The organism is Methanobrevibacter sp. (genome assembly GCF_045611865.1).
Classification (GTDB): Archaea; Methanobacteriota; Methanobacteria; order Methanobacteriales; family Methanobacteriaceae; genus Methanocatella.
The window spans coordinates 1-57,671 of record NZ_JAZKXX010000035.1; the positions used below are offsets into that span (position 1 = coordinate 1).

50 protein-coding genes and 2 tRNA genes (1 of these 52 running past the window's edge) are annotated in these 57,671 nt (G+C 32.8%); 16 read left to right on the forward strand and 36 right to left on the reverse strand.

Annotated elements, in window-relative coordinates; genetic code table 11:
• Positions 1-32: 32 nt before the first annotated feature.
• From dapB to ACKI32_RS03595, 7 genes are all read right to left on the reverse strand, one after another.
• Complete coding sequence (dapB, locus tag ACKI32_RS03565) at positions 33-854, reverse strand: 4-hydroxy-tetrahydrodipicolinate reductase (protein WP_407413569.1); 822 nt, start codon at positions 852-854, stop codon at positions 33-35.
• A gap of 12 nt (positions 855-866) precedes the next feature.
• Positions 867-1,760, reverse strand: a complete 894-nt coding sequence (gene dapA / locus ACKI32_RS03570) for a 4-hydroxy-tetrahydrodipicolinate synthase (RefSeq protein WP_407413571.1) — start codon at positions 1,758-1,760, stop codon at positions 867-869.
• Positions 1,757-2,977 carry an aspartate kinase gene (locus ACKI32_RS03575; RefSeq protein WP_407413573.1) on the reverse strand — a complete coding sequence of 407 codons (1,221 nt, stop codon included), beginning with the start codon at positions 2,975-2,977 and terminating at the stop codon, positions 1,757-1,759. Before ACKI32_RS03575 ends, dapA begins: the two co-directional genes overlap by 4 nt.
• A 202-nt stretch (positions 2,978-3,179) precedes the next feature.
• Positions 3,180-3,377 carry a 30S ribosomal protein S17e gene (locus ACKI32_RS03580; protein ID WP_292794388.1) on the reverse strand — a complete coding sequence of 66 codons (198 nt, stop codon included), beginning with the start codon at positions 3,375-3,377 and terminating at the stop codon, positions 3,180-3,182.
• Complete coding sequence (locus ACKI32_RS03585) at positions 3,364-3,705, reverse strand: chorismate mutase (RefSeq protein ID WP_407413575.1); 342 nt, start codon at positions 3,703-3,705, stop codon at positions 3,364-3,366. Before ACKI32_RS03585 ends, ACKI32_RS03580 begins: the two co-directional genes overlap by 14 nt.
• A 72-nt stretch (positions 3,706-3,777) precedes the next feature.
• Positions 3,778-4,644 carry a shikimate kinase gene (locus ACKI32_RS03590; RefSeq protein ID WP_407413730.1) on the reverse strand — a complete coding sequence of 289 codons (867 nt, stop codon included), beginning with the start codon at positions 4,642-4,644 and terminating at the stop codon, positions 3,778-3,780.
• Positions 4,644-5,726 (reverse strand): glycosyltransferase family 4 protein, encoded by a 1,083-nt coding sequence (locus tag ACKI32_RS03595; RefSeq protein ID WP_407413577.1) that lies wholly within the window; start codon positions 5,724-5,726, stop codon positions 4,644-4,646. The genes ACKI32_RS03590 and ACKI32_RS03595 overlap by 1 nt, the downstream gene beginning before the upstream one ends.
• A 108-nt stretch (positions 5,727-5,834) precedes the next feature.
• Between ACKI32_RS03595 and ACKI32_RS03600 the strand changes: the two genes are divergently transcribed.
• Together ACKI32_RS03600 and ACKI32_RS03605 are read left to right on the forward strand one after the other, a co-directional pair.
• A complete protein-coding gene (locus ACKI32_RS03600; RefSeq protein WP_407413579.1) occupies positions 5,835-5,969 on the forward strand; it encodes a hypothetical protein in 135 nt (44 codons plus the stop codon).
• Between the two features lie 209 nt (positions 5,970-6,178).
• Positions 6,179-17,647, forward strand: a complete 11,469-nt coding sequence (locus tag ACKI32_RS03605) for an amino acid adenylation domain-containing protein (protein WP_407413581.1) — start codon at positions 6,179-6,181, stop codon at positions 17,645-17,647.
• Between the two features lie 488 nt (positions 17,648-18,135).
• Here the strand turns inward: ACKI32_RS03605 and cbiD are convergent, their stop codons facing one another.
• Positions 18,136-19,224 (reverse strand): cobalt-precorrin-5B (C(1))-methyltransferase CbiD, encoded by a 1,089-nt coding sequence (gene cbiD, locus ACKI32_RS03610; protein ID WP_407413583.1) that lies wholly within the window; start codon positions 19,222-19,224, stop codon positions 18,136-18,138.
• A gap of 32 nt (positions 19,225-19,256) precedes the next feature.
• The gene (locus ACKI32_RS03615) at positions 19,257-19,520 is read right to left on the reverse strand and encodes a thioredoxin family protein (protein WP_407413585.1); all 264 of its coding nucleotides are present in this window, start codon (positions 19,518-19,520) and stop codon (positions 19,257-19,259) included.
• A 124-nt stretch (positions 19,521-19,644) separates the two neighbouring features.
• On the opposite strand from ACKI32_RS03615, the gene ACKI32_RS03620 reads away from it, so the two are divergent.
• A complete protein-coding gene (locus ACKI32_RS03620; RefSeq protein ID WP_407413587.1) occupies positions 19,645-21,723 on the forward strand; it encodes a DEAD/DEAH box helicase in 2,079 nt (692 codons plus the stop codon).
• A gap of 11 nt (positions 21,724-21,734) precedes the next feature.
• Here the strand turns inward: ACKI32_RS03620 and ACKI32_RS03625 are convergent, their stop codons facing one another.
• Together ACKI32_RS03625 and ACKI32_RS03630 are read right to left on the reverse strand one after the other, a co-directional pair.
• Positions 21,735-22,040, reverse strand: coding sequence for a DUF2098 domain-containing protein (locus ACKI32_RS03625; RefSeq protein ID WP_407413589.1), 306 nt, complete (start codon positions 22,038-22,040; stop codon positions 21,735-21,737).
• Between the two features lie 13 nt (positions 22,041-22,053).
• Positions 22,054-22,323: a PRC-barrel domain-containing protein gene (locus ACKI32_RS03630; protein WP_407413591.1), complete on the reverse strand. Its 270-nt coding sequence runs from the start codon at positions 22,321-22,323 to the stop codon at positions 22,054-22,056.
• Between the two features lie 99 nt (positions 22,324-22,422).
• Here ACKI32_RS03630 and ACKI32_RS03635 point away from each other — a divergent pair, with 99 nt between their 5' ends.
• Together ACKI32_RS03635 and deoC are read left to right on the forward strand one after the other, a co-directional pair.
• Entirely contained in the window at positions 22,423-24,087 is a 1,665-nt protein-coding gene (locus ACKI32_RS03635) for a tRNA uridine(34) 5-carboxymethylaminomethyl modification radical SAM/GNAT enzyme Elp3 (protein ID WP_407413593.1), read from the forward strand.
• Positions 24,088-24,140: 53 nt separating this feature from the next.
• Positions 24,141-24,869 carry a deoxyribose-phosphate aldolase gene (gene deoC / locus ACKI32_RS03640; RefSeq protein ID WP_407413595.1) on the forward strand — a complete coding sequence of 243 codons (729 nt, stop codon included), beginning with the start codon at positions 24,141-24,143 and terminating at the stop codon, positions 24,867-24,869.
• A 100-nt stretch (positions 24,870-24,969) separates the two neighbouring features.
• Here deoC and ACKI32_RS03645 read toward each other — a convergent pair.
• The 7 genes from ACKI32_RS03645 to tes form a co-directional block, all read right to left on the reverse strand.
• Positions 24,970-25,042, reverse strand: a tRNA-Phe gene (locus ACKI32_RS03645).
• A 3-nt stretch (positions 25,043-25,045) separates the two neighbouring features.
• Positions 25,046-25,117, reverse strand: a tRNA-Val gene (locus ACKI32_RS03650).
• Positions 25,118-25,277: 160 nt separating this feature from the next.
• Positions 25,278-25,478, reverse strand: coding sequence for a histone family protein (locus tag ACKI32_RS03655; protein ID WP_042691314.1), 201 nt, complete (start codon positions 25,476-25,478; stop codon positions 25,278-25,280).
• Between the two features lie 199 nt (positions 25,479-25,677).
• Positions 25,678-26,958 (reverse strand): tRNA (N(6)-L-threonylcarbamoyladenosine(37)-C(2))-methylthiotransferase, encoded by a 1,281-nt coding sequence (locus ACKI32_RS03660; RefSeq protein ID WP_407413597.1) that lies wholly within the window; start codon positions 26,956-26,958, stop codon positions 25,678-25,680.
• Positions 26,955-27,587, reverse strand: a complete 633-nt coding sequence (locus ACKI32_RS03665) for an HVO_0476 family zinc finger protein (protein WP_407413599.1) — start codon at positions 27,585-27,587, stop codon at positions 26,955-26,957. Before ACKI32_RS03665 ends, ACKI32_RS03660 begins: the two co-directional genes overlap by 4 nt.
• A gap of 12 nt (positions 27,588-27,599) precedes the next feature.
• Positions 27,600-28,082: a homoaconitase small subunit gene (hacB, locus tag ACKI32_RS03670; protein ID WP_407413601.1), complete on the reverse strand. Its 483-nt coding sequence runs from the start codon at positions 28,080-28,082 to the stop codon at positions 27,600-27,602.
• Between the two features lie 90 nt (positions 28,083-28,172).
• Positions 28,173-29,669, reverse strand: a complete 1,497-nt coding sequence (tes, locus tag ACKI32_RS03675; RefSeq protein ID WP_407413603.1) for a tetraether lipid synthase Tes — start codon at positions 29,667-29,669, stop codon at positions 28,173-28,175.
• A gap of 153 nt (positions 29,670-29,822) precedes the next feature.
• Between tes and ACKI32_RS03680 the strand changes: the two genes are divergently transcribed.
• The gene (locus tag ACKI32_RS03680) at positions 29,823-30,389 is read left to right on the forward strand and encodes a CDP-2,3-bis-(O-geranylgeranyl)-sn-glycerol synthase (protein WP_407413605.1); all 567 of its coding nucleotides are present in this window, start codon (positions 29,823-29,825) and stop codon (positions 30,387-30,389) included.
• On the opposite strand, the gene ACKI32_RS03685 is transcribed toward ACKI32_RS03680, so the two are convergent.
• The 17 genes from ACKI32_RS03685 to ACKI32_RS03765 form a co-directional block, all read right to left on the reverse strand.
• Positions 30,386-31,405 carry a hydantoinase/oxoprolinase family protein gene (locus tag ACKI32_RS03685; RefSeq protein WP_407413607.1) on the reverse strand — a complete coding sequence of 340 codons (1,020 nt, stop codon included), beginning with the start codon at positions 31,403-31,405 and terminating at the stop codon, positions 30,386-30,388. The genes ACKI32_RS03680 and ACKI32_RS03685 overlap by 4 nt on opposite strands.
• Position 31,406: 1 nt before the next feature.
• Complete coding sequence (locus tag ACKI32_RS03690) at positions 31,407-32,495, reverse strand: ATP-grasp domain-containing protein (protein WP_407413609.1); 1,089 nt, start codon at positions 32,493-32,495, stop codon at positions 31,407-31,409.
• Positions 32,479-33,801, reverse strand: coding sequence for a non-hydrolyzing UDP-N-acetylglucosamine 2-epimerase (wecB, locus tag ACKI32_RS03695; RefSeq protein ID WP_407413611.1), 1,323 nt, complete (start codon positions 33,799-33,801; stop codon positions 32,479-32,481). The genes ACKI32_RS03690 and wecB overlap by 17 nt, the downstream gene beginning before the upstream one ends.
• A 61-nt stretch (positions 33,802-33,862) precedes the next feature.
• The gene (locus ACKI32_RS03700) at positions 33,863-34,201 is read right to left on the reverse strand and encodes a hypothetical protein (protein WP_407413613.1); all 339 of its coding nucleotides are present in this window, start codon (positions 34,199-34,201) and stop codon (positions 33,863-33,865) included.
• Positions 34,202-34,260: 59 nt separating this feature from the next.
• On the reverse strand, positions 34,261-35,124 hold the full coding sequence (truA, locus tag ACKI32_RS03705; RefSeq protein WP_407413616.1) for a tRNA pseudouridine(38-40) synthase TruA: 864 nt from the start codon (positions 35,122-35,124) through the stop codon (positions 34,261-34,263).
• A gap of 44 nt (positions 35,125-35,168) precedes the next feature.
• On the reverse strand, positions 35,169-35,729 hold the full coding sequence (locus ACKI32_RS03710) for a GNAT family N-acetyltransferase (protein WP_407413618.1): 561 nt from the start codon (positions 35,727-35,729) through the stop codon (positions 35,169-35,171).
• Between the two features lie 435 nt (positions 35,730-36,164).
• Positions 36,165-37,526 carry an MATE family efflux transporter gene (locus ACKI32_RS03715; RefSeq protein WP_407413620.1) on the reverse strand — a complete coding sequence of 454 codons (1,362 nt, stop codon included), beginning with the start codon at positions 37,524-37,526 and terminating at the stop codon, positions 36,165-36,167.
• A 101-nt stretch (positions 37,527-37,627) separates the two neighbouring features.
• Positions 37,628-38,239, reverse strand: a complete 612-nt coding sequence (locus ACKI32_RS03720; protein WP_407413622.1) for an ABC transporter ATP-binding protein — start codon at positions 38,237-38,239, stop codon at positions 37,628-37,630.
• On the reverse strand, positions 38,229-39,176 hold the full coding sequence (locus tag ACKI32_RS03725; RefSeq protein WP_407413624.1) for an oligopeptide/dipeptide ABC transporter ATP-binding protein: 948 nt from the start codon (positions 39,174-39,176) through the stop codon (positions 38,229-38,231). Before ACKI32_RS03725 ends, ACKI32_RS03720 begins: the two co-directional genes overlap by 11 nt.
• Positions 39,177-39,189: 13 nt before the next feature.
• On the reverse strand, positions 39,190-40,044 hold the full coding sequence (locus ACKI32_RS03730) for an ABC transporter permease (protein ID WP_407413626.1): 855 nt from the start codon (positions 40,042-40,044) through the stop codon (positions 39,190-39,192).
• On the reverse strand, positions 40,034-41,020 hold the full coding sequence (locus tag ACKI32_RS03735; protein ID WP_407413732.1) for an ABC transporter permease: 987 nt from the start codon (positions 41,018-41,020) through the stop codon (positions 40,034-40,036). The genes ACKI32_RS03730 and ACKI32_RS03735 overlap by 11 nt, the downstream gene beginning before the upstream one ends.
• 75 nt (positions 41,021-41,095) lie before the next feature.
• Complete coding sequence (locus tag ACKI32_RS03740; protein ID WP_407413628.1) at positions 41,096-42,703, reverse strand: ABC transporter substrate-binding protein; 1,608 nt, start codon at positions 42,701-42,703, stop codon at positions 41,096-41,098.
• 224 nt (positions 42,704-42,927) lie between these two features.
• Entirely contained in the window at positions 42,928-45,345 is a 2,418-nt protein-coding gene (locus tag ACKI32_RS03745; protein WP_407413630.1) for a heavy metal translocating P-type ATPase, read from the reverse strand.
• 18 nt (positions 45,346-45,363) lie between these two features.
• Complete coding sequence (locus tag ACKI32_RS03750) at positions 45,364-45,738, reverse strand: ArsR/SmtB family transcription factor (RefSeq protein ID WP_407413632.1); 375 nt, start codon at positions 45,736-45,738, stop codon at positions 45,364-45,366.
• 103 nt (positions 45,739-45,841) lie between these two features.
• The gene (locus tag ACKI32_RS03755) at positions 45,842-46,306 is read right to left on the reverse strand and encodes a DUF2124 family protein (protein ID WP_407413634.1); all 465 of its coding nucleotides are present in this window, start codon (positions 46,304-46,306) and stop codon (positions 45,842-45,844) included.
• 51 nt (positions 46,307-46,357) lie between these two features.
• Complete coding sequence (locus ACKI32_RS03760) at positions 46,358-46,768, reverse strand: pyridoxamine 5'-phosphate oxidase family protein (protein ID WP_407413636.1); 411 nt, start codon at positions 46,766-46,768, stop codon at positions 46,358-46,360.
• 59 nt (positions 46,769-46,827) lie between these two features.
• Positions 46,828-49,086 carry an ABC transporter permease gene (locus ACKI32_RS03765; protein ID WP_407413638.1) on the reverse strand — a complete coding sequence of 753 codons (2,259 nt, stop codon included), beginning with the start codon at positions 49,084-49,086 and terminating at the stop codon, positions 46,828-46,830.
• Positions 49,087-49,257: 171 nt separating this feature from the next.
• On the opposite strand from ACKI32_RS03765, the gene ACKI32_RS03770 reads away from it, so the two are divergent.
• The 6 genes from ACKI32_RS03770 to pyrI all read left to right on the forward strand — a co-directional run bounded on the left by ACKI32_RS03770 (position 49,258) and on the right by pyrI (position 52,971).
• Entirely contained in the window at positions 49,258-49,548 is a 291-nt protein-coding gene (locus tag ACKI32_RS03770) for a hypothetical protein (RefSeq protein ID WP_407413640.1), read from the forward strand.
• Positions 49,549-49,726: 178 nt separating this feature from the next.
• Positions 49,727-50,464, forward strand: a complete 738-nt coding sequence (hisA, locus tag ACKI32_RS03775; protein ID WP_407413642.1) for a 1-(5-phosphoribosyl)-5-[(5-phosphoribosylamino)methylideneamino]imidazole-4-carboxamide isomerase — start codon at positions 49,727-49,729, stop codon at positions 50,462-50,464.
• A 4-nt stretch (positions 50,465-50,468) separates the two neighbouring features.
• Entirely contained in the window at positions 50,469-50,933 is a 465-nt protein-coding gene (locus ACKI32_RS03780) for an adenylyltransferase/cytidyltransferase family protein (RefSeq protein WP_407413644.1), read from the forward strand.
• 13 nt (positions 50,934-50,946) lie between these two features.
• Entirely contained in the window at positions 50,947-51,969 is a 1,023-nt protein-coding gene (argC, locus tag ACKI32_RS03785) for an N-acetyl-gamma-glutamyl-phosphate reductase (protein ID WP_407413646.1), read from the forward strand.
• A 21-nt stretch (positions 51,970-51,990) separates the two neighbouring features.
• The gene (locus ACKI32_RS03790; protein WP_407413648.1) at positions 51,991-52,479 is read left to right on the forward strand and encodes a flavodoxin family protein; all 489 of its coding nucleotides are present in this window, start codon (positions 51,991-51,993) and stop codon (positions 52,477-52,479) included.
• A 12-nt stretch (positions 52,480-52,491) separates the two neighbouring features.
• On the forward strand, positions 52,492-52,971 hold the full coding sequence (gene pyrI, locus ACKI32_RS03795) for an aspartate carbamoyltransferase regulatory subunit (protein WP_407413650.1): 480 nt from the start codon (positions 52,492-52,494) through the stop codon (positions 52,969-52,971).
• 4 nt (positions 52,972-52,975) lie between these two features.
• Here the strand turns inward: pyrI and ACKI32_RS03800 are convergent, their stop codons facing one another.
• Positions 52,976-54,184 (reverse strand): GMC family oxidoreductase N-terminal domain-containing protein, encoded by a 1,209-nt coding sequence (locus ACKI32_RS03800; RefSeq protein ID WP_407413652.1) that lies wholly within the window; start codon positions 54,182-54,184, stop codon positions 52,976-52,978.
• Positions 54,185-54,304: 120 nt separating this feature from the next.
• Here ACKI32_RS03800 and ACKI32_RS03805 point away from each other — a divergent pair, with 120 nt between their 5' ends.
• From ACKI32_RS03805 to ACKI32_RS03820, 4 genes are all read left to right on the forward strand, one after another.
• Complete coding sequence (locus tag ACKI32_RS03805) at positions 54,305-55,675, forward strand: TldD/PmbA family protein (protein WP_407413654.1); 1,371 nt, start codon at positions 54,305-54,307, stop codon at positions 55,673-55,675.
• Positions 55,675-56,232, forward strand: coding sequence for a TIGR00296 family protein (locus ACKI32_RS03810; protein ID WP_407413734.1), 558 nt, complete (start codon positions 55,675-55,677; stop codon positions 56,230-56,232). Before ACKI32_RS03805 ends, ACKI32_RS03810 begins: the two co-directional genes overlap by 1 nt.
• A gap of 8 nt (positions 56,233-56,240) precedes the next feature.
• Positions 56,241-57,266, forward strand: coding sequence for an NOG1 family protein (locus ACKI32_RS03815; protein ID WP_407413656.1), 1,026 nt, complete (start codon positions 56,241-56,243; stop codon positions 57,264-57,266).
• 334 nt (positions 57,267-57,600) lie between these two features.
• Positions 57,601-57,671, forward strand: partial view of a hypothetical protein gene (locus tag ACKI32_RS03820; RefSeq protein ID WP_407413658.1) — the start only. Its footprint extends 355 nt past the window's final position; the window shows 71 of its 426 coding nt (coding positions 1-71); it begins with the start codon at positions 57,601-57,603; its stop codon lies beyond the right edge, outside the window.

Here is a 57,671-nt window from a genome sequence, read left to right on the forward strand (position 1 = left end):
CCAAGTACTCCTACATTTACCATGTTACTCACCTATTCTAATCCTAAAACATCATTCATGCTACTTACAACACCTTTTTGTGCACTAGGAACATATCTAATTGCCCTAATTACACCAGCAATAAATACTTCCCTAGTGTGAGCTTGATGTTTAACTTCTAATCTTTCACCATCACCGACAAACATTACTGTATGATCACCAACAATGTCCCCACCACGGATAGCGTGAACTCCTATTTCTTCAGAAGTTCTTTTACCAACTAATCCTTTTCTTCCGTAAACTCCTACTTCTTCAGGGTCACGGTCAAGTTCTTTTGCTATTACTTCAAATGCAGTAACAGCAGTTCCAGATGGAGCATCTTTTTTCTGATTGTGATGTGCTTCTATAATTTCAATATCATAATCATATAATAATGGTGCTAATTTCTTTAAAGTGTTGAAAAATACATTTACACCAATAGCCATATTTGAAGAAATAACTGCCCCAACATTATTTTCTTTAACATTATCAATATTGGATTGCATTTGTTCTTCACTAAAACCAGTGGTTCCAACAACAATATTTACACCACAAGAAGTAGCTATTTTAATGGTTTCAACAGCTGCCGGAGCAATAGTAAAGTCAACTAATACTTCAGCACCGGAAGATTTTAAGGTTTCTTCCAATTTTTCAGAACCAACAATTTCAACACCGAGTTCTTCAATTCCTGCCTGAAGACCTGCGTCTTTACCTGCAAGAGGAGTATTTGGCATTTCAATTGCAGCAACTACTTCCATATCATCTTGTTCTGTAATTTTTCTAATAATACCGGAGCCCATTCTTCCTGCAGCTCCAGTAACTGCTACTTTAATCATATTATAACCTATCTAAATTAAATTTGAATCTTTTAATGCTTTTTTAAGAATTTCAAGATTTTCTTCTTTCATTTCGCATAATGGTTTTCTGAGAGGTCCTGAAGGAAGTCCCATTAAGTTCATTGCAGTTTTAACAGGAACAGGATTACTTTCGATGAATAAAGCTCTTATTATATCAAGCATTTCATAGTGAAGTTCTAATGCCCTTGTGTAATCATCATTTAAGATACTGTCAACCATTAGGGACATTCTTTTTCCGTCAATATTTGCAGATGCACTGATTACACCAGTTCCCCCTACAGCCATGATAGGCAAAGTAAGTGAGTCTTCACCAGAAAGGATGTTGAAATCGTCTTCAAGGCCTTCTAAGGAAAGTGCTCTGTAAATGTCTGAAACTTTATCAACACTACCACTAGCTTCTTTAATAGCGTCAACACCATCAATTTTAGCTAATTCAACAGCAGTCTCAACTTCAATATTTGATCCAGTACGAGATGGGACATTATATGCAATAAGAGGAATGTCACATTTGCTAGCAATAGTTCCATAATGGTCAACTAAAGCATGCTGTTGTGGTTTATTGTAATATGGAGTAATTAACAATGCTGCATCAGCACCGGCATCGGCTGCAAATTCAGTTAGGGACAATGCTTCAGAAGTAGCATTACTTCCGGTTCCAGCAATTGTTTCAACTCTACCATCAACTTCATCTACTAAAATTTCAATAACTCTTCTGTGTTCTTCATGAGTAATTGTAGCTGATTCACCAGTGGTTCCAGCACCAACCAATCCATTGACACCTTGATCAATTAAATAATTTATATTATGTCTAAATCCTTCCTCATCGATTTGTTCATCTTTTGTAAAAGGAGTAACCATAGCAACATATGTTCCTTCAAATCTCATTCTAAAACCTCACTAATTAATTTATGAGCAATTTCTCCGTCTTCCCAATCAACAAACAACACAACTGCAGTTTGTGAAGAGGAAATTTCTAAAATGTTAATACTGTGTTTTCTAAGTGGTTCTGTAATATCTGAAATAATACCTGGAGTTTCGATAATGTCAGGACTTACAAATGTAATCATTGCAGTGTCTCTTCCAAGTGATAACGAACTTAAAACATCAGTTTCTACCACCATACGGTGCAATAAATGATATGCTTTATTTGAATCTGCTTTATCTACAAAAGCAGTAATTGAATTTTGACCTGCAGACAAACCAAATATATTTACATCTTCATCAGCAAGACAAGTTGTTAATTTAGCCATTAAACCGACTTTCTTAAGCATTGCTTCGCCGACAATAGCGATAAGTGAAATAGGATCTTTATAAAGGGTGACGCATTTTAACATATCCCCCTCATAAGGCCCCACAATACGGGTACCCTTGGCAGATAGGTCACCATGGGAGAAGTTAATAATTTTTGCAGTAATTAATGGATCTTTATATTTTAATGCATGAGGGTGTAAAACCTGCGCTCCATGAGTAGCTAAATCTCTCATTTCTTCAACAGATATTTCATCTAACAATTGTGCATCCTCTATTTTATTAGGATCTGTTGACATTACACCATCTACGTCTGTAACAATAATTACTTCATTAGCATCTAAACAATGTCCAATTAAAAATGCAGTGATATCACTTCCACCCCTTCCTAAGGTTGTAATTTCACCGCTAGGCCCTTTTCCTAAAAATCCACAAATAACCGGGATAACTCCTTGATTAACAAGCCTTCTAATTCCATCAATCTTCTTGTCAGTTGTACCAAAATCAATATTTGCTTCTAAGGAATTAGAATCAGTAATGATAGGCCATAATTCATTATAAGGATCAATGAATTCTGACTTGACACCTAATGATTCAATAGTTGCTGAAAATAATCTAGCGCTAGTTAATTCGCCCATAGCCATAATTTCTGCCTTCTGCTTGTCTGTTAACCCTGCACCAATAGCCTCATTGGATAAACCAATTAACTCATCAGTAGTCTTGTTAACAGCTGAAACTACAACTACTACCTGATTACCTTTCATATATTCATTTACAACGGACTGCGCCGCTTTTTTAATTCTGGAACCATTACCTACCGAGGTTCCACCAAATTTTACTACTACCAAATCCATTAAGTTCACCTATTTCTTAAAAATTTTTAAATATTTTGTTAAAATATTGACTAAACAAAATATACATATATATCTTTATACGACCATATTTATAAAGTTTTTATAGAAATAGGACTCTTTCAAAAAATAGCATTATAATATGAAATTAAAAATTGTAAAAATTAATTAAATAAAAAAAGTGTAAAAAAATATGAAAAAAAGCTTATTTTTGGGTTTGTTCTAACCTAACAAGCCTTGTTACATATCCAGCAATTTTGTTTCTTAAGTGTTTAGTACTTACAGTTGAGTATTCTTGTACTAATTTTTTGTTTTCTTCAAAATCAGTAGTGAAAACACCTTTGTGAGTTTCAATAAGTTCTTTTGCTAAACGTTTAACAAATGAAGTTCTAATATTGCCCATCAACAATCCTCCTTAAAATTTCTTTTTGCTCATTTTTACTTAAAATAGTTAGCATATTTACAATTTGATCAATAATATCAATATCAAGACCTTTCTCTTGGGATATTATCTCAACTCTTTCATGGACTGCATCCTCTCTACTTTTATCATAAATAGGCATTCCAAGATATTCCTTAGAAAGAGCTATATCTTTTGCAAGAGCGGTTCTCTGTGAAATCAAATCAAATAATTCCTTATCAATTTCATCAATACGTTTTCTGGAGTCTTTGAGAAGTTTTTCTGCATCTTCTTTATTTTCAAAAGATTTTATATCCTGATCACTAGTCAAAAAATCACCAAAATTGATAATAATGATAATAATATAATTTATTATAATCCTAGTATATAAATCATATGTTTTTTACATTAATTTACAACCTACATTATCAACTTTTGTTGGAATAACCTTCCCCTCATATTTAGACCAGGAATCTTTAACTTCATCAATTGATTCTTCACTAACAATAGCTACAAATGATGAACCAGTACCAGATAAACCTGAAGCCATTGCCCCGGCTTCTAGAGCATCAATTGCAATTGATGAATTAAAACCCAGTGTTGCTGAATAAATTAAACCGTTTAAGTTTAAAGCTTTTAAATAATTTTTATCCTTTGCAAATCCAAATGCAGTTTCAACCAATGGCGCCAATAATTTCATTCGTTCAGGATCTGAATCCCCTGATTTTGAGTGGAAATTAGGCATATAGACCAAAATTGGATATTCATCCATCTTTTCATTTATTATAAACTCCCTATTTTTATTATCAGTCACAACAACCCCACCAAAGTATGAGGCCGTTGCATCATCAAAAGAACCAGTTATGGTAACTCCAGCTTCTAGTGATGCATCGATTGCCATATTAATTACTTCCAAATCATCCAAAGGAGTTAAGTCAAATTCTTCAGAAATCATTGATGAAACCACTTTAACAATAGCATTAGAAGAAGCGCTACTACTTGAAAGGCCTGATGCCATCGGTAAGCTTGATTTTGTTTTTAATTCAATACCAAAATCTGCTTCATCAATATTATAATGAGAATAAACCTTTTTGGCACACAGTTCCATTAATGTATTATCTGCCCCAACATCATTAAAACAGGAAATTGAACCATTAGTTGTTTTAGCCTCACACTGAATATCCAAACCAATACCAAATGCAGAACCAAAACCTGTGGCAATTGCATTTATTATTGTTGCAGAACCTGGAGATCTAACTTTCTTTTTCATCATTTAACCTCATCATATGGAATTGTAACTTCAGCAAAATCCTTTGCCCTATTTCTTGCATTCAAGGATAAAATCAACCTTAAATCATCATCATTAATTATTTTGTCTATACCATTAGCAATCGAATAAACATCTTTAGGATCAATAAGTAAACCAACATCACTGTTGATTATTTCACTAATGCCTCCAACATCACTTCCAATTACAGGTTTTCCACAAGCTAATGCTTCAATCAGAACCAAACCAAAACTTTCTGAAAATGAAGGTAGAATTAAAACATCACAGCTCGGGATAATCTTACCAACATCATTTCTTGAGCCTGTAAAAATTACATCATTAATATGTTCTTCTTCGACTTTCTTAGATAATTTTTTAAACAATGGTCCGTCACCAACAATGACCAAATAATAATCACTACTTGCGATTTTTTTAGCTTCAAGAAGTGAATCAACATTTTTTCTTTTAATTAAATTACCAACAAAAAGAACAATAGGCTTATCTTCAAGTTTATTTTCTTTTTTAAAGGAATCATCCTTTTTAGCAGAAAATTTTTCAATGTCAACAGAATTCCAAGACAATCTTGTTTTATTGGCTATGCCACTAACGCCAGTTGCAATAATCTCATGCCTTAAAGCATTACTAACTGCCAAAACACAATCTGCATCTTTCAAAACATTTTTGATAGTTGATCTCATTAAAGGTTGTGTTTTATATAATTCAAACATGTCTGAACCATGTGCAGTAACATAAGTCTTAATTTTATGTTTTTTTCCAACTTCAACAGCCGCCGCACCTGCAGGAAATAGATAATGACCATGGATGATATCAATGTCTTCTTTTTCTATTAGATTTTCTAATGCTCTTTTTGCATTTTTCTTAAACATTAACCCCCTAACACCAGGAACATTAAATCCTTTAGTTCCTATAACATGGATTCCATCAATATCCTTGATTTCCTTGTGAGGATAAGTGATTACATAAACTTCATGTCCTTCCTCAACTAATTTTTTAGATAATGTATGAATATGAACACCAACACCACCCACATGAGGTGGAAATTGACCAACCATAGCTATTTTCATTAAAATAAACTCCAATTATTGTTATATCTATATTGTATAATTATTGTTTAAATAAATATCCGAAAATTAGAAAAATTCTTTAATAAAAAAAGTCAAGTTTAATGTCTTATGCAGAGAATAAATCTCGTAATATTTAACCAATATGTTCAAATCGTGAAAAAATTAACTCCACTGTCCTCACCCCTTGGAAAAATGGAAGAACCCCATAAACATAGGGGAAAAACTGAAGTGATTCTTAAATAAACACTACTTAAATTCATGTTTATCCACCCTCATTATTGATTACTTCTTATTTTGATAACATTAACATTATATCATAACTATATATGGAATTATAACGAAATATTATAATATAATTTGAATGTTAATTAATAACAAAATTTCTCGTGTTTTTAATTGGAATAATACTATTGCACAAAAAATACTTTAAAGCTTGAAGCGGAGGCCATATATTGAATTATTATCAAGATGTTAAATTTATATTGAATGTTGATGTTAATGAGAATTCAATAGAAAATGCCTTTAACAAGGCAAAAAACATTTTGAATTGGAGGATTGATGAAAATTCTAATGCAATCCTAATCGATGAGGAAGTCGATTATCAGATTAAGGATGTTTCCAATTTAAAAGAAACCTCTGTTGAGGAAATTATAGATTCATTTTTTGATTTTACATTTGATGATATTATTGATGTTCCACTTTACAGATTTCTAGTATTGAAAAACAATGAAAATTTTACAATTTTAGCAAACATCAACTCACTAATATTCGACTATTCCTCAATAAATGATTTCTATGAATTATTTGATAATTCTGAAAAATCTCCTCCAAAATTCAATCTGGATTCATATTATAAGGATGTTCAAGTTTACCTAAAATCTTCCGATTTTGAAAATGAATCCCGTTATTGGAAAAACTACGTCCTAAACTCTAGCAAGCATATCAAATTCTACAACATAAAACATGACCATTATAAGAGCCAAAAAATTAATCCTGATATGAATTCCGTTTCCAGATTCATTAAAAATCATGATTGTACTTTATTTGATTTTTATGGAAGCATATTCTCACTATACTTGTCCCGCATTGACAGACTGGACGGATGTTTATTAAAAACTATTGTCCCCCGAAAAACTGATTTACAGATATTTGATAAAAATACTCTTTTTAAAGTTGATGTAAATGACCATGATTCATTCGATGATTTGTTGGATGAATTCGAATCAGCTTTAAAAAATGCTGTTGATAATACTAAAGTTGATGTTGACAATTATTTGGGTGAAAATGTCTCTTATTATACAATTTATGATTTTTATGATTTAAATGAAAACATTAGTGTTTATAATGGAGAGGATTCAGCTTTAACATTGAACATTTATGAAAACTCATTGGAATTGCTTTACAATTCAGACCTGTTTTCAGATGAATATATTGGGCGTATGGCAAAAAATATTGAAAGTTTGATTGATAATGTTTTAAATTCTCCTAATGCCGCAACAAGTGATATTGATATCCTTTCAGAGGATGAAAAAAAGTTACTTCTTGATTTTTATAAGGGAATTGAAGATGATATTGACAAAGAGTTTATACTCAGCAAATATTTCCGCCATATTGCAATCAGTAATCCAGATATTATTGCTGTTGATGACGGTGTTGATCGGATAAGCTATGGTGAGCTGGAAAAATCAAGCAATTCAATTGCAAATGATTTATTTGAGAATTACAATATTTCTTTAGGAAGTCATGTTGCTTTATTATTGCCTCGCAATTATCATTTTCTTGAATTGGTTTTAGCTTTAAATAAAATTGGAGCCACATTCGTCCCAATAGATCTTACATATCCGATTAAACGTATTGAGCACATGTTGGAGATTTCTGAATCCGTGTGCATTGTCACTACTGAAGATATTGCAAATAAATCTGATTTTAATCTAAATGTGGTTTGCATTGAAGACTTAAATTATGATGATGATGCTGATGTTGATATAATCTCTAGAAGCGAGGATTTATTTTCTATAATGTTCACATCAGGAACTACAGGTCTTCCAAAGGGAGTGATGGTTTCCAATTATCAGATGGGTAGTTTAAGTATTGCTTTTAAACACCTCTTTTCTTTTTCATGTGGCGAGACTGCCGGATGTTATGTAAGTTTCAGTTTTATTGCATCATATATGGCTTATGTTGTATTGGCATTGGGGGGATGTGTCAGGATATTCAATGAAAATGAGCAGAAAAACAGCTTATTGATAATAGAAGCCCTTAAAGAAACACCAATGAATAATTTGATTTTACCTCCGACCATCGGCGTTCCTATTTATGACAATGAAGATTTGAAATTGGACTATCTTATTTTGGCAGGTGCAAAATTAAATGAACTAAGTAAACGGGACAGACATACCAAATTAGTTAATTTTTATGGCACAACAGAATTGATTTTAACAATTAGTAAAATTTATAATTTGAATGATGTTAAAGATAATCGTGTGCCCGTTGGTAAGCCTGTTGCTAACACATGGGTTTATGTTTTAGATGAAAATAGTAATATAATGCCTATTGGAGTTCCAGGAGAGTTATGTGTTTCCGGTGAAATTGTAAGTTCGGGATATTACAATAATCCTGAATTAACAAATCAATTTTTTGTAGACAATCCAATCGCTGACAGTGAAAGTAATGGAATAATGTATCGTACCGGAGATATAGGATTTTACAATCCGGAGGGAGAAATTGAAATTATTGGACGTGAAGACGATCAGTTGTCTGTCAGAGGTTTTCGTGTCGAATCAAATGAAATTCTTATCATAATGAAGAAATTTAAAGAAATTTCAGACGTTTATTTGGATGTTGATAATGACAACCTGATTGCATACTATACAACAAATGCCGAGTTGGACATAAATGAAGTTAAAGAAAATTTAGAAGATAATTTGCCTAGTTACATGATTCCTTCCCTTTTCATTGAATTGGATGAAATTCCATTAAATCTCAATGGAAAAATCGATAAATCTTCATTAAAAACAGCTTTAGATAATGATAACATTGAAATAACTGATGAAGTTATCAGCCATGTTGTTAATGCATTTAAAGAGGTTTTAAATATTGATTCTGTTTTCATTGATGATGATTTTGTTGGCAGAGGGGGCAATTCATTGTCTGCAATGAAATTACAATTATTATTGAAAGAAAAATTGGGCGTTAATTTATCCTCAAATGAAATAATAAGTCTTTCCACACCAAAAGACATCAGCAATCATATTAAATATAATATGAATATTCATTCGGCTCTTTATGAAGACAAATATCTGTTTGATGAACCATGTCCTCTATCAGAATCACAATTAAACGTTTATCTTGATGAAAGTGTAAATGATATGGGCACAGCATACAACAATCCATTTAAAATAAAGTTAAAAGACAATTATTCCGTTAGTGAACTTAAAAATGCATTAATTAAATTGTTTGAAGTATTTCCTATTTTAAAAGCTCGTGTCTTTAGCGATGATGGAATTCTGTCCTTTGCATTTGATGCAGAACCTGAAATTAATGAAGGACATCTGAATGACATTAACTCTTTTGTCAAATCCTTTGAATTCGACAAATATTTATCCAGATTTTTAATTGTTGAAAATAAGCAATCTGTTATATTATGCGCTGATTTCCATCATTTGATTTTTGACGGCACATCATTGAACATCTTACTAGATGTCCTGTTTTCGATTTTGAATGGAGAAGATGTTGATTTTGTTGATTATGGGGTGTTAAAACAGGTTTTATTTGAAGAAAATATCGATTCAAATTATATGGATAATGCCCATGAATTCTTTGATGAAATGCTGGCTGATAATGATGAGGTTTATGATTTACTGCCTTCTCTAAAAAGCAGTGAAGATGAATTTGAATTGGTAGATACAATAGAGCTGGATGCGGAATATTTAAATTCATTCTTACAAAAGCATTCCATTACACATAATCAGTTCTTCGCTAGCGTTTTTGCATATGCCTTATCAAGATTCAGCGGTTCGAATAAGGTTCTTTTCAATATTATAGATGACGGCAGAGGCAATATTGATTTGTCAGAGTCTGTAGGAATGTTCGTTAAAACATTGCCCGTCCTATTGGACTGCACAAATCAGAATGTTGATTCTTTTTTAGATTATTCTTCCACTTTGATTAATTCTGTAATGAAATATGATTTGTATCCTTTCCGTCTTTTGGCTAGTGAATATGATTTAAATTCAAATATCTTATTCCAATATTCCCATGATCTTTTTAATGACATGCTAAATAAAGAAGATTCAAAATATGGTATTGAAGAATTGGAACATGATTTGAATGCAGATTTATCTTTATCTATTTTCAACGCTGGCGAAGATAGATTAATGATTAGGACTTTATATTCATCATTATATTCTAAAGATTTCATTGAGCATTTTGTTGAATCTTATAAGCTAATTCTGCAGGATATAATTGAAGTTGAAGAATTAAAAGACATCAATTATACTGCAGGTGTTGATTTTGAGCTTTTAGACAGTTATAATCAGACTGGACATTCCTTGATTTATGAGGATATTTTGGATGCTTTTAATGACAATCTTGCCAAATATCCTAAAAACAATCTTGTAAGTTACAATGATAATGTTTACAGTTATGATGAAGGCGCTTTCATAGCCGATAAGATAGCCGACAGTTTAAGAAGTTTTGGTGTTGGAAAAGGGGAAAATGTCGCATTTTTAGTTGAAAAATCTGAATTATACATTTTCAGCATTTTAGGTATTCTGTCTGCCGGAGCGGTTTATGTTCCTTTGGATGATAGTTTGCCTGATGAGCGTTTAAGTTTTATGTTGAGGGATACTAACTCTAAGGTTGTTATTGTTAGTGATGAAACTAGTGAACGTGCATTTAATTTGGGTGGTAATTGTATTACTTTAAATATTTCTGAGATTGTCAATGATGAAATTGGTATATTGTCTTGTTTGCCTGTTGTTTATAGTGATTTAGCTTGTATTTTATACACTAGTGGTACTACTGGTGTTCCTAAAGGTGTAAAAATTACCCGCAAATCTGTAATTAATTTATCAAATTATTTTGCTGAGGATTATCCTTTTGATAATTTAGATGTGTGTGGTTTGTATCCTTCCATTGGTTTTGATGCAGCTTCTCAATCAATATTCAAAACTATTTATGCAGGTGCTTCTCTGGTTATTATTCCAGATGACATTAAATTAGATATGATAAGGATGAATGATTATTTCTTAAAGTATAATGTCACATACTCTGCAATTCCTACTCAAGTAGCTAAACTTTTCATGCAAACTGTTGAGGATACTTCTTTAAAGAGTTTATCAATTGGTGGTGAAAAATTAGGTGAGTTTGAAAATCCTTTAAATCATATGTTAATTGATGAATTTGGACCTACTGAAGCATTTGCTTTTATCTCATCAATTGACAATTCTAAAAAAATTGATTCGTCCTCAGTAGGATTCCTAAATTACAATACAAAAACTTATATTTTAGATAATGAATTTAGACAAGTGCCAATTGGTGCTGTCGGTGAATTGTATTTGGCAGGTTATCAAATAGCTGATGGATATCTAAATCGTGAAGAAGAAAATATCAAATCATTTATTGAAAATCCATTTGATGATAGTGTTGATTATGGTGTTTTGTATCGTACTGGCGATATGGTGCGTTTATTGCCTGATGGGTCTTTGGGTCTTGTTGGTCGTCGTGACAGTCAAGTTAAAATCAGTGGAAATCGTGTAGAATTATCAGAAATTGAATCGGTAATTCGTGAAATTGATTATATTACGGATGTGACAGTTCAAACTATCAAACATATGGATAATTATGAATTGGTGGCTTATGTTGTAGCATCTGATGAATCTGATGATGAAACTCTAAAAGAGCATGTTCGTGATTATGTTGCTCAATTTAAACCAGGTTATATGATTCCTTCATTTGTTGTCCGTTTGGACAGTATCCCTCTTAATATCAATGGTAAAATCGATTATAGGCATCTGCCTGAAGTTGATTTGGACAGTTTGCGTGTGGAGTATGTTGCTCCAAATAATGAAATTGAAAAACAAATAGCCAATGCATTTGAGATTGTATTTAATCAAAAAGACATTGGATTAAACGATGACTTTGTTCGTCTTGGCGGAGATTCCATCACTGCCATTCGTGTTGTTTCACTCTTGGAGAAAAATGACATTAACTGTGGTGCTGGAGATATATTGAATTATAAAACTCCATATTTGATTGCTCAAAATGTTGGCAGCATAGAGAAAGTTGCATACGATGCAGTAGAGGGAATTATGGATTTGCTTCCTATTCAGGAGTATTTCTTTGATCAAATTAACGAGGATGAATTTTCACAACACTTTATCTTAAAATCCTCAGAAAAAATAGATATAAATACATTACAAGAATCTTTTGATGAATTATGCAATGTTCATGACATGCTTCGTACAAAATACAGCTATGATGAAAATGGAAAAGTAATACAGGAAATATTGCCCGTGAATACCCAAATCCGTGAAATAGGTGAACATAATATCACCGAGAATCTTGAAGAATCACTGAAAGCAATCTATATAAAATCATTCAAATCACTTAGCATAAAGAATAAGTTAATTGAAATCAATTTAATCCATCACAATAACGAATCCTACCTCATGTTCATCATCCATCATTTAATCATAGACGGAGTAAGCTGGAACATTCTAATCACAGATCTAACCCACATCTACACCAATTTAAAACAAGGAAAAGAAATTGAACTTTTAAGGCCGTATCCTTATAAAAATTGGGTGGAAGATGTTAGATATTTGGCTGAAAATATCAGTTATGAAGAAAAACAGCACTGGACAAAATTAAACCGACAAATTGATGATTCTACTATCAAGGGAGATAATAAACCATTTGCGTTAGATTTTGATGTGAATTATGATGCGGATAATCTTTTGATGTTGTCTGAAGAAGAATATTGGGCCTTAGCAATCGCAAGAGCATATAAAAAGACATATGGAAAAGAGTTAATATTAAACCGTGAGAGCCATGGCCGTGATGAGAGTATTGCAAAACTTAACAGAACAATAGGATGGTTCACAAGCCAATACCCAATACTAATCAACACAAACAACAAAAATGACAACATTTCCATAATGAACGATGTCTACAACATCAAAACAGCACTCAGAGACGTTAAAAATTTAGGTTTGAATTATTCCTCCTTAATCTACACAACAAAAGAATTAGAATTCAAGCACTGCCCAGTAACCTTCAATTTCCTAAGCAGCGAATTTGCATTCGAAAACGAACTATTTGAATCATACATTCCAAAATCGGCTTCTAATGAGGAAATAAACATTAAACAAGACCCTACCTCTTATGGTATCACATTCAATATTGCTCGCAATGCTGATTCGTATATGGTTAGTGGGGATTATGCAGATAATACTTACATAGGCAATGATTTCAATGTTTTCATTAAAAATATCGAATCTGAATTGAAATTCCTTGGCAATTATACATTCAAGGACAATAACATTGTTTGTTGTTTGTCTGAGTCTCAATTGGGCATTTATCTGGATGAAAAAGTGCATGAAAAAGATACTGCATATTCAGCACATGGAATTTTCGAATATGATGCCAAATATACGACTGAGAACATTAAAGATGCCATTCATGCTTTAATTAATAGGCATCCCATCTTAAAAGGCCGAATTTTAGACACTGAAAACCTGCCTCTTTTAATTTGTGACAGCTATCCAACAATTGAAATAATCAATACGACAGATTATTCAAATCTAATCAAAGCATTCGATTTAGACAAATTCTTAGCGCGTTTTTACATCTTAGATAATGAGCAAAAGAAATTTGTATTTTATGATATGCACCATATCATTAGTGATGCAACCAGCTGTACAATCATTAATAAAGAATTACGGCAAGCTTTATTGGGCAAATTAGATGATAATGTGGATTTGGGCTTTGCTTATGCCAGCCGAAATTCATTTGAATCCCACTACAATCATAAATATGAATCCTCTCAGAAATTCTTCCATGATGAATTTGCCGACATTGATGAAATCCAACATCTTTTAAGTGACCTTGATGGAGATAAAGGTAGTGTTAGTCTTCCTATTAGGGGCGTTCGTGATGATATTGAAACATTTACGGAAAATATTGGCATTAGTGTTGGCAGTTTATTGAATGCTGCATTTGCATATACATATTCACGTTTCATAGGTGGCAACAAGGTTTACTATAACTTTACTGAACATGGCCGGCATGAAGATTACTCACAAAATGCAATTGGAATGTTTGTGCGAACAATACCAATCATTGCAAATTGTGAAAATAAATCGATTAATGATTACTTGACCAATATGTCTGATTTAATCTTAAACTCAATGACAAACAGCATATATCCATTTAGATTGCTTGCAAAAGAATACAATTTAAGTATCGATGTTGCATTTGAGTATAATCATGATTTGAATGATTTCGATATTGGCAATGATTTGGTGGCAAGTGATGATGCTGACGGCATTAGCGATTTCTTATGTGTCGTCAATGACCTGGAAGACGGATTTGTCGTGACTGTAAGCCATTTAGATAAATTCAGCCAACATACAGCAAAACAATTCGTTAAAGCATTCAAAGAGGTGTTGGTCCAATTTTTAGAAAAAGAAAAACTAGAGGACATCAGTTATATCTCCAATGAAGACATTGAACTTTTAGACAGTTATAATAAAACACAATGTCCTTTAAAGTATTGTGATATTTTGGATGCATTCAATGACAATCTTGCCAGATACCCAAAAAACAGCCTGGTAACCTATAAAAATAATAGTTATACATATGATGAAAGTGCATTCATCGCCAATAAAATAGCAAACGATTTGAAGAAGATGGGCATTAATAAAAATGACAATGTTGCATTTTTAGTTGAGAGATCAGAATTATACCTGTTCACCATTTTAGGAATTCTATCCACCGGAGCAACATACGTTCCTTTGGATGATGCCCTTCCGGATGAACGCATAAAGTTCATGATGGATGATGCTGATGCTGAAGTTGTTATTGTCTGTGATGATACTTACAATCGTGCTAAAAATCTATCAGAGGAAAACAGACTTCTAAATATTTCAAACATTATCAAAGAAAATATTGGAACTTCTTCTAAGTTGGATGTTACTTATAGCGATTTGGCCTGTATCTTATACACCAGCGGCACTACAGGCATTCCTAAAGGAGTTAGAATAACACGCAAAGCTATTTTAAATCTTTCACAAACATACTGTGACACATATGATTTTGGTCGGAATGATGTTTATGCTTTATATTCAAATATCGGATTTGACGCCGGATCTCAAGCAATCCTTCAAACAACATATGCCGGAGCTTCTTTAACTGTAATTCCTGAGGATATTAAATTTAATATTACTAAGTTGAATGAACATTTCATTAAACAGAATGTTACCCATACTTTTATTTCCACACAGGTCGCTAAACTGTTCATGGAGCAAATTGACAATACCTCATTAAGGATTTTATCAGTAGGCGGTGAGAAGTTAGGTAAATTCGAAAGTCCAAAAGATTATCGTTTAATTGATGCATACGGTCCAACCGAAACATTTGCATTCATATCTTCTATCGACAATGACGATAAAAAGGATGGGTCTTCAGCAGGCATGCTAAACGAAAATACTCGCGCGTATATTTTGGATGATAATTTCAGACGTGTTCCTGTCGGTGCTGTTGGTGAATTATGCTTAGCAGGTTACCAAATTGCCGACGGATACCTAAACCGCCCAGAAGAAAACGCCAAAGCATTCATCAACAATCCATTTGATGATAAAGAAGGCTACAGCATATTGTATCGCACGGGAGATATGGTTCGGTTATTGCCTGATGGGTCATTGGGCATTGTTGGCCGTCGTGACAGCCAAGTTAAAATCAGAGGAAACCGTGTGGAACTGACAGAGGTTGAATCTGCAATAAGAGACATGGATTATATTAAAGATGTTACAGTCCAAATCACTTCAAATAATGGAAATAATGAATTAATTGCCTATATTGTACTGTCTGACGGTTTTTACGGAGATGACATTGATAATTCTGTTCGCGAATTCGTATCCAAATGCAAACCGAATTATATGGTTCCGTCATATGTAATAACATTGTATGAAATTCCTTTAAATGTAAACGGCAAAGTTGATAAGCGTGCTTTGCCCGATGTTGACATAGATAGTTTACGTGATAAATATGTCGCACCAAGAAACAAAAATGAAAAAGAAATTGTCGAAGCCTTTAAAAAAGCATTAAATTTAGAAAAAGTCAGTATATATGATGATTTCATTCGTTTAGGTGGAGATTCATTGACTGCAACTAAGTTATCATCCTATGTTAAATCTGATGATGTCACTATGGCGGATATCTTCACTTTCCGCACTCCCGAGGCAATTGCAAAGAATATCTCTGAATACTCATTTGATTTGGATATTTATTCTTTAGAAGATGGTTGTCCTTTGAATTCTGCGCAAAGTGATGTAATTGCAGATATAATAGGTTATAATAAATCGGATGCTTATCATGTAATAAGTTATATTCCTATCTCTAAGAAATATGATCTTGAAAAAATACTTAGTTCATTAGATGAGATGTTAAATATGCATCCGGTTTTAAGCATGCGCTTGAGTGAGCGGCATGATGAAAGTGATACTGATGTATCTAATCTAGATGCGCTTAATGATTTAATGAGAACTGCTAAAAAATTCGGAACCAAAAAATTCCTGAACATTATCAACGGATATGGAATAAAAGATATTTGCGGTCTTTACAATATGCTTAGAACCCTTATAAGGTTGTTTAAAGGAGAGTATCCGTATTTAGTGAAAGGAAATAAACCTCCAATTTCAGTGGAATCCAAATTTGATAGAGATGTTTTAATTGATTTCCTTTCTGAAAGTTTCGATATCTATGATTGTTTATCTAAGTTCATGATTATTGAATCTGAGGATTCCTATTATTTATTTTGTGTGGTTCATCATCTCATTTTTGATGCAGTTTCAGCAGGAGTATTCAAAAGTGATTTCATGACGCTTCTTGACGGAGGAAGCATCGATTTTGATGACGGATTTTTAAAGGCATCTGCTTTTACTCATCAAATGAAAAGAACCGGAAAATTCAATGAAGCAAGGGAATTTTATCACAATATTCTGTCAAATCTTGATGATGTAGACTTTTTACTGGAAGATAATCCTTCAGCTGAAGGTTATAATATGTCAACATATGATTTGGATTTTGATAAAAAGGCATTCAAATCCTTTTTAAATAATGCTGGAATTAGTGAATACGTATTATTTATCGCTGTATTTTCTTATGCATTGTCCCAATTTGTAAATGGTGATAAAGCCCAATTTATAATGAATGAAAATGGACGTGACAGATTCAACGAGAAATTCATATCCATGACCTCCAACCTGGTGCCGGCAGTTATAGACTGCAAAGATCAAAGCATCAATTCATTTATTAGAGATGCCGCAGATACTGTTTACAAATCATTGAGATATAGCTATTATCCAACTTTCCTGCTTTATCCGAAATACGACTTTGAAAGAGATATAGCATTCCAATTTGTACCCAACTGGATTGCAGACGATTTTGATAGTTTTGAGAATATTGATGATATGGGTGCAGGAGAAATTATTAATCAAGTCCTTAATGATTTCAATGATTTTGTAACGGAATTATTTGTTCAAGTTCACCAAAACGGTGATGATTACAGGTTAATTATCTCACATTCAAACAAATATTCCCAAAAGATGATTAATGACTTCAAAGACACTTACACATCAATTTTATCAAATATTATTAATGCATCCATGTCCTCTGATTTAAGCAGCACTTTGAAATAGGATTATGATGTCTGAAATTTTTAGTTTTTCTGAAAGTTATTGAATGGCTGTTTTTAAGTTGAACCACCTCACCTATAGAGGTCAAAGATTCCAAGATTTAATGATAATTAAGTATTTTCCGGGCAATTTTCGGTAAATTCCAACCTATTGAAATCAATGAACTCTAAACAGTATGAGAAGTCAGAATAAATGTTAAAATGTAGTGGTGGTTGAAATAAAACACACATCGGGTAATTTTTATATTTGAAAAAAATAATAATTTATTAAGCATAATCTCAAGGATATGATTTTGAAAAGTTTTTTCATTTATTTTTAGGATTTTGAATTTTGGAGACAATCATGCCATTGAATATAATTAAAGACAGGGAAGTATACAGCATATATGAATTAGCTTTCTAAACTATTTTTTATTTGAATTATCGTTTGTTTAAGGATATTACATATAAATATTAATAAATAATAAGGCACTACGGCTATAATCTAGAGAACTATAAAGTAGTGATAAATAGCATATTATTGTTTAAATAATTACCTTCCATATCAACCAATATAACATTTAAATCTAAATCAAAGCGTTGTTTACATCTATCATGAATTGCTTGAGCAATACTATTTGAAACTTCAAATGATACTCCCAATTCATCTAAAATAGACATCATATCATCAGTTGTTTTTGAATCAAATAATCTTTGTAGATTATGTTTGTCCACTCCACATAATGCCGCATGGCTCACCATTATTTCACGCCTTCCATCAGCAACAGCATGTTTTGTGTCAAATATGCCTCCAGCAACCTTAATCAGTTTACCCATATGACCAAAATAAGTGAATTTTTTAATTCCTCTTTTTTCAGCCTCTTCAAACATAAAACCTACAAAATTACCAGTTTGAACAATTTGTTCTTTGGCAACATTTAAATTCTGTAAAGCTAATTTCTCACCAATATTACCTGGAACGAAGACTAAATCAGTAATATTAGAGGCAAGGGCCACATCAAGTTGAGTGACAATGGAATTTTTATAAGCATCACTGGACATGGATCTCGCAATGCCTGTTGTTCCAAGAACAGATATTCCATCAACAATGCCTAATTTAGGATTCATGGTTTTTTTAGCTATGGCTTTACCTTCAGGAATGGAAATAGTAACTTTAGCAACTTTTCCTTCAGGTATTTTATCGGACAAATTTTTAACAATCATACGGCGTGGACCTGGATTAATTGCATAATCTCCAACAGGAATTTGAAGACCCGGTTTTGTGATTTTACCTACGCCTTCACCACCAGTTATAATCACATTAGATTCTTCATCTGTTTTGTCTAATAATTCAACAGTTGAAATAATTGCCAATCCAACAGTTACATCAGGATCATTATATGGATTCTTATGAGCCACAGCATATGCCTTACTCTCAGAAAGCCTTTTGCACTCGTCAATGATAATGTCTAAAGTCTTTTTTGGAGTCTCAACTTTAACACATACAATATCTGGAGTGTCTATAATCGCATCTAGGGCTGCAAGAGAGCATGCAGTAGCTACCGTACCTGTTGTAACACCAGTATAATTTTCATCAGCCATTTTTACAAAAAAATTATAAAAAAAGAGTGAATCTACAATAAAGATTCTAATTTTTCAATGAGTTCAAAATCACTAGGTGCGCCAACGAAAGCAACATCACCATCAATTACAATTGTAGGAACAGCCATAATTTGATATGCAATAGCTCTTTGTCTATTTTCTTCACTTTCATCGATTTTAATTGCTTCTACATCGATTGCATCGCCCAATTTATCTTTTGCTCTTTGAGCAGCATCGATTGCTGCAGGACAATGTGGGCATGAATTGGTTGAAAAGACTTCTACTTTAATTGCCATAGTAAATTTCTCCTATAGTTTTTGTAACTATTTTATTTTTTATTAATATATAATTTTTACCTATAATAATAGATACCAAATGCTCTCTGACAATATTTATTATATATTAAAAATAAAAAAATTATTGATTAAAATGGAAAATTTAGACAAAGATATTAAAAAAATAATTAACAGTGCATATCCCTACATTAAAGACTTCAATCCTGCACAAAAGGCAGTAATTGAATCCGGATACCTGGAAGACAAATCAAATTACATTATTTGTATTCCAACGGCAAGTGGTAAAACAGTTTTAGGAGTTTTACCTGCTTTAAAAACTATCTTAAATGGTGGAAAAGCAGTTTATGCCGCACCACTTTTATCAATTCAAAACGAAAAGGTTAAAGAATTTAAGGCATTTGAAGAACATGGAATTAATGTTGGAAAACATCCATCAAGCTCCGATTTATCAGTTATGGTTTTTGAATCATTTGATGCACTCACTAGATTTTCCTGGAATGTACTTAGAGATGTTGACACTTTAATTATTGATGAGTTTCATATGATTGGCGAATTTACAAGAGGGCCAACACTTGAAGCTGCAATAACAAGAGCAAAAATCATTAATCCGAGCATGAGAATTATAGCCCTTTCAGCTACCTTAAGAAATATCGAAGAAATAGAAGGCTGGCTTGAAGGAACTTGCGTTGAACATGATTACAGGCCAGTCCCATTAAATAAAGAAGTTCTTGATGCTGAAATGTTCAATACCAAAAATAAAAATGACGTTATCGTAAAAGTAGTTGAAAAAGCAATTAAAGATAAATCACAGGCTTTGGCTTTTGTTTCAACCAGACGATTTACAGAAAGCCTAGCTACCTACGTTTCTAAAAAGATTAACAAAAAGATTAATGTGGAACAGAGAAAACGCTTTAAGGAAGTAGCAGAAAAAATTCTTGAAGTTCCAAAACGAAAAGGATCACTTCCAACAAGCACTTGCCTTAAATTAGCTGAAGCATGCGAATATGGTGTTGCATTCCACCATGCAGGACTATTTAATGAACAAAAGGAAATCATTGAAGATGAATTCAGAAATGGAAACATATTAATGATTACTGCAACCCCAAGTTTAATGTACGGTGTTAATCTGCCTTCAAAGACCGTTGTAATCAGAGACCATACCCGTTGGACCGCTAACGGTCCTCAACCAATCCCGGTATTTGATTACGAACAGATGTCCGGGCGGGCGGGAAGACCCCAATATGATGACGTGGGATACTCATATCTCATTGCTAAAACAATGGATGAAGCTCAAAACTTACAAGAATATTATGTTGAAGGGGAAATAGAGTTAACTAACTCCAAATTAGTCGACAATAAAGATGCAATATACAGACAAATCATTGCCCAAATTGCTTCATCACTTTCTAAAAACCTAGATGAACTAACTGACTTTTTTGGAAAAACACTTTATGGCTATCAAATGAGCAATAATCCGTCAATGTCATTATTTGCTGCAGATAGCCTAAGATATGAACTTGAAAGTGCGCTTGAATTTTTACTTCAAAATGGAATAATAAGAGCTACACCCGAAGGTCTTAAAACAACTGATTTCGGTACTTTAATAGCAAAATCCAATTATACTGTTGAAACTGCCGTTAAAATTAAAGAGTATTTATCAACAATTAATGAAATTAATGTTGAAGAATTTATTTATGCATTGTCTGAAACTCCTGATTTGCCATTAATCTCATTTAAAGGAAGAAAGTCAAAAGATCCTGTACGGGACAAATTATCTGAAGTTGGATTATTTGCTGTTGATATTGGAAATCCTGAGGCAACAACAGTTTCATTAATTGAATGGGTTAATGAGAGAAGCGAATATGAAATAGAAAATAAGTATAGTGTTTATTCCGCATCTACAAGAAGGTCTGCTTATGAAGCATCAAGACTTGTTAAATTTGCAAAAAATACTTCTGAAGTTTTAGGCAATTACTCCAATCTAAAAGACTTCGACATACTATCCGCTAGACTATATTATGGAGTGAAAGATGACATAATACCATTAGTGGTCGGTGTTAAACGACTTGGAAGAAAAAGAGCTAGAAACCTTGTAAATATCTTTGGCAATGATTTAAGCGAAGTTTCACAAAAAGAATTACAAAAAGTCGAAGGTATAGGACCAAAACTCGCCGAGAAAATAAGTAATTTTGTAAATAATTAAAAAGGTGGGATTTAACCTCCACCTTCAGCAACATTAGAATCTAACTCAATATCTTCTAATGCCATTGCTTTTTCTTTCATAGTTTCAATATCGATATCGTCATCGTTTTCCTTATCATAATAAGTAGATTTCTTAATGTCTTTCTCATCAAGCAATTCCACTAACTTTGCACGATACCACATGTTGGTTTTATCAATCTTTACCCAATCAATGCCATCTTGTGTTTTTACATCGACAACTTTACCAATTGTTCCTGTATCAACATATCTGACATGAGAGTCAAGAGGAATTTCAATATCTCTTGCATCTAAAACCATTTTGAAAACCTATTTATTCATCTTCAATTTCAACTTCAACTTTTTCGGTTTCAGCTTCTTCAACTTTTGGAATTTCTTTGTTTAATATAATGTATGCACCAATAGTAGCAATATCGTCAAAGTTGATTTCAAGTTCATCTCTAGAGAATATGTTTTTTTGTAAAGTTAAAGTTACAGTTTCAATTTTACCAGTTTCAGTATCAAACTCAACATTTGCAACTTTACCTACTTCATATGCATTTTTATCTAATACGGTAGAACCTAAAAATTCTTTAATTTTCATAATTTCACCTTCATGAATTATATTATTATATATAAATCATTAAATATTTAAATAAAACTATCATATAAGATTAACTATTAATAATATACTGGTGAAAGAATGGAAAAAGCATGTCGAATAATAATTGAGGATATTCTAAACGGTAAAATATCTACTCGACGTGACCTCGAAGTTGCAAAAAGACAATTGTGCAGGGATTTGAAATTATCAAAATTCATGAGCAATGCCGATATTCTAGAATTTGCAAAACCTGAAGAGAAAGAAACTGTCTCGGGAATATTGAAGAAAAAACCTACAAGAACAATGTCCGGTGTTGCAATTGTTGCCGTAATGTGCCATCCCCACAAATGTCCGCATGGAAGGTGTTTTTACTGCCCTGAAAGTGAAATAGCACCACCTAGTTATACTGGTGAAGAGCCTGCAGCACTCAGAGGAAGAATGTATGATTTTCACCCTTATGTCCAATGTTTTAACAGATTAAAACAGCTGAAAAAAATTGGCCACCCAATTGATAAAGTAGAATTAATCATAATGGGTGGAACATTTCCTTCAAGGGATTTGTGTTATCAAGAATGGTTTGTATCACAATGCCTAAAAGCAATGACTGATTTTGGATTGATAATTCAAAATAAACCAAACAATTATGAATACAACATGGATTTTGATGAGATTAGATCTTTTGAGGAAGGCGTTTTGAAAACTTATTTACCTAACGATTATGTGTTAATTGATGATGTGCAAAAAGCCAATGAAAGCTCAAAAGTCAGATGTGTGGGAATGACATTTGAAACACGCCCTGATTACTGTAAAAAAGAGCATATTAACAGAATGCTTAATTTTGGAGTGACAAGAGTAGAACTTGGTGTTCAAACATTGTCTGATGAATTATATAAAAAAATTAAAAGGGGCCACACAATAGCCGATGTAGTGGAAGCAAATCAGCTTTTAAGAGATTCAGCTATTAAAGTGGCAATGCACATGATGCCCGGTTTATTTTCCGATGAGAAACAAGACCTTAAAATGTTTAAAGAGTTATTTAAAAATGATAACTTTAAACCAGATATGCTTAAGATTTATCCATGTCTTGTTACAAAAGGAAGTGAACTATACGATTTATGGAAAGCAGGAAAATATGAACCATACAACGACGATGAAGCCGTTGAGTTAATAACCAAAGTAAAAAAGATTCTTCCAAAATGGGTTAGAACAATGAGAATCCAAAGAGACATCCCTTCAACCCTTATTGAAGCGGGAGTTAAAAAATCTAATCTTGGAGAACTTGTTTATAACAAACTGGATGAAGAACATATTAACTGCCAGTGCATACGTTGCCGTGAAATTGGTCATAAAAAAACATCTGTAGACTATAGCTTAGATGATTTTAGATTATTTATCGAGAATTATACTGCATGCGGGGGAGAAGAACATTTCCTATCTATTGAAGATATAAATGAAGAGAGCATTGCAGGATTTTTAAGACTTCGCTTTCCTTCAAAAAATCATTTTAGACCCGAAATTGAAGATTCAACTGCACTTGTAAGGGAGTTGCATGTCTATGGAAATATGATTAAAATTGGCGGTAAAAATCCTAATATTGGCCAACATACCGGATTTGGAGAAAAACTCCTAAAAGAAGCTGAAAATATAGCTATTGACAATGGTAAAAGTGAAATAGCAATCATCAGCGGAATTGGATCTAGGAATTACTACCGTAAATTTGGTTATGAAAAAGTTGGCCCATACATGATGAAAAAATTAATATGAAAATATTTAAATATATGTTCGTATATATACTAACTAATTAAGAGGGTGTTATTATGTACAATATAAAAAATTCAAATGAATTAGCAAAACTCATTAACTATACTAATTTAAACAATATGACTTCTGAAAGTGAAATGAGAGAATTTTTTGAAAAAGCAAAAGAATTAAACTTCAATTCAGTCGTTATATCCCCAACATATGTTCCACTAGCAAAAGAAATGCTATCTGACACAAACATAAAAATTGGAAGTGTAGTCGGATTCCCATTAGGTTTTGAAGATACTGCTAGTAAAGTTGCTGAAGCAAAAGCATTAATCGAAAACGGAGCCGATGACATCGAAGTTGTTATCAACTTAAACCATATAAAAGATGAAAAGTATGATTTGATTGAAAATGAAGTGAAACAACTCAAAGAAGTCATTGGAGATAAAGTTCTAAAAATTATAATCGAAACAAAAGCACTAGAAGATTATGAAAAAGCAAATGCTGCTAAGGCTGCCCAAATAAGCGGAGCGGATTATGTAAAAACCGCTACTGGATTCGTATCACCAAATCATATCTTCGAAAATGTTAATGACATAAATATCATTCAAAAACACGCCCCAAAAATCAAAATAGAGATATACGGTGGAATTGACAATTATAAATTTGCAAACCAAATTTTAACTGGCGGTGCAGATTTAATCGGAAGTGATCACGGTTATGAAATCGTGAAAAGATACAAAGAATTAAGGGAAAACACCCAAGTAAAACCAAAACCAATCACTTTAACCAAAAAATAGATTAAAAAAAATCCATCACCTTTTTTAATCTAACACTAACTGAAATCTATAGAAAAAACTTTTTAAAATAGATAAATTTAAAAAAAAATAGCAAAATTAATGCCATGGGCCGGACTTGAACCAGCGACATCTAGATCTTCAGTCTAGCGTTCTCCCATCTGAACTACCATGGCATATGGACCGAACGAGATTCGAACTCGTGATCTCCTCCACGTCAAAGAGGAATCATACCCCTAGACCACCGGTCCCTATACAACATACTATAATTAGATAAAAGTAATATATAAAGTTTTCTTGTTGAATAGAACAAGTGTTAAAAAATAAGATAAAATAAAAAAAATTGACCAAGAAAATGGCCAATAGATTTTATTATACAAAGCTTTTTTTGAAAATAACCAATTAGTAAATCTATTTGATTGCTAATTTGATATCTTCAGCTTTTACAGTTTTTCTACCAGCGTGGCGTGCGAAATTAACAGCTTTTTGTGCGATTTCGTCACCTTTTTCTTCTAATGCTTCAGCTAATGCAATTTTTGCATCATCACTAATTCTTTGTGCGCCAGCATTTTTTAAGATACGACCAACTGGTGCGATTGGTAATTCACTCATAATTACACCTCCAATTAAATGATAGTACACAATAGTATATAAAGGTATCGGTAAAAATGGTTATTATTCCCCCATATTATAACATAGCAACTGTTACTATATGCTTTGGTAATCTAGAAAAAAATAATGATAAGATATAAAATTAAAGGATACAAATTAACAATAAAATGAAAATAAGAATAATTAAAAAAATAAAAAATTATTCTTCATATAATTCGCTTTTAAGATAAGTAGCGGTCGCTTCAGTAATTATTACATCTACAAAAGTGCCTAACTTAACATCATCAATAATAACTGGAATATACGAATTTGTTTTTGCAATAAAACCACCTTTAGAACCTTTTTCAACAACCAATACATTTTGAATGGTTCCAACCAATTCACGGTTTTCTTCTTCAGTTATTTTTGATTTGATTTCAGATAAAAATTTTGATCTTTTCTTCATAGTTTCAGGAGGAATTTCACGAAGTGAAGATGAAATCGCACCTTTTCTATGTTGATATTTTGATAAATGAATTAAACTTGGTTTAATATTTTCAAGTAACCTAACGGTTAAGTCAAAATCGTCATCATTTTCACTAGGATATCCAACAATAATATCGACTGCCAAGGTCATATCAGGAATTTCATTTTTAAATTTTGATACAATATCCAGGTATTGGTCTATAGTATGGCCCCTATTCATATCGGATAAAACCTTATCACTTCCTGATTGAACAGGTAAATGAATGAAATTATATACCTTCGGATGTTTCATTGCATCGATTATATCATCAACATCGTTTAAAATGTTTTTAGGGTGCATCATTCCAACACGAACACGAAAGTCTCCATCCAAATTAGCCACTTCTTTGATTAAATCAGATAGTTTCTCGCCACTGTCCCGACCAAATGCTGCAGTATCCTGAGCAGTAAGTTGAATTTCACAAGCCCCATTTTCAATAGCTTTTTTAGCTTCAGCTTTAATATCTGCAATTGGATAACTATTTAAAGGTCCACGGGCAAATCGAGTGCAACAAAATGTACATGCCCCTAAACAACCTTCACAAATTTGAATAATATGAATTAAACTATCATCTACAAGTTTAGGAACACCCACTTTGGATTCTTTAGAAAATCCTGTTTCCCTAATTAGCTCACCACAATATGTTCCGGTGACGATTTCTGTTGCTTTATTCAATTGGTGAGGGCCAATCCAAGAACAGTTAGGACCTACTTTGTCTAACTTTTCAGGATCGATTTCAACCATACATCCTCCGATGATAATTTTTTTATCTGGAAACTTCTCTTGAAGCTTTTGAATTCTGTAAACGACCTTATTTTCAGTAGGTAGTTTAACGTAACAAGTATTCACAATAATAACATCTGCTTCCTCCATGGAATCAACAATGTCAATGTTATTCTCTTGCAAGTTTCCAGCGATAATCTGACCATCAGCCTTATTAAATGTACAGCCATAAGATTCTATATATACTTTCATAATTCTTTCCTATGATGTTTCTTGAAAATATCTTTAGTTAAATCATAATCATAATTATTGAATTTAACAGGTTTTGCATAAACTCTTTTAATTACGTTCGCTTTTGCAAATCCTGAAGTTAATTTCCTATCTTGAGTTTTAATTACATGGACCTTAACTATGTGTTTGTCGATTTTAACAACATCCCCCGGAGCTATTTCAAAATCCCTGTCTAAATCTAGTTTGTATGAATCTACTTCCCCATGCAAATCAACTGAAAATCCAATACGTGCTGGAATTTCAACAGAATTCGCCCAAATAGTACTAATATCTTCAATTTTAGCTTTATTAACTCTTTTATCTCCCACTTCAATACTTGTAACTTCAACTTGGCCTAAATCAGAAAGTAAAACATCCCCACTTTTTAACTCATCACTTGGGGATAAATCAATTGTTGTTTTGTGAGACTTGTCTTGCTCTGAAATAATCAATCTATAAGGTTTAGGTTTTTTTAAAGAAACCACATCTTTAAAAACATGCCCACAATCCTCACATTTTAATAAATATTCCTCAGTAAATTTCTTTTTTGAGGACTTTTGCTTTGAATTTATAATTTCAATCTCATCAGAACCACAAATTGGACAATCCATTTTTATGCCTCCTTAATCATCATTTAAATAATGGTTTACTAACCCACCATCTTCTAAAATATTTAACATGAACTCTTTAAATGGTTCAAAACTCTTTTCTTCCCCAGTAGTTTCATTAATCAAAGAACCTTCAGTCAAATCAATGCTTATGATATCCCCATCCCTAGCTTCAATATCTGAAACTATAACTGGAAGGCCAATATTGATTGCATTTCTGTAAAAAATCCTTGCAAATGATTTGGCAATGATTGCATCAACACCCGCAGTTTTAATTGCAACAGGAGCCTGTTCTCTTGATGAACCACATCCAAAGTTTTCATCAGCTACAATTATATCTCCTTTTTTAACATTTTTTGTAAAATCCGGACGTTCTCCTTCCAATACATGATCTGCTAAATCTTGAGGATTGAATGTTCTTAAATATCTTCCAGGAATAATGACATCTGTGTCGATATTTTTCCCAAAAGTCCATGTTTTACCTTTAATAATATTCATTAATATCACTATAAAATTATTAATAAAAAAAATGAAGTATTTGGAAGATCCAAATACGAAATAAGTAAGTTGGTGATTTGATAATTTATTCTATTTTAATGGTTTTGAGAATTCTTTTTCAACACCTTCACGATACATTGAATTCATAGTACAGAACGGTATGATTCTACCATCAGGTGTTGCATAGTGGATAACACATTTTTTAACTCTGTCTTCATCAAAATTAAATGGATCCATAAAATGCATGCATGAAATAAGCATTGCATCTTTAGAGAAATCTCCTAAAGCATCATAGTCTCCTTTAGCAAATACATTGTACAATATCTTTGTAATATCCAAATCATTTGGAGATCTACTTGTATGAATCATTTTAGCTAAATTACCAGCTAAACCTGCTAAAACTCTTTTACGAGACCCAAATTTGCCTTTTTTAAGCTTCTCATTGTATTCTTTTAGTTTATCACATAAATCATCCACATCAATGAAATTTGTGATTGGAATTAATTTATCTTTTCCATCACCCTCGGTTTTTTCCCTAAATACATAAGTAGCAATTCCACAATGTTCATGGCAGTTTAAGGTAACTTTAGCTGATTCTTCACCATCCAATAAGGAAATGAACTCTGCAATCGGTTCAACAAAAGATGGTGGATAAAATGCACTAGTCGGAACTTGACCATCAGTTTCATTATCAATGATGTTAACAAAATCAGGAATAGTAATTCTTTGCTCTTCCACATGTTCTGATGGAGTCCTTCCTGAAAATGAAACCGGTTGGAAATTAACACCATAAATAATGTCATTATTGTCAAAAGCAAATTTAATTATTTCGCCAACTTGATTATCATTTACGCCTTTGACCAATGTAGGAACCAACACAACACCTAAACCTGCTTCCCTACAGTTTTCAATAGCTTGAAGTTTGTCAGGAAGTAAATCTCTTCCTTTATTTTGAATATAAGGTTCAGGAGTCACACCCTCAAAAGAAAGATAAACAGTATTTAAACCTGCTTCTTTTAATTCACTAGCTAAATTTTCCCTTTTAGCTATTCTTATACCATTAGTGGCTATTTGAACATGAGTAAAACCTTCTTCTTTCGCCATTTTGACTAAATCAATAATATCTTTTCTGACAGTAGGTTCACCACCCGCATATTGGATAGCCGGACATGGATGAGGTTTCAAATTTCTTAAATTCCTAAGCATTTGTCTTATTTCATCTTGAGTTGGCTCATATAAATATCCTGCAGCTGCGGCATTAGCAAAACAAACTGGGCATTTTAGATTACATCTGTTTGTTACATCAATTAAACCCAATACAGTGGATGTTTCATGTTTTGAACATAACCCACAATTGGTTGGGCAAGCCCCACTATCATCAACACAAGGATTTTCAACACCTGTTATTGAAGGAGTGAATTTTTCAACTCTAGTGTACAATTCATTATCACTCCAATAAGTGTTTTCAAACTCCCCATGCTCATCACAGGTCTTTTTGATGAAAATTTTACCATCCTCATCATAAACTTCTGCCTCAAGGGGTTTACCACACTCAGGGCATAAACTTTTTGTATTTTTAATTTTCAAAAAAATCACCTTTTCTAACAATTTTACATTATTAGCTAACTTACATAATATTATATATTTAAAGTAATATCATATTTAAACTTAATTAATATATACTAGAAAATAACATAGATATACATAATAAAAGTTAAACTGAAATGGAGAAAAAATCTAATGACTATTAACATTCAACTATTCCTAATTGCGTGTGTTACAACACTTTATTTCATACTTCCAGCTTATTTTTCAAATGGTGGAGCGCTATTGTTCGGTGGCGGAACCCCAGTTGACTTCGGAAAAAGTGATAGCAACGGCAATCGTTGGATTGGAGATGGAGTGACCTGGAGAGGCGTAGTGGCAGGGACACTCATAGGAATGATTACCGGTGCGATTCAAGGATATTTTGGTCCATACCTCATTTCAGAATTTGGACAATACATCATTACCCCAATAATCACAGATGTGTCTAGCGGAATACTTATAGGATTTTTACTTGGTTTTGGTGCTCTTTTAGGTGATGCTTTAGGTAGTTTTTTAAAAAGAAGACTCGGAATTGGAAGAGGAAAACCTGCACCAATTCTAGATCAATTAGATTTTATAATTGTGGCATTAATTTTAGTTTCATTGGTTGTTAAATTAAATTGGCAATTTATAGCAATAGCTCTCTTATCAACACTAGCTATACATTTATTAACCAATACTGGAGCCTATTTATTGGGCCTAAAAGATGTATGGTATTAAATATACTTATTCATCATTACTGCAGTTCCAACAGCAGGCGCCACAACACATTCTTCATCTGTTAAAATGTCACCCATGGATTTAACTTCAAGACCTAAAAGTTCTGCTGCTTTTTTATCTAAAATATCTTTACCAAGACCTGTTGTAATGATTAAATCTAGTTTTTGAGTCTCAACAACCTGTTTTAAACCATCGGCAATTTGTTCAACCTGCTTTTGATGAATAAATTTGGACATTTCTATAATATCCTCCATTGTTAACATCTCTAAATCAGCACATACAACACGGGCAATCCTTTTTGCACATTCTATTTTTGACTTTCCTTCACCATCAAAAGTGTCACAAACATAATCATCTTCACTGATTAAATCCAAAACAGTGAAAACATCAGCAGTCTGTGCAAATAGCTCACTAGCTACCCTATACTCTTTACCATTTAACTCAACCTTATCTAAAAAACTAGCAAGATTTGTTCTTAAGGTGCCTGTATAGACTAATTCTCCAGTAGCAGATCTATCAAAATCGGATTTACCTATTGCACATTCTTTTCCATTTTTAATAGGGATTATATCTGTAGTGGTGCTTCCTGTATCAACAAATATGCAATTATCAGAAATTAAAGTTGCAATTTGGGCTGTTGCAATCCAATTTGCAGCTGCCGCTTTAAGTGGAGTTTTTTCTATTTCTTCTTTTGACATCATTCCATCAATACCAACATAAGCAATTGGACAGCCAAATGTTTTTTCACATTTTTCAACGACATCTAAAACCCCATCCTTTTTAGTATCATATGCATCAACAAGTTCAGCAGTCATTGAAATGCCAACAGCATCAATTTCTGAAACTGGACAAATGTTTTCTATTAATTCCAATAAAACTCTTGACAAATCATCATTATTGCTCCACATTGGAAGATATGCAAAATCAACCTCGATATTTTTTATATCTCCACCATCAAAATCAATTACTGCCAAATCAGTATTTGCTCCACCAATGTCAAATCCGGCCACCTTCATATTATATTCTCCTAATTTCTAATTCATCGCCAACTTTTTTAAACTCGACTTCACCATCTAAAGAGATATCCAAATCATCAATGACAATTTCACCATTTAATAACTCAATTATTGATTTTCCAATATTAAAATTGGCTATTTTAGTTAATCCAACATATGGAGTTGTGAATCTTGAGTTTATTTCTAAAAAGTAAACTGAATAAACGTCTTTTTCATCAGCATTAATTAACAAATCAACACCAACAAAACCTTTTATACCATCAATAGCTTCAACTGCTTTAGTTGCAATTTCGAATGCTTCTTGTTTGAATTTAGTATCATAAGGTAATTTTCCACCAGAATAAGCTCCTTCAACACCAGTTAACTCAACAAATTGCTTGTTTAAACTTATCGGAATAGATTTTTTACCATCTGAAATTAAACTAACACTTATATCTGTTCCTTCAATGTACTCTTGGACTATGATTCTTGAACCTGGTTTAAAAATGTTTTCTAAATCATATGACAAATCTTCAATATTCTCTATTACAACAATATTTTCACAATCAACACCAATTAATGGTTTTATAATTAATTTTAATGGAGTTAACGGGTCTTCAGCCTGCCATTTTTCATGTAAGTTTTCAATGGCTCTTTTCCAATATCCCTTTGGATCTATCTTAAATCTAAATGACCTCGGTTGAGGCACTACATTAAATAGATTTTCATAAGTTTCAAATTTATCAGATGCCTTAAGACAAGCTTCTGCTGAAGAAGTAAATGTTTTGACATTATTTTCTTCCAGAATTTTAGTAATACGATAAAGATTATTATTGTTTTCAGCGGCAATGAAAATAGCATTATTGAATTTTGCCGCATTTTCGCAAAGCCAATCAATTACATCACAATCAATAAATATCGGATTGACATTATCATATTTATCTAAAACGTTCTCATAGGATTCATTGATTACCAAATCTACTTTAAAATCAACCAATTCATCCAAAAGTGAAAAAATTAAGGCTTCAGCTTCTGAAATGATAGATCTGTCTTTTTCACTAGAAGCCGTAAAGTACTCGAATACTAAAATAGACTCATTCTCGTTTGTCATAAGTAATCATCATACCGTTTAAGTTTAAATCATCAGCAGGGAATCTCATTTTATCCCCATCAAAGACCATATGGACCAAAGCGTCTTCTTTTGCTTCAAAGTCTTTGACAGTGATGTCTTCATCAATTGAAATCATTTTTCTTGTAAATGAAGACATGATATCTTCAGGAGCTTTGATGTCTAATAAACCATCCTGATAATACTGTTCAATTGCATCAACAGTTAATTTAGCAGAATCCCCTTGACCATAAGGATTTGGAGCATTTTTCATTGCATTTGCAAATTCTTCATCAGATAGAATCTTTCTAGCATTTTCCAATATGACATCCTTATCTGAACCAACTAAAATATTTCCCCCAGCAGTTACAGTTTCTGGTCTTTCCGTATTGTATCTTAAAGTTAAAGCAGGTACATTTAATGTAATTGCTTCTTCTTGAAGACCCCCTGAGTCTGTTAGGATTAAAGTTGAATTAGAAGTTAAAAGTAAGAAATCAAGATAGCCTATTGGTTTTACAATATGGACATGTTCCAAATCATTTAATTCATCGAATAAACCAAAATTTTGTAAGGTATTTTTGGTTCTTGGGTGAATTGGAAAGATAATGTTCATGTCCCTTAATTCTTTTAATGCACCAATGATATTTGTTACCCTTTGCTTATCATCAACGTTTTCTGCCCTGTGCATTGTCAAAGTTAAGATATTTTCCATGTTTTCAATATCCAACTCTGCTAAGGATTCTTCTTCAAAACCTCTTTTTTTAGCTATTTCCAAGTGTCTAAAACAAGCATCTACAACAGTATTTCCAGTAATTAATAAGTTTTCTCTTGAAAATCCTTCAGCCAGAAGATTGATTGCTGACTGTTCGGTTGGAATGAAATACATGGTTGAACAGACATCTGCAGCCATCCTGTTAATTTCTTCAGGCATGGTCATGTCAAATGACCTAAGTCCAGCTTCCACATGACCTACTGCAATGTGTAATTTAGCACATACAAGTGCTCCGGCAAGCACCGCATTGGTATCACCCTGCACAAGAACTATGTCAGGTTTTTCTTCTAAAAGAACCTCTTCAATACCTTGCATCATTAAACCAGTTTGTTTACCATGAGTTCCTGAACCTACATGAATATTATAATCCGGAGCAGGGATTTCCAAATCTCTAAAGAAATTATCGGACATTTCCTTATCATAATGCTGACCAGTGTGTAAAATTATTTGGTCAATGCCTCTATTGGAAATTTCATCAATAATTGGGGCCATTTTAATGATTTCTGGCCTTGTTCCTAAAATAGTTGCTATTTTCATAATATCACTTATCAATATATTTATAAAAAATAGGTTAAATAATTTTTAGAAAAAAATTTGATTAAAAAAAGATTAAAAGTGAATCTACAATAAAATTACCTATTGCTATAGAACCTATTACAAAACCTAATGAAGTAGAAACTGCAAGCATTGCAACATTAAGTAAAAATGCTTCTAAAAGCTCAGGTACTGAAATTTCACCTTCACCACGTATTTTAACACGAAGACTAGCAATAATAGGCATAATAGAGATAATTGCACCAATACCCACAATAACTATGGTTGCAATAATCCATAAATTAGGATCATCGTGATAAACTGCAAGATAATATCCTAAAGCAAAACCAATAATAATATCAAGTATGGAATACTTATCAAAAACGTCATACACAAGACCCATAATACACCTTCCAATATTATATAGATTTATCCACCATTTAAAAGTTTTTATAAATATAATTATCCCCGTACATCCTTCAAACTTTTTATCATTGACTCACGAATAGCATATTTTTTCTGCAAATCTGTTAGTGAATCAACTAAATTTCGTCTAAATCTTTCGCAGGCATAATCGTCATATTTAAATTTAATACCATCATACTGAATATCCATTAAAATCAAGTAATCTGGTTCTAAAACCTTAATGTATGCCCTTGGTTCATCTTCAGAAGGATTCAATAACTTTTCAACTTCATCCAACCCCATTTTGCCAATGGCCACATCAACAAATACCCTCATCATTTTCCTTACCATATTCCATAAAAATGACTCTCCATAAATATCAACAAAGATTGGAGAAAGAGTATCATGAAGATTTGGAAATTCCTTTTTGTGATAGTCATCCAAATCAACTTTTGTGATTTTAATATCATCAATAGTTCGAGTAGTTGTTTTTTGAAAACGTTTTGTGAAATTTGTAAAGTTATGTGTGCCTTTAAACACATCTGCAACTTCTCTTAACTTATCGATGTCTAAATCTTGGAACAACATATAACGATATTGTCTCATTTGAGCATATCTTGGTTTAAAGGCATATCTTACAGGAGCACTAGCTAGAATCTGGATATCATCAGGCAGGGAATTGTTGATTTCATTTACTCGAACTTCTTTTTCTGATTGAAAACTGATTACATTACCCAAACTATGAACACCCGCATCAGTTCGGCCTGCAATTCTAAATCTGGAAGCTTTTAAATCATCAATGTAGTTGAGTTTACGTAAATGATAAATTAACTCTTCTTCAACGGTTCTGAGGTCAGGTTGTCTTTGAAAACCATGAAAATTAGTTCCAATATATCCAATTTTAAGTGCTGTTCGCTTCATCACTATAATATTAAACTCAATGTAAAATAAGCTTTTAGGAAAATTTATAATTTTACAGCATATTTAAAATCATTTGTTTGAGGATTAATTTCCAATTCGTGGATTTGTTTATCCATATGCACTGTTTGAAGCTCATCGTTTGCATCCACACTAATAACAAATCCCATTTTCTTCCAAAATTGAAGAGCACCTTTCAGATTTTTATGAGTGTGCAAATAAATGTCCTTATAGCCAGAGGTATTTGCAAAGTTTTCAGCCACACAAAACATTTTTGAAGCTAAACCACAGCGCCTATATCTTTCATCAACAAACAATCTCCATATGCTGGATGTTGTGTCTTTAGAGTACAAATGCCTAAATGCTGGAAAATCTTTATCATATGATCTAATTCCAATTGTTGCTATAATTTCACCTATTTCACTATAAGCAACGTAAAAATTATTTCTTTTAGGGTTAATATAATATTCTTCCATATTCATAATATCTTGATGCCATTCAGGAACGTAATCAAACCCCATTTCTTTTTTAATCATTTTAAATAAAAATTCTTGAACCTCAGCAATTTGTTCTGAATTTCCACTTAATTCTTTAATAACAACATCCATATTAATCACTTTAAAAAAAAAAGTATTACAATTTATAAATAATTTATTCTATTAGTAATACTTTTTAATAAATTTTGAATACTTAATATTGATGAAGTTCAAATTAGTATATAAAATTTATTATTTGATTATTTTAAAAAAATAGAGAGCCACATCGAAAGGTCATTAAGCATTGAAAATACTTCAAATTTCGTTATTTTAAAATCACAGTGAAATAAAAAAATAGGAAAATAGTTTGAAGCAATAGGAGGAGAGAAAGGCATATCTGAAAGATAGGTGTTTTGGCAGTATGATAATAAATTCAAAATCTATTTACTTCAAACTCCAATCAATAATATATCCAACATAGTATAAATACTTTTTTATAAAAAAGTATTACATTATTATTAAAAAAATATAAATAAGTATTAATTAACTAAAATGGATAAAAAAACATTACCTCAAAAGTTTTTTAATAGACAAATCTGCCCAAATCAAAGTGATATTATTAGAAACAATTTCACCTAAAACAATACCCATCCAGGCACCCCATACACCATAACCCAAAACAACACCTAATAAAATAGCAAAAAGTATTGTAAATCCTGTTTCTCTCATAATTGTTTGAAACATTGCAGTTAATCCCTTTCCAATTCCTTGGAAAACATAAGTTGAAGCAACTCCCACAGCCATTGTTGGATAGTAAATTACAATCCAAGATAGAAAACCAGTCAACTCTGAAGCAATTCTTATGCTACTTCCACTAGAAGCGAATATTGATGCAATATCACCTGCAAAAAGATTAGTCAAAAAGGCTACAACAAATGCAATTACTATCGAAATTTTCATTGCATATCTATGGACAATCTGAATGTTTTTATAGTTTTTAGCACCATAATTAGCTGCAATAACACTAATTAAAGCTGTTCCAATAGCTAAAAGTGGAGTTGTTCCAATTGTCACTATCCTCCAACCGGTCGAATAAACCGCAACCGAATCTGTTGACCCGACAAAAGTTAGGAGTGCTGAGAAAATTGCTGCAAAAAATGCATTGTTTAATAGCTGAATGCTAGCTGGAATACCAACTTTAACTATGTCTTTTGAGATGCTTCTTTTAAAATCAAAATTGCTTGCACCAATCTGCAGGTAAGTGTCTTTCTTTACATAAAACCAATAGCACAAAACAAGGATTACGAAGAGTGATGACAACAAGGTTGCTATTGCCGCACCTTTAACTCCCAGATTCAATGAGTATATGAAAATCGGATCCAAAACCATGTTCAAAATAGCTGAAGATATCATTGCATACATCGGCCTAGTTGTGTCACCCTCACCCCTAAAAATACCATACAATGCATTTGAAAGTATAATGAAAACTGAACCTAAAATGATAATCATGCCGTAATCAGTTGCATAAGAAATAGTTTGACCGACACCCATGGCATTTAAAATTGGATTCAATGAAAAAAACAATATTACCGTAATGATTAGAGAAACAACAATATCCAATATGATTGCGTGAACTGAAGCGTTATCTGCTTTTGTCTTATTGTTCTCACCAAGATACTTTGATATTGCAAAAGCAGCGCCTGCTCCTAGACCATTTCCAAAACCTACTAAAATCATAAATATTGGTGTGAAAAAACCAACCCCCGCAAGGGCATCAGCCCCTAAACCAGACACCCAAGCAGCATCAATAAGATTGTATAAACTAGAAATGAGTAATGATATAATCAAAGGTATAGACATGTTAATTAATGCTTTTTTAGGATTTCCAAGCATTATATCTACATTATTTGATGAATCATTACTTAACATAAGTAATAGTTAAAATTTATTCAAATATAAAATTAATTATTTAAAAAAAGAAAAAAATTCTAAAATTAAAATAGTTATTATGAAATTTGCATATTTTAATTTTAGAGATTGTTTATTTCATCAAAAAGCAAAATATCATCACATATAACTTCAAGCAATTCCGGGTCGTGACTAACCGCCAATATTCCAATATTATTGGCTTTAGCATAATTTATCAGTTTTTCCCATATTTGTACTTGAGTTACAGCATCAAGCATTGTACTAATCTCATCAGCAATGATAAATTTTGTTTTTGGATTGAGAGCTCTCAATATACTGAAACGTTGCAGTTCCCCACCGGAAAGTTCACTAGGCCAACGAGTCAACCATTGATCCTTAAGACCAAATGTATCCTTTAAATCTTGTGGAGGAGTCCATGATTCGTTCAATACTTTATCCATCTTCCATTTAGGATTCATGGTTTTTTCCGGATGTTGAAAAATCAATTGTACCGGGTAGAAATCCTTATCTGGAATTTTATTACCATCAATAGTCACTTCTCCAGAATAATGAGTAAGATAACCAGAAAGTATTTTGCATAATGTAGATTTACCACTACCACTATCACCCATTAAACCAATAATTTGATTACTATTGAGAGACAATGAAACATCTTTCAATATCTGTCTTTTCTTATTATATGAAAAAGTAATATTCTTTGCTTCAAGATTCATCATTAGCCCCCTCGAAATTAAAGCATCTAATCATTACACCCTCATGTTCAATTAGTTCGGGCTTATTATCCTTACACTTGTCTAAGCGAATCGAACAATTTTCCCAGTAAGGACATCCCGGAAGGTCCTCCAATGGCTGAACACCTTCTGTCAACTTGAAACCGTTTCTTGGAAGAGAATTGATTAAAGCTTTAGTGTATGGATGCAATACATTATCCACGTTTTTGAAGTTTTCAACTTTGTTGATTTCTATAACATAACCGGAATAGAAAATTGCAATCCTATCTGCAGTCTTTAAAGCAACATCAATTTCGTGAGTAATCAGTAACACGCCTTTACCATGCTCTTTTAGATTCTTAATATCCTCAATTGTTTCTTTGACACTTTTCGCATCAAGACCTGGTGTTGGTTCATCAGCAATTAACAAATCCGGGTCGCCAATCAAAGCTGTAGAAAGCAATACCTTTCTTGCCATACCTCCGGACAATTCAAAAGGATATAAATCATCTACGTTTTCATCCAATCCGTATCTGGCAAAGATTTCTCTTTGCTTTATCTTTTTCTCGGCATGTTCCTTTTCATCCTTACATTCACCGATTGCCTGTTCAGACACTTTCATAAGAGGATCCAAGAAATTAACTGATTGAGGTATCAGACAGATTTCTTTTCCCCTTATTTTTTCTTTCATCTCCTGGTCTAAAAGATTGCATTTATATTTGATTTCCCCAGTTACATTGGAGTTATAAGGTAGAATCCCTAAGATTGAGTGAGCTAAAAGACTTTTACCTGAACCGCTGGAACCCAATACGGCAACGATTTCTGCTTCATCCACGTCTATTGTCAAATCTGATATTACCTTTGAATCGTGCCTATTCAATCCCTGAACGTATTGTGTAAAAGATATTGATAAATTATTTACTTCTAACAATTTTCCCATAATATCACCCAATCTAGTTATTTGCCTGTGAAGGATCAAATAATCGTTTTAAGTTATCGCCTATAATATCAAACAACAATACCACTATCAACAGCGCAAGACCTGGGAAGAATGCCAGCCACCAAGCACCCATTGCAAGATATGTCATTGATTCCGCCAATATAATACCTATTGCAGGTTCATGCGGTGATAAACCGAATCCCAAGAATGTTACGCTTGATTCGTGCATGATTGCATGCGGGAATACCAATAAGGTTCCTACGAATATTTGAGACAATACTAAAGGCAGGATATGTTCTTTTGCAATCCATAGTTTGCTTTTACCAAATCTTCTGGATAATGCAACATATTCTGATGTGTTGATTTGCAGCACCTCAGCCCTAAGTACCCTAGTTAGGTTAACCCAATGCGAGAACGCTACCGCCATCATTACACCGAAAGCCCCTTTACCTAAAGCAATGGATATCATCATAATCAATAGGATATGAGGTATTGATGCGAATAAATCGATTAACCATGATACGAATTCATCACAGAACTTGTTTGTGCTTGCAAGAAACGCCAAGAGTGTAGCTATAATACTGGATAATACTGAAGCGACAATTCCAATCATAATACTCAAACTTAGACCCTTGAGTGTTCTGACGAACATGTCTCTGCCCATCCAGTCAGTACCGAAAATATGTTCAAATGATGGAGGCTGCATTTTTATAGCAAAATCTGTAGGCAAATTAGCGTTAATCATTGTTCCACTAATAAAAATGACCAGTAAAAGCAATCCAGTAAGCCCAATAGTTAAAAGTGTTTTTTGCCTTAAGTTTAGAGAACTAAACAAACCCTTATTATACCATGGAAGCTCACTCATCATCCTCACCTCTCAATCTTGGATCAACATATTGATAAATCAAATCAGCAATGAAATTTCCTGCAAATACGAAAATGGTACTGACAATAACGATACCTAATAATAATGGAACGTCAGACCTTAATCCTGCAGCAACTGTTGCTTGGCCAATACCAGGATATGCGAAAACCTGTTCAACAAGAATTGTTCCACCGAATAACTCATTGAATGATAAAAACTGAATTGTGATTGCTGGAAGCAAAATGTTTCTTATTCCGTGATTTTTAATTATTCCCCAGAAACTTTCGCCTCTAGCCTGTGCAAATAGGAAATAATCACTTTTTTTAACACTAATAAGTTTATCCCTTGTATACATGGTAAGGGAAGCAATACCTACAATACTTAATGTTATCGCTGGCAATATCAACCTATATAACCATTGCCAAAATGTTACCGAGTCTGATAATTGCCCAATCGGAACTGAAAGCCCAATAGGGAACCAACCTAAATATACTGAAAAGACCATTAAAAATACTAATCCTATCCAAAAGGTAGGTGTAGATTGTAAAATGTAACAATAAGTTTTGATTGCTCTATCTATCCAAGTTCCTTCTTTTGCACCTGCAACTACACCTAATCCAAAACCAACAACAGCAGAAATTACCCAAGATACAGCCATAAGAGTAAATGAAGCTGTGAATTTTTGAGCGATTACTTCAGTTACAGGCACTCTATAAATCAATGAGAAACCCATACTTCCAGATGCCAAAGTATGAAGCCAACCAAATACTCTTTCACCTAAAGATAAATTTGTTCCCCAGTATTCACCCACAATAGCTAATTGCTCTTGACTGACAATTCTTTGCCCAAGATAAGCTTTAACAGGATCGATTGGAGATAGTTGAATCATTATAAAACTGATTGCTGCAATTACAATTAACAAAATTAGTAATCTAATAGCCTTAAATCCTAAGAATTTAGCTAACTTTTTATTGTTAATTTTAATCAACTCTTATCAATTTGTTAAAAAAAAGAATAAAAAATGATTTATAAAAATAAATCATTTTAATTTAAATTATGCTTCTGTTGCATTAATACGTGACCAATCGTAGATGTTACCCCAGATATCTCCACCGTGTGGGTAGATGAGGTGAGTACTATTGGAAATATCTAAATCATCACTTACGAAGTAAGTGTAATCAACAGTTCCAATCCATAAGAATGGATATTCGGAAGTAGCTTGTTGAGCTGCTTGTGACCAGGTAGAGTATGAAGCATTTAAGTCTTGAGCCATTGCTGCATCAATTAATGAGTCTACAGCAGTGTTGTTAAGAGCTTCAGGGTTATCATAACCTACACATGCTACTCTTGAATCATATTGGTGTTCAATTTCGTATGGGTCAGCTGAACCGAATCCCCATACTACTCCTTGAGAGTATTTGTTAGGGTCGATGTCGTCCCAACTTCCACCTACAGGTGTTACATCAATACCGATTTTTTTAGCTTGTTCTGCAACAGCTACAGCAATTGCTTGTCTTTCTGTTGCTTTTGAGTTATAGTAAACAGAGAATGCTGCAGGTTTTCCATCTTTTTCAACGATACCGTCACCGTCAGTGTCTTTCCATCCAGCTTCAGCAAGAACCGCTTTTGCTTCATCAATTTGACCATCTTTGAATGTGGATTCAAATGCCCATGGTAATTGGCTAGCAACACCATTGTAGGATACATTACCATATCCATTGAATGCACCATCTAATAATGCTTGTCTGTCAATACCAATGTTTAATGCTTCTCTGATAGCAGGATCACCAGTTACATTGTTACCAATAGCTATACCCTCTTCATTGGTTTTTCCTTCATCCATTTGTGTAGGTAATGAGATTCCCCGTACGTCAATAGAATCGAAGTATTCCATGTGGTATCCATCAATTTTTTCATTAGCATATGCTAATTGTACTTCAGCAATGTCAACATCACCGTTTTTAACTGCTGCAAATGCTGCATCAGGATCAAGGAATAAGTTGGTTATTTTTTCGAAGTATGGTTCTTCACCATAATAATCAGGGTTTTTCTCTAAGATAAATTGTTGACCTTTATCCCATTGAGCTAATTTATAAGGTCCAGAACCGATTGGGTTTTGACCGTATGAATCTTCATTATAATTAGCTTCTGGAACAATTCCCACATCAGTTAATTTGTTAACAAATGTTGAATCTGCTTTATCAAGAGTGAATACTACTTTAGTATCACCATCTGCTTTAGCTTCTTTCATTGAGCTTAAATCTGCTCCTTCACCTAATTCTTTTGCTTTATTATATGAGAATGCTACATCTTTTGCGGTTAATTTAGAACCATCTGTGAATTTTACATCATCCCGAATTTCTACTGTGTATGTTTTTAAATCATCAGATATTTCATAATCTGTAGCCAAGTCATTTACAAAATTATTGTCTTTGTCTCTTTTTAAAAGTGTACTTTGAATAAGTGGTTCTGTTCCAGAATCGTGGTATCCCCAACCATGCATTGGGTCGAAACCGAATTCCGGTTCTTCACCGTGAGCAGCAACACATGCAACCAATTCATTAGGAGCATGTTCTGTGCTTCCTCCGCCCAAAGCAACTGCAGCTATAGCAACTATTGCGATAACAGCTACTACTGCACCGATAATATACTTTGTTTCCATTTTATTTTCCTCATTAAAAATTGATATATTAAATCTAAAGTAATATCCACTTTTAGTTATTACTAAATTATAAAAATATAAGAAATAAGTAATACTTATTTCTATAAAGATATTACAATCAATATTATAATTTTAAGAGTATATAAAAATTACGATTATATTTCAAATTAGTATTACTTTTTTAATATATGCCTAAATCAAAAAAATAGAAAAAAATAAAAAGATTAGAATAGTGGATCTTTCACCATTCCAATTCTAAAGGAGTTTAAGATAACAAACAATGTCAAACCTAAATCTCCAAAACCAACAGACATCATCAATGTAATAATACCCAAAATAGCAAGAATTACACACAGTAATTTAACTGCAATAGCCAAAGTAATATTCTGCTTAATAATACCCATGGTCTTATGGCTTAAGGAGAACAGATATGGGAGTTTTGAAATATCGTCCTGCATAAGAGCAACATCCGCTGTTTCAATAGCCACATCAGAACCTGCCGCACCCATTGCAATACCAATATTAGCACGTGCCAGGGCCGGTGCATCGTTAATGCCGTCACCAACCATAGCCACATCACCAAATTTATTCCTAATTGTATCCAAAATGTTTAATTTGTCTTCAGGAAGCAAATCTGAGAAAACATGCTGAATACCTATCTCTTCAGCAACATTGCTGGCTGCCATTTTATTGTCACCGGTGAGCATTACAGTCTCAACACCTTTGTCTTTTAAATCAGCAATGACTTTAGAGGCATTTGACCTTATTTTATCGGATACTGTAATTAAACCAATGAAATTTTTAGCATTTCCAATGAAAACAACAGTTTTGCCTTCAGCATAACTTTTTATTTCATCCCTTGAAATATCAAATGAACTTCCTTCAATTAAAGACTCATTAGCCGCATAGAATTGCTCACCGTTAATGTTAGCAATGATTCCTTTGCCGGGAACATTTTTAAACTCTTCAATTGTATCGAAAATAATATTGTTTTCATCAGCATAGTTTACAATTGCTTGAGCAATAGGGTGAGATGATTGGGATTCCAAAGAAGCTGCAATTTCGATAACTTCTTCAGCTGAATAGCTCTCATCCATAACTTTTACATCACTAAATACCAATTTTCCTTCAGTTAATGTACCAGTTTTATCAAAGATTACTGCTTTAACATTGCGCATTTCCTCGACATAAGTACTACCCTTGATGATGACTCCATTACGGGTAGCTGAGGTGATTGCAGATACCATTCCAACCGGTGTTGAAATTAAAAATGCGCATGGACAAGAGATTACTAAAAGTGAAAGAGCTTTATAAACCCAGTCAGTTAAGTTTTGACCAAATAACAATGGTGGAATAAATGCAACACAAATTGCAGCAACCATCATGATTGGAGTATAATATTTGGCCACTTTTTCAACCAATGTTTCAGTTTCAGACCTGTTGAGTTGGGATCTTTTGACTAAGGTTACGATTTTTGAAATGACTGAATCTTTAGCAACTGTGGTTACTTTAATTTCTAGATAACCATCTTCATTAACAGTTCCTGAAAATACATCATCCCCAACTTCCTTTAAAACTGGAACACTTTCACCAGTAATTGAAGCTTGGTTAATTGATGAAGAACCGTGGATTACTTCACCATCTAAAGGCACTTTATCTCCAGGTTTAACAATAACAATGTCTCCAATGTCTACTTCATCAACGTTTCTTATCTCTTCTTTGTCTCCTACTTTAACTCTTGCAGTGTCTGGAGCAATTTCAACCAATGCTTTAATTGAACGTTTTGCTCTATGTTCGGCATAGTCTTCTAAAAATTCTGCAATATAATATAGGAAAGTAACGGCAGCACCTTCTTCAGGATGCCCTATAATAAATGATGCAACACATGCAATACACATCAACATTGCAGGACCAATTGTGTGTCTGTTAACTAATGATTTATATGCTAAAATAGCTATTTCATAACCTGCAATAGCCGCACCAATCATATATGTAATAGTGACAATTGTCGGGTCAAATGATAACCATTCAAAAACATGTCCTAAAACAAATAATATTCCACTTGCAACGATGATTTGGATAGGCCTATTAACTATTAATGGTTTTCCTTCAGCCAATAATTCTCCATTTCCGTGTGAATGTTCATGGCCATGGTCATGTTCATCTTCATCAGCACAATCTGGACAAGCACATAAACTGAATTCAACATCATCATCGTCATGACAACCGCAATCATCATCTGTACAAACATCTTCTTTTGCATGGTCGTGACTATGCTCATGCTCATGATGCTCGTGACCGTGGTCATGATGATGCTCATGGTCGTGACTATGCTCATGCTCATGATGCTCATGACTGTGATCATGGTCATGATGATGCTCATGCTCATCATCATCTGCACAATCAGGACAACCACAAAGACTTATATCAACATCTTCATTATGATCAATTTCTTCTCTGTAATCATATACACTTAAATCAGTTTTTTCCTGATAATCTTTCAACAATTGTTTATCATAATGATTAGGATTTTCACAGTGAATTTCATCACAATTTGGGTCTAAACAGATGTAATTGAAATGTTCTGGATTGTGACAGTTTTCGTCATCACAATCTGCATCATAACATCTATTTTCTACCATAGTATCACCAATTAAAAATTATTCTAATATATGTTCTAAACCTACTTTGTAAATCATCTCAATATGAAGGTCAGTAAGTGAATATCTTGCCATTTTGCCTTCTTTTTGGTATTTGACAATATTATTTGCACGTAATATCCTTAATTGATTTGAAACAGTTGTTTGATTTAAACCCAATGCTTCTGAGATATCACATACACATAAATCATCAACACAAAGTAGTGAAATAATTTTTAATCTTGTTGGATTTCCGAATATTTTAAAAAATTCTGATAAATCTGAGTATTCTTCTTCTAAAAGCATTCTCTCTTTTACACGAGCAACTGCATCTTCATGAGCATCGAATACTTCACAGAGATCATCATTTTCATTTTCAAGATTATTATTTTTCATATTATCACATATATTATATGTTTACATATTATGATATGTTTATGTATTTAAATGTTGTCATATCATGATATTGTGATATGTTATTTTAAAAAAAATAATGGTGCTATTTTTTAACAACACCAGTTAATGTCCCATCAATGACACAATCAAAATCTATTTTTTCCAACCAGCCTGCTTTAGCAAACATATCCATAAAACAAACTCCAATCAATAGGCCATTTTCCTTTAAAATGTCTGCAACTAAAGCCTTCACTTCTTCAGTATCAACATCATACTTAGGCATAGATAGGCCGCCCAATAATACGACCACATCAGATTCATTAGGGTTAGAAACTTCGTCTTTTAGGACCATAGCATAAGGTTTAGCATCAAACTGATGGCAATCACCAACATCCAACAATGGGATGAAATGAGTTTCCTTATCTCTTACAGCATAGGCCAACAATTCAGCAAACGGAGTGCAAACTCCCGGAGAGCCAATGAAAGTGATTTTTTCTGCATCTCCAACTTCATCCTTAAATGTGACGAGTTGTCCAGTAATTCCTTTCCATTCAAAAACATCTTCCATGAAAATCATCCAATTAACTATAATACTAAAAAAAGAAAAAGGAATTTATAATTAGAAATTATAGGATTCCATTATTTCGCCAGCGATATTTCTGATTTCAGCAGTGGCCTCTCCCAAGTGGAAAATGGCTAATTTGAAACCTGTTTCATCATTATAGATACTTTCTAAAAATTCATTACCCTTAACAATACTATCAGCGAAGTCGTAACTTTCTTCAAACACTGCTTTACCATAGTATCTTAGAAAATCAGTTTCAACCAATGCGACAATTTCAACGTAAGGATTTTCACAAATTTGCCTATAAACTTCTTTTTGATTTCCTACACCAAAATAGATCTTGCCATCTTTTAGCAAATGGAATCCAAGAGGTCTGTTTTTAGGTTTATCTTCATCTACAGTTGCTAAGAAAAATACTTTTGCTTCATTCATAAATTCATCAATTCTTTGTGCACCTTCTACCATTTTATCACCTTTAAGTAATTATATACTAAATTAAATATTTAAATTTAACTAAAACAGAATTAATCAACATCTTTTAGGGCTTCAACCATATTTAAATCATTGATTTTATCTGAAAACAATAAATTAACACCAATTGATATTGTAAATGTTATAACAGCCACCAATAATATATTTCCCCAAGTTAGTGATGGAATATAATAAAGTGAATCCCCCGCAGCATTCATCATTAATGTCATAAAGTAAAATCCTAGCGGAATTCCCAAAATAAAACCAATAGCTGTGAAGATTATATTTTGTGTTAACAATAACTTCCTTAAAACATTGGTCTTAAAACCTAAAACCTTTAAAGTAGCAATTTCTCTTTCCATTTCTGTAAATGATAGAATACCTAGATTATATAAAACTAAAATAGCCAATGCAACTGCCACAAAAGTAACGACATAAACCATCATCATTACTGATTGAGTTATGGAATCCCAACTTTCTTTCATTTCATCAATAGTTGAAACAGATTTAATGGAATCAAAGTTCTCACCGAACTTTTCTTTAGTTAAAATGTTAGATGGTGTAAAATCTAAACCTTGATCTTCTAGGGTATCTGGAGACATTATTAAACCTTGTGAAATTGGTTCTGCATGGATTTGACCAATTTTTGATACAACCCAATTATCACTTCCAACTATATGCCACTTGATTTCATCTCCAATGCCCAATTTAAACCTATCAGCAAGTTTAACCGAAATAGAAACATCCCCTTCATCAATTTCAATTGGATTTTTATTACTGTCAGTATATGATATTAAATCCGTGTTATTTGACACCAAAAGCGATGCCCTATCCTCTATATCATTTGCTTTAAGCTCAATTAATTGCTGCATGATAAAACTACCATCAGTCTCATTCAAGATATAGTAGACTTCCAATGGATTTGCTTCATTTGAAAGTAACAGTTTTGATTCAAAATGACTAATGTCATCATATTCCCATGTCTTTAAATCATTCATACTATCATTCATACCAAATGCTGCAATTAAAAGTGCAACACAACCCATTACTCCAACTATTGTCATTAATGCTCTAAATTTATTTCTTCTTGCATCACGCCAATTCCAACGAAGATTGAAACTTAAATGCCTCCAAAATCCTGATTTTTCAATTAAACTGCTTGATGAAACATTCGGAGCTTTTGGCCTTAAAGTATTTGCAGGATTTTCTTTTGAAATCCGCCTACATGACAAGTAAGTGACTAAAACAGATGATGTAACCATCAAAAGAGCCATGTAAATGAAACTCATATCAAAACCCGGATTCCAACTTGGCATACTATAGGTTGCAGTCATTGTTGGATAAAACATTCTAGGAATTATCATTGGTCCTGTGATTAGGCCTAAAATGGCCCCTGCTAAAACTGGCCAAAATCCATAAGACAAATAATGCAATATTATCGTTTTATCTTTATAACCAACAGCCTTTAAAATTCCAATTTGGGTTCTTTGGTGTGTAATAATCCTAGTCATGGTTGTTAAAAGTGTTAAAAATGTAACTAAAATAAATACAATCGGAAATACATCCCCAATCATTTTATGCTGACCCATTTCATCTGAAAATTTAGAAACACTGATTTGATCATCTTTTTTAGTAAATGACAAATAATCAATCGAATCATCTAATTTATCTTTAAAATCACTACTGGAATCATTATATTTGACAAGTAAGGTATTGTAATCCAAATCTCCAGGATATGCCTTATATGATAAATATGCAAAACCAATTTGTGAAAAATCAGGAGTTAACGAAGATGGAGATGATTCATAAATGTATTCCGGAGAATAACCCAACCCCTTAATCTTTTTTGTAATGGTCAAATTATCAAATTCAAAAGTTATCTTATCTCCAACCTCCAAATCACGAGCATCAGCAAAACGTTCATCCAACCAGACCCCAGACGCATCCGAGGGGTCAAAATCCTCACCCTCAGTTGAATAGAATTTGGATATCGTTCCTTTTTCAACAAAGTGCAGCGTGATGTCAGGCTTGTCCTGCATATCTGAAACAGACTGAACTACAGCTTGCCTATCAGTTTGTGTAGAAAATTGGCTTATTTTATCGACTGATGAATCATCAAAATCAGTATTGTAAATCCAACCATCAGCCATGTTAGTTTGTGTGTAATAATCATCGGAAGTCTGAACTAATCCATAATACTCCCCATAAATTCCACAGTAAGCAAAAATACCCAAAAATGCCATTAGAAATATAGCAATAAACTGTGTTTTATTGATTTTTATATCCCTCAGCATTTTTTTAGATAATGACATAGTATAATATTAGGAAAATGAAATATAAAAAACTCACTAAACTGATTAGATATATCTGATTGACATTTCTATTTTAATCAAAAATCCAACAGACTCCATTACCATTAGAAAATAATTTAAATAAATACTAAACATATATTATAATAACTATTAACTTTCAGAGGTTCAAACATGGAAAAAATGGAAATTGAATTAACAGAGGAACAATTGAAAAAGGTTGAAATTTTAAAATCTGAAAACATAAGTATCGGAGATGCAATTGACCTTCTTTTTGAAGTTAAAGAAGAAATTTCAAACCAAATCGAAGATAAAGATTTGATTGAAAAAATGAATGAAGCTGGTTTTGATTTAAGTAACAAAACAGAAAACTTGAAGAAAAATTTCGGTGATGCAGAAACCTACGACAGAACCGCCCACGATGCCAAACATGGACTAAAATGGTCCAAATTTTTCAAATTCTAAAATTTTACTAAAGTGATTTAATTATCACTTTATTATTTAAACCAATACTTTTTTTAAATCAACCCATTAAAATAAGTTAATTTTAATAATTAAAATAATATCGCCCTCATCAAACAATACATATAAAACATTTCAAAACAAAAATTATATTATAATAAATTCTACAGGAAAAATGTAAATGTCATTTAAAAAAGATGAAATGTTAATAATGCCCGCTGTTGACATTAAGAATGGAAAATGTGTGCAACTTGTCCAAGGAGAACCAGGAAGCGAAATGGTTGAAATAGAAAATCCTGAGCTTGTTGCAAAACACTGGGAGGATTTAGGAGCAAAGAACATCCATGTTATTGATCTTGATGGAACAATAAATGGAGTTGCTAGCTTTGATATTATTAAAAAAATTTTAAATGAAGTTTCTGTTCCAATTCAACTTGGTGGTGGAATCAGAAGTGTCGAATATGCAAAACAGCTTCTAGATTTAGACATTAAAAGAATAATTATTGGAACTATGGGAATACAGCACCCAGAGACCATTACACAACTTTCAGATGAATATGGTTCAGACAGAATCATGATTTCACTCGACAGTAAATACAATAAAGTCGTGATTAAAGGCTGGCAGGAAAAAATAGATAAAAGCCCAGTAGAACTTTCAAAAGAGTTTAAAGAACATGGTGCAGGAAGCATTTTATTTACAAATGTTGATGTGGAAGGTCTTTTAGGTGGTTTTTACACTGAACCTGTAGAAGAGTTAAAAAAATCTGTTGACATTCCAATAGTCTATTCTGGCGGAATTACAACAATTGATGACATTGTAAAATTAAACAAAAGTGGTGTGGAAGGAGTTGTAATTGGTTCTGCACTATATAAAGATAAAATTGATTTAACTGAAGCTTTAAAATACCAAAAGAGGTAATTGAATGAAAAAAATAATGGCAAGCGGAACATTTGATTTATTACATCCAGGTCATGGAGTTTACCTTCAGGAAGCAAAAAACCTTGGTGGATATAATTCTAAACTATATGTGGTTGTAGCACGTGACTCAACAGTTGAAAAAAGGAAAAGAGTGCCAATTGTCGGTGAAAACCAACGTTTAGAATTAATCAAGATGTTAAAACCCGTTGATGAAGCTTATCTTGGTAACGAAGATGGGGACATATTTAAAATTGTAAAAGAAATTGACCCCGATATTATAGCTATTGGACCTGATCAAACCCACAATGTTGAAAAACTACAAAAGGCCGTTGATAAGAGAGGTTTAAAAGCACGTGTACAACGTGTTAAGGTTTATCATAAAGATGAACTTGACAGCAGCTGTAAAATTATTAAAAAGATTAAAAATACTGACTTTGAAGGAAAAATATTAGATAACTGTGAAGATTAAGGAGATTATTAAAATGTTTAATGTAGCAATTATAGGAGCAAGCGGATATACTGGTGGAGAGCTTTTGAGAATGCTTTTAAACCATCCAAAAGTAGAAATTACCGACATTACATCAAGACAATACGATGGAATCCCAGCACACAAAATCCATCCACACATAAGAGATTCTGGACTTGTCTTTAAAAACAAAAGTCCTGCTGATTTAGATGCAGATGTCGTATTTACTGCAACCCCACACGGAGCATCAATGAAAATCGTTCCAGAAATATTGGATACTGGTGCTAAAGTAGTTGATTTAAGTGGAGATTACAGATACAGAGATACAGCGGTTTATGAAAAATGGTATGGAATGGAACATACTGATAAAGAAAATAAAGGAGCATTTGGACTTCCTGAATTATACAGAGATGAGATTAAAAAAGCAAATCTTGTTGCAAATCCTGGATGTTTCCCAACAGGTGCAATCCTATCATCATACCCACTAGTTAAAAATGATTTGGTTGACAGAATTATCATTGATTCGAAAACTGGAGTTAGTGGAGCCGGTGTGAATCCATCAACTACCACACATTACCCTAATATTGCAGACAATGTAAATCCATATAAAATATCATCACACAGACATATGTCTGAGATTCAACAAGAGTTAAAAGGATTTGAAGGTGTTAAAGTATCATTTACACCCCATTTAGTTCCAGTCAACAGAGGAATTCAAACTACAAGTCATAGCTTTTTAAATGATGAAAACCTAGATATAACTCCAGACGAAATTAGAAAATTATACGAAAAAGAATATGGTGGAGAATACTTTATCAAACTTATGGATGAAGGAGAAATACCTCACTTAAGTGCTGTTAGAGGGTCCAACTTTGTACATATTGGTGGATTTGAAATTGACGAAACTGGAAGACTTGTAATGCTTTCAGCAATTGATAACCTTGTTAAAGGTGCATCAGGTCAAGCTATCCAAAATACGAACATATTGCTTGGATTAGATGAGAGCACTGGATTAACACACTTCGGTCTTCATCCTTAACATCAAAGAGGAGATTATAAAATGAAAAGAATAATAGTTTATTATTCTCAAGGGGGAAAAACAGATTTAGTTGCTAAAACATTGGCTAAAAACTTAAATGCAGATTTAGTTAGAATTCATGATTTAAAAAATCGTGAAGGATTTAAAAATAAAATATTGTCCTCAATCAATGCATTTAGAGAAGTTAAAACCGATATTGTTCCTGCAAGAGTAGATTTGAGTGCGTATGATACAGTTTACTTTGGAACACCAACCTGGGCGGGAAATCCAACACCTGCAATTTTAACTATAATTGACAGGTGTGATTTGAGAGCTAAAGATGTTGTTTTATTTGCTACAATGGATGCGAAAAATGGTGAAAGCAATATTGAAAGGCTTGAAGAAAAAGTTAAAATTCGTGGAGCTAGAATTGTGGAAAGTTTTACAATCACCACTAAGGATAAAAGCCCTGAAAAATTAGTTAGTGATACAGAGGCAATTATTGATACAAAAGTTTTGAAAATGTACTAACAGGTAGATTAAATGGCTAAAGACAAAAAATATGAACTCAAAATTAAAGCAATTGAAAACGGTACAGTAATAGACCATATTACTGCAAACAAAGCACTGCATATCTTAAAGATTTTAGATCTTCCAGATGATGAAACCAAAAATGTTACCGTTGCTATGAACGTTTCATCTAGCGAAATTGGCAGGAAAGACATAGTGAAAATTGAAAATAGGGAATTGGACCATAAAGAGCTTAATCAAGTTGCATTAATTGCTCCGAAAGCTACAATTAATATTATTAGGAACTTTGAACCTATTAAAAAAGACAAAATTATTCTCCCCGATAAAATCACATCAATTATCAAGTGCACTAATCCAAAATGTATTACAAATTATGAAAGTGAACCTATCACACCCACTTTTAATGTGATTAACAAATACCCCCCAGTAGTTAGGTGCCACTACTGTGAAAAATTAATAAAAACAGAAGATATCGATGAACAATTCGAATAATCTTCTATTTATTTATCAAATAATCTGCTAATCTTTTTGCTAATGCAAGTATTGTTAATATTGGTGGTTTTCCAGGAGATATTGGCAATACACTTGCATCACAAACATACAGATTAGATATTTCTGTTTGTAAATTAGAATCAACTATTTTTCCAATTGGAGCTGTTCCACCAGGATGTGCTCCCCTATAAACTGTTGAACCGATTGTTGTTGGGTCAACACCTGCTTTTTCAAGAATAAAACCTGCAGTAGCAGTCCCTTCAGCCAAATATCTGATGTCATTTATCGTATTTATCTTAACAACATCCCCATTATCATCAACATAACCTTTACATTCATCAGCTGTTTTAACCATGATAGATAAAATATCACTATCAGTTACTCCACCATAAGGAATATTTGCTTTAATGAATGATGAAAAATGAGGAGATAATACAAAGTTTTTACCTATCACCAAACCAGCCATTTGAACTTCTGTGTTGAAATTAATGTCTTTTATATAACCTCCAACACTTACAAACGGATCAAAGAATATTTCACGACCGGCTTCACTAATTCCAGACTTTCTTAAAATCAATGTTGAACCGATTGCACCAGCTGATAAAATTACTAAATCATCCTCAATTATTTCTTCTTTATCCTCCTTGATGAGTTTTACACCACAAACTTTGCCGTTTTCTTTTAAAACTTCTGTCACTTCTGCTTCACAGATTAATGTTGCCCCATTTTCAACTGCTTCATCGACAAAGTCCTTACCAGACCATTTTGCATCTGCAGGACATCCAAATGCACACATCCCGCATTGAATACACTCTTTTTCTAGGATTGCCTTTGGCATTTTTAAAGTTTCAAGGCCAAGTTCATGACCTGCATCCAAAAATAATTGAGTTCCCTTACCGATATGTGAATCATCCAATTGGTGAACGCCAACCAGTTTTTCAACATATTCATAGGCTTCAGTTAAGTCAACATCATAATCATGTAATTCACTATCTAGTGCCCTCACCATATTTGACATGGACACCAATGTTGCACCACCAATACAGGTGGTTGTAAGTAAATCGACATCTTCAGAGTATTTATCATAATAGTTAAATGCATCTTTTGATTTTATATATGGTCCTTTTTCAATAATGATTATGGGAATATTTTCCTTTGCAAGTTCACGAGCCAATATCCCTCCACCAGCACCAGTTCCAACAATAACAACCATTTCATCACCAAATTTTTAATTAATATGTCAATTGTTATATTGCCATTACTACTATAAAAAAACTTTTATTTAATATGTTTCATAAAAGTAATATTAATATTAATGTTTTTGAGTGATACAATGGAAGAATATATTGACTTATTCGATAAAGTTATTGCAAAAACCAGCCAAAATGTAGATTACATCGACATCAGATATGGAAGAGGAGAAAACACTTCCATATTAATGAAAGATGGAAATGTCGATGAGATTAACACTGGAATGAGCTTAGGAGCAAGAATAAGAGTGTTAAATAATGGAGCTTGGGGTTTTGCATATACAACAGACTTATCTAAAATTAATGAAATTACTGAAACAGCTATCAAATTATCAAATTCACTAAAAGGAGACGTAACTTTAAGTGAAAGTGATATTATCAAAGATAAAATTGCAGTTGACGTGAAAATACAATTTAAAGATGTGTCAATTGAAGAAAAAAAAGACATCATGAAAATTGCCAATGATGCAGCCACAATCGATAAGGTAAACAGCACAACAACCAGTTATGTTGACAGTGAAGTTGATGAATTGTTTATGAACAGTGAAGGCAGTGAAATTGAAGTAAAAACCAGCAGAGTTAGAATGGCTTTAAATGCATCTGCAACCGATGGTGAAATAATCCAATTTGGTCATGGAAGTCTTGGAGGAGTTAAAGGATTTGAACTTATTCAAAATGCAGACATTGAAGATTTTGGAAGAAAAATAGGTGAAAAAGCTGTAAGACTGCTTGATGCAAAACCTGCCCCTTCAGGCCAATTTCCAGTAATAGCAGACCCAGAACTTACAGGAGTATTAATCCATGAAGCATTGGGCCATGCTGTTGAAGGTGATTTGATATTACAGAACGATTCAATCCTAAAAGATAAGATTGGCACACAAATTGCATCAGAAATCGTGAATATCTTTGATGATGCAAGTCTAAGAGAAGGCTTCGGATATTATCCATATGATGTTGAAGGTGTTAAAACCAAACCAAATCAGTTAGTCAAAGACGGTAAACTAATTTCACTTTTAAATTCCAGAGAAACAGCATCAAAATTAAATATGAAATCATCTGGAAATGCCAGATCAATAATATCTGACCAACCAATCGTCAGGATGAGCAATACTTATCTACAACCTGGTGAGAATACATTTGAGGAATTGTTTGAGGGCATTCCTAATGGAATTTATCTTAAAGGTTCAAGAGGAGGTCAAGTTGACACTGGCAAAGGTATTTTCCAGTTTAACGCCGCTGAAGGATACATTATTGAAAATGGTGAGATAACAACACCTGTAAGAGACGTTTCCCTTTCAGGAAATATTCTAGAAACACTTAAAAACATTGATGCTATTGGAAATGATTTTAAATTAAGCGTTGGATTTTGTGGAAAAGACGGCCAAACTGCTCCAGTTGGTGACGGTGGACCTCACACAAGAATTCAAAATGCATTAGTTGGAGGTATGGGATGATGATAAGCGATAGAGCTGGAAATTACTTAGTCAAAATAGCTAAAGATTCTATTAAATATTATTTAGAAAATGGAAAAAAACTCGAAAAGCCTGCTGATTATCCAATCGAATTAGATGAAAATCTAGGTGTCTTTGTAACTTTAAACAAAAATTTTAGACTTAGAGGATGCATTGGATATCCAGAGCCAATTATGCCTGCAATTGATGCAACAATGGAAGCTGCTGTTTCAGCTGCCGTGAACGATCCAAGATTTCCCGAAGTCAGTATAATTGAATTTGATGATTTGGATTTTGAAGTTACTGTTTTAACCAAGCCAGAAATGATTGTGGTGGCACATCCAAATCAATACTTTGATGAAATAGAAATTGGCCGTGACGGATTAATAATCCAGAAAGGATTTGCAAAAGGACTATTGCTTCCACAAGTAGCTACAGAAAATAAATTTGATACAGAAGAATTTTTAGAACAAACATGTATGAAAGCAGGAATTAGTGCAGACAGTTGGATGGATGAAAGCTGTGACGTGTACAAATTCCAAGGACAAATTTTTAAATAGTGATAACAATGATGATTCCAACAATACCTACTCCCGAAGAATTGCTTGACAAGGGATTCAGCAGAGGTAAAAAACAAGCCGACTTAATAAGAAGTCAAAAAATGCCAAAACACTTGAAAGGTAAAAGAATTGAAGAAAGAAGAGTAGTTACCTCATGTCAAGTTATTAAAGATAAATTAAAATCAATCTTAGACGCAGTTCCAGAAATTGAAAGCCTACACCCTTTTTATCAGGATTACATCGACATTACCGTTGGCGTGGATGATATGAAACAAGCATTAGGAGCACTTAACTGGGCTTATGGAATTATAACCCAACTTGAAAAGGAATATGGTGCAAAAATTAGGAAAAATCCGTCTGAAAAAGCAACTTCAATCCAAAAACAAGCTTACGGAAGAATAGCTTCCGTTGTAAACAAAATCAAAAAGGATTTGGATTTCCTAGACTTTGCAAAACAGAACCTGAGGAATATGCCGACAATCGATTTTGATGCAAAGACAATAGTAATTGCAGGTTTTCCAAATGTGGGAAAATCAACATTACTTCGCCAAATTTCAGGAGCAGATCCCCAAGTTGCAAACTACCCATTTACAACCAAAGGTATTCAGATAGGCCACGTCGAAAGACATTGGCAAAGCGTACAAATCATTGATACTCCAGGACTTCTAGACAGACCAGTTCTAGAGATGAATGACATTGAAATGAATGCAATTGTAGCTTTAGAACACCTGGCAGATGCAATACTGTTTATTTTTGATGCTTCAGAAACCTGCGGATTCCACTTGGACAATCAATACAATCTATTAAAGCAAATTGAAAAGATTTTTTCTGAAATTCCAGTTTTCTATCTATTCAACAAAATGGATCTTATTGAAGATAAAGAATACCTCAACGAATATATAGATAATCCTGAAAATTCTATTTTCATATCTGCCATTGAAGGAGAAGGTGTTGATGAAATCAATAAGGTTATTGACACAATAAATAAAATAGACAGGACTATTGAAGAAGAAGACGATGATGATTATTACTAGATGACTTGAATATTCAAAGCCCATCTATTTTTTATTTAATTTTTCAATTTCAACAGTCCAATCTTCAATTTTTGACTCTAAACTAAGCCAGTTAGCCTTGCTAATTCTGGACACCTACACGGATTAGATTACTGCAGTAATTGTGCAAATATACGATTAAAGTAGGATTTAAAAACACTGCATATTATGAAACCACCACTTTAACTAAAAAAATTGCTGTGATTAAATGAAGAAACTACCTTTGTTTCTTCATTACCCTATGTTTTTTATTTAAATAGCCATTACTATCTTAGACTACATTAAACTTAAATATTCATAAAAAGAATATATTACCATGACTTTCATGAACAATACTGCAAACATAAAACAGTTCCAATTGATTAAATTCATAAATGAAAATTGCAA

What these genes read in the sequence shown, in the direction of transcription:
- dapB (WP_407413569.1), bottom strand. Translation starts at nt 854, where the DNA reads ATGATTAAAGTAGCAGTTACTGGAGCTGCAGGAAGAATGGGCTCCGGT.
- dapA (WP_407413571.1), bottom strand. Translation starts at nt 1,760, where the DNA reads ATGAGATTTGAAGGAACATATGTTGCTATGGTTACTCCTTTTACAAAA.
- ACKI32_RS03575 (WP_407413573.1), bottom strand. Translation starts at nt 2,977, where the DNA reads ATGGATTTGGTAGTAGTAAAATTTGGTGGAACCTCGGTAGGTAATGGT.
- ACKI32_RS03580 (WP_292794388.1), bottom strand. Translation starts at nt 3,377, where the DNA reads ATGGGCAATATTAGAACTTCATTTGTTAAACGTTTAGCAAAAGAACTT.
- ACKI32_RS03590 (WP_407413730.1), bottom strand. Translation starts at nt 4,644, where the DNA reads ATGAAAAAGAAAGTTAGATCTCCAGGTTCTGCAACAATAATAAATGCA.
- ACKI32_RS03595 (WP_407413577.1), bottom strand. Translation starts at nt 5,726, where the DNA reads ATGAAAATAGCTATGGTTGGTCAATTTCCACCTCATGTGGGTGGTGTT.
- ACKI32_RS03600 (WP_407413579.1), top strand. Translation starts at nt 5,835, where the DNA reads ATGCAGAGAATAAATCTCGTAATATTTAACCAATATGTTCAAATCGTG.
- cbiD (WP_407413583.1), bottom strand. Translation starts at nt 19,224, where the DNA reads ATGGCTGATGAAAATTATACTGGTGTTACAACAGGTACGGTAGCTACT.
- ACKI32_RS03615 (WP_407413585.1), bottom strand. Translation starts at nt 19,520, where the DNA reads ATGGCAATTAAAGTAGAAGTCTTTTCAACCAATTCATGCCCACATTGT.
- ACKI32_RS03625 (WP_407413589.1), bottom strand. Translation starts at nt 22,040, where the DNA reads ATGGTTTTAGATGCAAGAGATATTGAAATTCCTCTTGACTCTCATGTC.
- ACKI32_RS03630 (WP_407413591.1), bottom strand. Translation starts at nt 22,323, where the DNA reads ATGAAAATTAAAGAATTTTTAGGTTCTACCGTATTAGATAAAAATGCA.
- ACKI32_RS03635 (WP_407413593.1), top strand. Translation starts at nt 22,423, where the DNA reads ATGGAAAAAGCATGTCGAATAATAATTGAGGATATTCTAAACGGTAAA.
- deoC (WP_407413595.1), top strand. Translation starts at nt 24,141, where the DNA reads ATGTACAATATAAAAAATTCAAATGAATTAGCAAAACTCATTAACTAT.
- ACKI32_RS03655 (WP_042691314.1), bottom strand. Translation starts at nt 25,478, where the DNA reads ATGAGTGAATTACCAATCGCACCAGTTGGTCGTATCTTAAAAAATGCT.
- ACKI32_RS03660 (WP_407413597.1), bottom strand. Translation starts at nt 26,958, where the DNA reads ATGAAAGTATATATAGAATCTTATGGCTGTACATTTAATAAGGCTGAT.
- ACKI32_RS03665 (WP_407413599.1), bottom strand. Translation starts at nt 27,587, where the DNA reads ATGGATTGTCCAATTTGTGGTTCTGATGAGATTGAAATTATAAATTCA.
- hacB (WP_407413601.1), bottom strand. Translation starts at nt 28,082, where the DNA reads ATGAATATTATTAAAGGTAAAACATGGACTTTTGGGAAAAATATCGAC.
- ACKI32_RS03680 (WP_407413605.1), top strand. Translation starts at nt 29,823, where the DNA reads ATGACTATTAACATTCAACTATTCCTAATTGCGTGTGTTACAACACTT.
- ACKI32_RS03685 (WP_407413607.1), bottom strand. Translation starts at nt 31,405, where the DNA reads ATGAAGGTGGCCGGATTTGACATTGGTGGAGCAAATACTGATTTGGCA.
- ACKI32_RS03690 (WP_407413609.1), bottom strand. Translation starts at nt 32,495, where the DNA reads ATGACAAACGAGAATGAGTCTATTTTAGTATTCGAGTACTTTACGGCT.
- wecB (WP_407413611.1), bottom strand. Translation starts at nt 33,801, where the DNA reads ATGAAAATAGCAACTATTTTAGGAACAAGGCCAGAAATCATTAAAATG.
- ACKI32_RS03700 (WP_407413613.1), bottom strand. Translation starts at nt 34,201, where the DNA reads ATGGGTCTTGTGTATGACGTTTTTGATAAGTATTCCATACTTGATATT.
- truA (WP_407413616.1), bottom strand. Translation starts at nt 35,124, where the DNA reads ATGAAGCGAACAGCACTTAAAATTGGATATATTGGAACTAATTTTCAT.
- ACKI32_RS03710 (WP_407413618.1), bottom strand. Translation starts at nt 35,729, where the DNA reads ATGGATGTTGTTATTAAAGAATTAAGTGGAAATTCAGAACAAATTGCT.
- ACKI32_RS03715 (WP_407413620.1), bottom strand. Translation starts at nt 37,526, where the DNA reads ATGTTAAGTAATGATTCATCAAATAATGTAGATATAATGCTTGGAAAT.
- ACKI32_RS03720 (WP_407413622.1), bottom strand. Translation starts at nt 38,239, where the DNA reads ATGAATCTTGAAGCAAAGAATATTACTTTTTCATATAATAAGAAAAGA.
- ACKI32_RS03725 (WP_407413624.1), bottom strand. Translation starts at nt 39,176, where the DNA reads ATGGGAAAATTGTTAGAAGTAAATAATTTATCAATATCTTTTACACAA.
- ACKI32_RS03730 (WP_407413626.1), bottom strand. Translation starts at nt 40,044, where the DNA reads ATGATGAGTGAGCTTCCATGGTATAATAAGGGTTTGTTTAGTTCTCTA.
- ACKI32_RS03740 (WP_407413628.1), bottom strand. Translation starts at nt 42,703, where the DNA reads ATGGAAACAAAGTATATTATCGGTGCAGTAGTAGCTGTTATCGCAATA.
- ACKI32_RS03745 (WP_407413630.1), bottom strand. Translation starts at nt 45,345, where the DNA reads ATGGTAGAAAATAGATGTTATGATGCAGATTGTGATGACGAAAACTGT.
- ACKI32_RS03750 (WP_407413632.1), bottom strand. Translation starts at nt 45,738, where the DNA reads ATGAAAAATAATAATCTTGAAAATGAAAATGATGATCTCTGTGAAGTA.
- ACKI32_RS03755 (WP_407413634.1), bottom strand. Translation starts at nt 46,306, where the DNA reads ATGGAAGATGTTTTTGAATGGAAAGGAATTACTGGACAACTCGTCACA.
- ACKI32_RS03760 (WP_407413636.1), bottom strand. Translation starts at nt 46,768, where the DNA reads ATGGTAGAAGGTGCACAAAGAATTGATGAATTTATGAATGAAGCAAAA.
- ACKI32_RS03765 (WP_407413638.1), bottom strand. Translation starts at nt 49,086, where the DNA reads ATGTCATTATCTAAAAAAATGCTGAGGGATATAAAAATCAATAAAACA.
- ACKI32_RS03770 (WP_407413640.1), top strand. Translation starts at nt 49,258, where the DNA reads ATGGAAAAAATGGAAATTGAATTAACAGAGGAACAATTGAAAAAGGTT.
- hisA (WP_407413642.1), top strand. Translation starts at nt 49,727, where the DNA reads ATGTCATTTAAAAAAGATGAAATGTTAATAATGCCCGCTGTTGACATT.
- ACKI32_RS03780 (WP_407413644.1), top strand. Translation starts at nt 50,469, where the DNA reads ATGAAAAAAATAATGGCAAGCGGAACATTTGATTTATTACATCCAGGT.
- argC (WP_407413646.1), top strand. Translation starts at nt 50,947, where the DNA reads ATGTTTAATGTAGCAATTATAGGAGCAAGCGGATATACTGGTGGAGAG.
- ACKI32_RS03790 (WP_407413648.1), top strand. Translation starts at nt 51,991, where the DNA reads ATGAAAAGAATAATAGTTTATTATTCTCAAGGGGGAAAAACAGATTTA.
- pyrI (WP_407413650.1), top strand. Translation starts at nt 52,492, where the DNA reads ATGGCTAAAGACAAAAAATATGAACTCAAAATTAAAGCAATTGAAAAC.
- ACKI32_RS03800 (WP_407413652.1), bottom strand. Translation starts at nt 54,184, where the DNA reads ATGGTTGTTATTGTTGGAACTGGTGCTGGTGGAGGGATATTGGCTCGT.
- ACKI32_RS03805 (WP_407413654.1), top strand. Translation starts at nt 54,305, where the DNA reads ATGGAAGAATATATTGACTTATTCGATAAAGTTATTGCAAAAACCAGC.
- ACKI32_RS03810 (WP_407413734.1), top strand. Translation starts at nt 55,675, where the DNA reads ATGATAAGCGATAGAGCTGGAAATTACTTAGTCAAAATAGCTAAAGAT.
- ACKI32_RS03815 (WP_407413656.1), top strand. Translation starts at nt 56,241, where the DNA reads ATGATGATTCCAACAATACCTACTCCCGAAGAATTGCTTGACAAGGGA.